Annotated in this window: 40 protein-coding genes and 1 tRNA gene (1 of these 41 running past the window's edge); 10 read left to right on the top strand and 31 right to left on the bottom strand. The window is 42.1% G+C overall.

Annotated elements, in window-relative coordinates; genetic code table 11:
• From B5D55_RS03450 to gdhA, 6 genes are all read right to left on the bottom strand, one after another.
• Positions 1–1,955: the 5' portion of a methyl-accepting chemotaxis protein gene (locus B5D55_RS03450; protein WP_078932606.1), read on the bottom strand. It extends 142 nt beyond the left edge of the window; only the first 1,955 of its 2,097 coding nucleotides appear in the window; it begins with the start codon at positions 1,953–1,955; the stop codon falls past the left edge of the window.
• Between the two features lie 119 nt (positions 1,956–2,074).
• Entirely contained in the window at positions 2,075–3,454 is a 1,380-nt protein-coding gene (locus B5D55_RS03455; RefSeq protein WP_078932607.1) for an MATE family efflux transporter, read from the bottom strand.
• 149 nt (positions 3,455–3,603) lie between these two features.
• The gene (locus B5D55_RS03460) at positions 3,604–5,106 is read right to left on the bottom strand and encodes a glycine hydroxymethyltransferase (protein ID WP_078932608.1); all 1,503 of its coding nucleotides are present in this window, start codon (positions 5,104–5,106) and stop codon (positions 3,604–3,606) included.
• Between the two features lie 198 nt (positions 5,107–5,304).
• Positions 5,305–5,667, bottom strand: coding sequence for a metal-dependent transcriptional regulator (locus B5D55_RS03465; RefSeq protein WP_078932609.1), 363 nt, complete (start codon positions 5,665–5,667; stop codon positions 5,305–5,307).
• Between the two features lie 21 nt (positions 5,668–5,688).
• Positions 5,689–7,419 carry a biosynthetic-type acetolactate synthase large subunit gene (gene ilvB, locus B5D55_RS03470; protein WP_078932610.1) on the bottom strand — a complete coding sequence of 577 codons (1,731 nt, stop codon included), beginning with the start codon at positions 7,417–7,419 and terminating at the stop codon, positions 5,689–5,691.
• Between the two features lie 201 nt (positions 7,420–7,620).
• Positions 7,621–8,964 (bottom strand): NADP-specific glutamate dehydrogenase, encoded by a 1,344-nt coding sequence (gdhA, locus tag B5D55_RS03475; protein WP_078932611.1) that lies wholly within the window; start codon positions 8,962–8,964, stop codon positions 7,621–7,623.
• A gap of 353 nt (positions 8,965–9,317) precedes the next feature.
• On the opposite strand from gdhA, the gene B5D55_RS03480 reads away from it, so the two are divergent.
• From B5D55_RS03480 to B5D55_RS03495, 4 genes are read left to right on the top strand one after another with little or no spacing between them, the layout of a single operon-like run.
• Positions 9,318–10,604: a TolC family protein gene (locus tag B5D55_RS03480; protein WP_159446146.1), complete on the top strand. Its 1,287-nt coding sequence runs from the start codon at positions 9,318–9,320 to the stop codon at positions 10,602–10,604.
• 18 nt (positions 10,605–10,622) lie between these two features.
• Positions 10,623–11,615: an efflux RND transporter periplasmic adaptor subunit gene (locus tag B5D55_RS03485; RefSeq protein ID WP_078932613.1), complete on the top strand. Its 993-nt coding sequence runs from the start codon at positions 10,623–10,625 to the stop codon at positions 11,613–11,615.
• Positions 11,612–14,776, top strand: coding sequence for an efflux RND transporter permease subunit (locus B5D55_RS03490; RefSeq protein WP_078932614.1), 3,165 nt, complete (start codon positions 11,612–11,614; stop codon positions 14,774–14,776). Before B5D55_RS03485 ends, B5D55_RS03490 begins: the two co-directional genes overlap by 4 nt.
• Positions 14,766–15,065, top strand: a complete 300-nt coding sequence (locus tag B5D55_RS03495; protein WP_078932615.1) for a PG0541 family transporter-associated protein — start codon at positions 14,766–14,768, stop codon at positions 15,063–15,065. Before B5D55_RS03490 ends, B5D55_RS03495 begins: the two co-directional genes overlap by 11 nt.
• Positions 15,066–15,124: 59 nt before the next feature.
• On the opposite strand, the gene B5D55_RS03500 is transcribed toward B5D55_RS03495, so the two are convergent.
• The 3 genes from B5D55_RS03500 to B5D55_RS03510 all read right to left on the bottom strand — a co-directional run bounded on the left by B5D55_RS03500 (position 15,125) and on the right by B5D55_RS03510 (position 17,407).
• Complete coding sequence (locus B5D55_RS03500) at positions 15,125–15,718, bottom strand: DJ-1 family glyoxalase III (RefSeq protein ID WP_078932616.1); 594 nt, start codon at positions 15,716–15,718, stop codon at positions 15,125–15,127.
• Between the two features lie 68 nt (positions 15,719–15,786).
• Positions 15,787–16,956 (bottom strand): tRNA 2-thiouridine(34) synthase MnmA, encoded by a 1,170-nt coding sequence (gene mnmA / locus B5D55_RS03505; RefSeq protein WP_078932617.1) that lies wholly within the window; start codon positions 16,954–16,956, stop codon positions 15,787–15,789.
• 46 nt (positions 16,957–17,002) lie between these two features.
• The gene (locus tag B5D55_RS03510; RefSeq protein WP_078932618.1) at positions 17,003–17,407 is read right to left on the bottom strand and encodes an RrF2 family transcriptional regulator; all 405 of its coding nucleotides are present in this window, start codon (positions 17,405–17,407) and stop codon (positions 17,003–17,005) included.
• Positions 17,408–18,144: 737 nt separating this feature from the next.
• Between B5D55_RS03510 and B5D55_RS03515 the strand changes: the two genes are divergently transcribed.
• On the top strand, positions 18,145–18,927 hold the full coding sequence (locus tag B5D55_RS03515) for a DUF4469 domain-containing protein (RefSeq protein WP_078932619.1): 783 nt from the start codon (positions 18,145–18,147) through the stop codon (positions 18,925–18,927).
• 183 nt (positions 18,928–19,110) lie between these two features.
• Entirely contained in the window at positions 19,111–21,018 is a 1,908-nt protein-coding gene (locus B5D55_RS03520; protein ID WP_078932620.1) for a DNA topoisomerase IV subunit A, read from the top strand.
• 22 nt (positions 21,019–21,040) lie between these two features.
• Here B5D55_RS03520 and rnhA read toward each other — a convergent pair whose 3' ends face one another.
• Together rnhA and B5D55_RS03530 are read right to left on the bottom strand one after the other, a co-directional pair.
• Positions 21,041–21,493 carry a ribonuclease HI gene (gene rnhA / locus B5D55_RS03525; RefSeq protein WP_078932621.1) on the bottom strand — a complete coding sequence of 151 codons (453 nt, stop codon included), beginning with the start codon at positions 21,491–21,493 and terminating at the stop codon, positions 21,041–21,043.
• A 26-nt stretch (positions 21,494–21,519) separates the two neighbouring features.
• Complete coding sequence (locus B5D55_RS03530) at positions 21,520–22,209, bottom strand: SIMPL domain-containing protein (RefSeq protein WP_078932622.1); 690 nt, start codon at positions 22,207–22,209, stop codon at positions 21,520–21,522.
• Positions 22,210–22,585: 376 nt separating this feature from the next.
• Between B5D55_RS03530 and B5D55_RS03535 the strand changes: the two genes are divergently transcribed.
• From B5D55_RS03535 to B5D55_RS03550, 4 genes are all read left to right on the top strand, one after another.
• Positions 22,586–25,402, top strand: coding sequence for a PD-(D/E)XK nuclease family protein (locus tag B5D55_RS03535; protein ID WP_078932623.1), 2,817 nt, complete (start codon positions 22,586–22,588; stop codon positions 25,400–25,402).
• A 1-nt stretch (position 25,403) separates the two neighbouring features.
• Positions 25,404–29,045 (top strand): UvrD-helicase domain-containing protein, encoded by a 3,642-nt coding sequence (locus tag B5D55_RS03540; RefSeq protein WP_078932624.1) that lies wholly within the window; start codon positions 25,404–25,406, stop codon positions 29,043–29,045.
• An 18-nt stretch (positions 29,046–29,063) separates the two neighbouring features.
• Positions 29,064–29,972 (top strand): RluA family pseudouridine synthase, encoded by a 909-nt coding sequence (locus B5D55_RS03545; protein ID WP_078932625.1) that lies wholly within the window; start codon positions 29,064–29,066, stop codon positions 29,970–29,972.
• Positions 29,973–30,345: 373 nt separating this feature from the next.
• A tRNA-Leu gene (locus tag B5D55_RS03550) sits at positions 30,346–30,430 on the top strand.
• A gap of 90 nt (positions 30,431–30,520) precedes the next feature.
• Here the strand turns inward: B5D55_RS03550 and phoU are convergent.
• The 20 genes from phoU to B5D55_RS03650 form a co-directional block, all read right to left on the bottom strand.
• The gene (gene phoU, locus B5D55_RS03555; protein ID WP_078932626.1) at positions 30,521–31,165 is read right to left on the bottom strand and encodes a phosphate signaling complex protein PhoU; all 645 of its coding nucleotides are present in this window, start codon (positions 31,163–31,165) and stop codon (positions 30,521–30,523) included.
• 111 nt (positions 31,166–31,276) lie between these two features.
• Positions 31,277–32,050 carry a phosphate ABC transporter ATP-binding protein PstB gene (gene pstB, locus B5D55_RS03560; protein ID WP_078932627.1) on the bottom strand — a complete coding sequence of 258 codons (774 nt, stop codon included), beginning with the start codon at positions 32,048–32,050 and terminating at the stop codon, positions 31,277–31,279.
• A 2-nt stretch (positions 32,051–32,052) separates the two neighbouring features.
• Complete coding sequence (gene pstA, locus B5D55_RS03565; protein WP_078932628.1) at positions 32,053–32,874, bottom strand: phosphate ABC transporter permease PstA; 822 nt, start codon at positions 32,872–32,874, stop codon at positions 32,053–32,055.
• A gap of 29 nt (positions 32,875–32,903) precedes the next feature.
• Positions 32,904–33,752, bottom strand: coding sequence for a phosphate ABC transporter permease subunit PstC (gene pstC, locus B5D55_RS03570; protein WP_078932629.1), 849 nt, complete (start codon positions 33,750–33,752; stop codon positions 32,904–32,906).
• Between the two features lie 177 nt (positions 33,753–33,929).
• The gene (locus tag B5D55_RS03575) at positions 33,930–34,793 is read right to left on the bottom strand and encodes a substrate-binding domain-containing protein (RefSeq protein ID WP_078932630.1); all 864 of its coding nucleotides are present in this window, start codon (positions 34,791–34,793) and stop codon (positions 33,930–33,932) included.
• A gap of 127 nt (positions 34,794–34,920) precedes the next feature.
• Positions 34,921–37,026: an EAL domain-containing protein gene (locus B5D55_RS03580; protein ID WP_078932631.1), complete on the bottom strand. Its 2,106-nt coding sequence runs from the start codon at positions 37,024–37,026 to the stop codon at positions 34,921–34,923.
• A 102-nt stretch (positions 37,027–37,128) separates the two neighbouring features.
• Positions 37,129–38,097 (bottom strand): reverse transcriptase/maturase family protein, encoded by a 969-nt coding sequence (locus B5D55_RS03585; protein ID WP_078932632.1) that lies wholly within the window; start codon positions 38,095–38,097, stop codon positions 37,129–37,131.
• Entirely contained in the window at positions 38,072–38,599 is a 528-nt protein-coding gene (locus tag B5D55_RS03590; protein ID WP_078932633.1) for an HRDC domain-containing protein, read from the bottom strand. Before B5D55_RS03590 ends, B5D55_RS03585 begins: the two co-directional genes overlap by 26 nt.
• Before the next feature lie 931 nt (positions 38,600–39,530).
• A complete protein-coding gene (locus tag B5D55_RS03595; protein WP_159446147.1) occupies positions 39,531–41,672 on the bottom strand; it encodes an SUMF1/EgtB/PvdO family nonheme iron enzyme in 2,142 nt (713 codons plus the stop codon).
• Positions 41,673–41,814: 142 nt separating this feature from the next.
• On the bottom strand, positions 41,815–42,492 hold the full coding sequence (locus tag B5D55_RS03600; protein WP_078932635.1) for a hypothetical protein: 678 nt from the start codon (positions 42,490–42,492) through the stop codon (positions 41,815–41,817).
• A 998-nt stretch (positions 42,493–43,490) separates the two neighbouring features.
• Complete coding sequence (gene cysK, locus B5D55_RS03605; RefSeq protein WP_078932636.1) at positions 43,491–44,420, bottom strand: cysteine synthase A; 930 nt, start codon at positions 44,418–44,420, stop codon at positions 43,491–43,493.
• Between the two features lie 434 nt (positions 44,421–44,854).
• Complete coding sequence (locus tag B5D55_RS03610) at positions 44,855–45,043, bottom strand: hypothetical protein (protein WP_078932637.1); 189 nt, start codon at positions 45,041–45,043, stop codon at positions 44,855–44,857.
• Positions 45,044–45,052: 9 nt separating this feature from the next.
• Positions 45,053–48,265 (bottom strand): type I restriction endonuclease subunit R, encoded by a 3,213-nt coding sequence (locus B5D55_RS03615; RefSeq protein ID WP_078932638.1) that lies wholly within the window; start codon positions 48,263–48,265, stop codon positions 45,053–45,055.
• A 32-nt stretch (positions 48,266–48,297) separates the two neighbouring features.
• A complete protein-coding gene (locus B5D55_RS03620) occupies positions 48,298–49,455 on the bottom strand; it encodes an ATP-binding protein (RefSeq protein WP_078932639.1) in 1,158 nt (385 codons plus the stop codon).
• 387 nt (positions 49,456–49,842) lie between these two features.
• Positions 49,843–50,979 carry a restriction endonuclease subunit S gene (locus B5D55_RS03625; protein ID WP_078932640.1) on the bottom strand — a complete coding sequence of 379 codons (1,137 nt, stop codon included), beginning with the start codon at positions 50,977–50,979 and terminating at the stop codon, positions 49,843–49,845.
• A gap of 116 nt (positions 50,980–51,095) precedes the next feature.
• Positions 51,096–51,644, bottom strand: coding sequence for an LPD3 domain-containing protein (locus B5D55_RS03630; RefSeq protein ID WP_078932641.1), 549 nt, complete (start codon positions 51,642–51,644; stop codon positions 51,096–51,098).
• Positions 51,645–51,657: 13 nt separating this feature from the next.
• The gene (locus tag B5D55_RS03635; RefSeq protein WP_078932642.1) at positions 51,658–52,254 is read right to left on the bottom strand and encodes a BRO-N domain-containing protein; all 597 of its coding nucleotides are present in this window, start codon (positions 52,252–52,254) and stop codon (positions 51,658–51,660) included.
• The gene (locus tag B5D55_RS03640) at positions 52,239–52,889 is read right to left on the bottom strand and encodes an ORF6N domain-containing protein (RefSeq protein ID WP_078932643.1); all 651 of its coding nucleotides are present in this window, start codon (positions 52,887–52,889) and stop codon (positions 52,239–52,241) included. Before B5D55_RS03640 ends, B5D55_RS03635 begins: the two co-directional genes overlap by 16 nt.
• A gap of 9 nt (positions 52,890–52,898) precedes the next feature.
• Positions 52,899–54,458, bottom strand: a complete 1,560-nt coding sequence (locus tag B5D55_RS03645) for a type I restriction-modification system subunit M (RefSeq protein ID WP_078932644.1) — start codon at positions 54,456–54,458, stop codon at positions 52,899–52,901.
• A gap of 59 nt (positions 54,459–54,517) precedes the next feature.
• Positions 54,518–54,739 carry a helix-turn-helix domain-containing protein gene (locus tag B5D55_RS03650; protein ID WP_078932645.1) on the bottom strand — a complete coding sequence of 74 codons (222 nt, stop codon included), beginning with the start codon at positions 54,737–54,739 and terminating at the stop codon, positions 54,518–54,520.
• Positions 54,740–55,035 lie beyond the last annotated feature (296 nt).

The following is a 55,035-nucleotide window of genomic DNA, read 5'->3' on the forward strand; positions in this document are numbered from 1 at the left end:
AGCGTTGCATTCTGAAGGCTCTGTACTTCCTGAAGAATAGCCTGGCTTCCGGCAGACATCTCTATAAATGCGTTCTTTACTTCCGCAGTGCTGTCGTTCATATCGTGAAGCGCAACGTTAATCTGCGCAGAACCTTCTTTCTGCTCGCGCATTACCGTTGCAACTTCCTTTACAAGAGCATCCGTCGATTTTATCCTGTCAGAAACAGCCGTAAACGCAAGTTTTGACTCGGCAGACGAAACAACGATTCCTTTGATTGTATCCTGAATTTTCTGAAGCTGGTCACCTATAGTCTTTGACTGGCTTGTAGACGTTTCAGAAAGCTTGCGGATTTCATCTGCAACAACACTAAATCCCTTTCCGGCATCTCCAGCGTGCGCCGCCTCAATTGCAGCGTTCATAGCCAGAAGGTTCGTCTGCTCTGCAATATTCGCAATCGCAAGGTTTGCATCCTGAAGCATCTGCGATTCCTGCTCAATCATATCAATACGTGCGCTGACGTCATCCTGCTTGTTTACTCCGTCAACCGCGCGGTCTTCAAGTTCCCTGAATGCTTCTGCCATTTTTTCCATAGAACTGTTAACCGATGCAATGTTACCTATCATTTCTTCGACTGCGGCAGAAGCATCCGTAACGCCACGCGCCTGAACTTCAACCATCTGCTTTATTGAGCCGATATTGGAAATAATCTCGTTCACCGCGCTTGCCGTCTGGTCAACGCTCAGAGACTGCGCAGAAATGCTGTTTCCAACGCTGTCGATATTGGCAAGAATTTGCGTAATTGAAGAAACTGTATCGTGGGTGCTGTCCTTAAGGTTCTGACCGGCATTCACAAGAGTATCTTTTGACTGCTTCATAACACGCATAATGTCCTGAAGTTTTGCAGAGAACGTATTGAATCCGTCGACAACACCGCCGATTTCATCATTTGAATGAAAGTCAATCCGTTTTGTTAAGTCAGCCTTTCCTGATGCAATTTCCGTAATCTTTTCGCTTACTGATTTGAGCGGAGCAAGGCTTCGGGCAAGAAGAATACCGCTTGCAATTCCAACGGCAATAAATACAAGGGCGAACACAATCATTCTGAGAAGCATCTGCTGAATGACCGCCATTGCCTGATTTTTATTCTGAATGACGCCAAGATACCAGACGCCGTTATTTATCGGCGTATACGAAAGATACCAGTCACTGCCGGACTGACGGTACACGGCAAGACCGGACTTTCCCTGAATCATACGTTTTTCAACGCGCACAAGTTCTTCCATAGAACCGCCGGTACGAGCCTCAGGATTACGCAAATCATTTTCAAGCTTCTTTTTGCCCGAATAGTCAACGCCCGACATTTTTTCGCCGGCGGCATTGATGATAAAACAGCCACCTTCATAGTCAAGGTCTACGGCAGACGTAATTGTATTCAAACTTGATGCAGACGTTACTGCGGCAAGAACTCCGGAAACAGTTTTCTTTTCGTCATAAATCGGGCAGCTTACAACCATTACAATTCCGTCGCTTACGGAATCATACAGAACATCAGAAACGACTGCCCTGCCGGAAACTGCATACTTAAAATACTTTTCGCCACCGGCATACAAAGAAACGCCTGTAGTCGTCCTGAACTGACCAGACGTATCACCCACTTGAAAGCGCGAAAAGCCCAGCCGCTCTGCCTCACGCTGAAGTACAGGCTTTTGAACCCTCCAGTCCATACTGCGAACATCATCGCGCTGCGCTACCGTTTCAATCTGACTGATAAGGCTTGCAATTTTCATATCGACAAGTTTTCCGGCATCCCTTCCGCTGCGCTCCATACTCTTTGTAACCTGCTGCTCCTGCGACGTCCTGTAAAAATACAGAACGACTGCCGTAAGAGTGGAACAGGTAAGGATGACAAGCAGCGAAATGCGCACGACTATTTTCAGCGCAAGGCTGCTGCTGCGATTAAAATGAAATTTCATAAATATCTCCTGAAAAACAGAAAAACACTCATTAAAAAAATAACATATACATTTTCATTTGTCCAAAAAAATTTATCTGTTATAGCGAAGATTTATGATTTTATTTCAAAGAGCCGTTATTACTTGTTCTGAACCGTAAGATTTACCAGCCAGCGTTCTTTTTTTAGCCAGAAATGTGCCGCAAGCAATTTTGGAATGTCGCTTAATTTTACGATTGCATACATTGCTACCGGACCAAGCCGCGTACAGAACGTAAGGACAAACATTCCGCCAAGGAAAAGGACGTTTCCTATTGTATCGCAGATAACGCCCATAATGGTGTCGCCGCCGGTACGGGAGATTGCGTACTGTCCGTTGAGATACGCCCAAAGAGGAAGATACGCCGCCGCAACAATAACAAGACCGCGCGCCGTATTCTGCGCCGAAACAGTAAGATTACTGAACACAAACGGTATCAAAAGCGTAAAAAGAAATCCCAGCAGCATAAAGAAAGCTCCGAACAGCGTTGCTCCTGTCAATATCCAGTTTTTGTATTTGCGGCTTTCTTCAATGTGTCCGGCGCCAAGTTCCTGCCCCACAATGACGGAAGCTGACGTTACGATTCCGCTGAAACAGATGAAAAACAGGTTTGCGATTGCAAAACCTGCCGCCATACCGGAAACGACTTCCGCACCGCCGCGCGTATTGTACAGCGCATTTGAAACAGTCTCCGAAACAGCCCAGAAAAGTTCCGAATACAAAATCATCGCGGACTTTCTGAAAAGCGTTCCGAACAGCGACAGTTTTATGTACAGAAGTTTAAGCGGATTGAACAGGAAGCCCGGTCGTTTTGCAAGACTGTATCCGATGAACAAAATAAGTTCGACTGAACGTGCAATAACCGTAGCGTATGCTGCTCCTGCAACTTCAAGACGCGGTGCACCGAAATGACCGTAAATCAGAATGAAATTAAAGAATGTATTTACGAGCGTTGCTATCACCGAAATGACAAGCGGAGCTTTTACAAGTTCAATTTCGCGCAAAGACGATGCAATGCTCTGCGACATACACATCAGAAGCCAGGAAACAGCCACCGCACGCGAATACAGAACACTCTGCGTAATGATTGCGTCTGCGTCCTTGTTTATCGTTACCATGACGTTAAAAAGTCCGCGAGGCGCAATAAAACAGACTGTCATATAGGCAATTCCGCACAGTCCTGTAAAAATAATCTTAAAGCGGAATGACTGCTGCATTCCTTCCCTGTCGCCTGCTCCCTTGAACTGACTCATAAAAATTCCGCCGGACATACAGATTGTATTCACCAGAATCATAAACACAAAGTTAATCTGCCCTGCTACATTTACGCCGGACATTTTTATGTCGCCAAGTCCTGCAACCATAAAGTTGTCGATCAAAGAAACAAAATTCTGAATTAAAAGCTGCGCCATCACCGGAATTGCAATGGAAAGCGCACGTTTATAAAATTGAGATGTACCGATATAAGTATGATTTTTCATATCCTCTCCAAATTCATCCCCCTAAGGGATTGAACCGTCTGCATAAATAAAAACCGCTACCCGGCGGATTTTATCTTACACTCCTGTTTTAATTTATAGAAGAAAAAAGGCTGCCCCGTCGGACAGCCCCTTTTCCCATCAGTCTGGCATTATGCGTTTACAAAATGCTTTTTTAAGAAATCAAGGTCAAGTTCCGGGTACAGAACATATTTTGCAAGAAGTGCCTGAACGCGCTTTCTGCCTTCTGCCTCTACGGCAGGATCAAGTTCAATCTTTCCCTTTGCAGGCTTTCCGTCTTTTGTAAGACCAGGCTTTGTACCTTTCAATACAAAGTCGATGATGTCAGAAACTTCCTTCATATCGCTTTCGTTCATTCCAAGCGTTGTAAGGCCTGGAGTTCCGATACGGATTCCGCTTGTCCACCACGCGCCGTTCTTGTCATACGGAAGCGCATTTGCATTGGCTGTAACGCCGCACTTGAACAGCGCCGCTTCTGCCTGCTTGCCGGTAAGTCCGTAGCCGGTAACGTCAACAAGCATCAGGTGATTGTCCGTTCCGCCTGTCTGAAGCGGCATTCCGTGAGCCATACAGCCTTCAGCAAGCGCCTTTGCGTTTTTCACTACGTTCTGCGCATACTGCTGATATGCAGGTGTGCGCGCTTCTTTGAACGCAATCGCTTTTGCCGCCATAATATGTCCGAGCGGTCCGCCCAAAACCATAGGGCATCCTTTATTTACATAGTCGGCATATTCTTTCTTGCAAAGAATCATAGCACCGCGAGGACCGCGCAGAGTTTTGTGCGTAGTAGTCGTAACGATATCTGCCCACTGTACAGGATCATATTCGCCTGTAAACACCTTGCCGGCAACAAGTCCTGCAAAATGCGCCATATCTACCATTAATACAGCTCCGCATTTGTCTGCAATTTCGCGGAAGCGCTTGAAATTAATCTTGCGCGGATATGCGGAAAAACCAGTAAGCAAAATCAGCGGCTTTACTTCCATCGCCTGCTTTTCAATTGCATCGTAGTCAAGAAGTCCAGTTTCGCGGTCAACTCCATACGGATGGCTTTCAAACATACGCGCAGAAACGTTCATACGGTAACCGTGCGTAAGATGTCCGCCGCAGGAATAGTCAAGACCCATAAGTTTCTGATTTCCAAAACGCTTTCTGAGCATATCAAACTGTTCGTCCGTAAGTTCTGCAAGCGATTTTACGCCAAGTTCTTCAAGGGTCGGCGTTTCAACTTTCTTTGAAAGAATTGCCCAGTATGCAACAAGGTTCGTATCTGCGCCGGAATGAGGCTGAACGTATGCGTATTCTGCTCCAAAAAGAGCTTCTGCCTCGCGTGCAGCACAGTTTTCCACCGCGTCGATATTAACGCATCCGCCGTAATACCGGTGTTCCGGGTAACCTTCTGCATATTTGTCCGTAAGCAGGTTTCCCATTGCAGCCTGAACGTTCAGGGTGCAGTAGTTTTCGCTTGCAACAAGCTTCAGGTGACTGCGCTGGTTTTCAAGTTCATTCACGATTGAAGCGGCAACTTCCGGACCTACAGCAGCAACTTGCTGAAGATTAGCAACATACGCCGTCATAGCAGCATTCGGCTTTCCATTACACGAATTAAGATATTCTTCCAAAGGTGTAGACATTCCGTACCTCTTGCGCAGCAGCTGAGCCTGTCGAACCTGCTGTTATTTTTTTGTCATTCCGATTAAGCTCAATGACAGTTTTTCTAAATTGGTAGCATAGTAGCTGAAACAGTGCATCTTTTCAATATAAAGTTACATTGAAAAAAACACGTTTTTTTTCATTCTGCCACTTGACACAAAGCGCATTTACGCAGTGTGTCAGTTATTTTTCATCCAGGATTCTATTCCGGCAACAATGTCAGAATCAATACAGTGTTCTACGCGGCAAGCATTTTTTTCTGCCTGCTCCTCAGACACTCCTGCAATTTTCATAAGGAACGCAGTCAAAAGCTTGTGCCGAGAATAAATACTGGAAGCTTTCTCAAAACCTTTTTCAGTAAGAACAATATGCTGGTTCTCGTCAAAAAAGATATAGCCGTCGTCCTTAAGAATTCCCATTGCGCGGCTTACACTGGGCTTTGATACCATCAGTTTACGCGCAACGTCAACAGAACGGACAATATCCTTTTCGTTACGAATCATCAATATTGCTTCAAGATAATCTTCACCAGACTCATACATACGGCACCTCCGTCCTGCTTATTAGTCCATCATTTCTTTGGACAGCTCCATTATCATATTGTAAATCGGTTTTCCGCCAGGAACCATCGGAAGAACCATCTCGTCCTTGTCAACGCGAGCATCGATAATCGCAGCTTTTCCGGACTTAAACGCCTCTGCAAAAACCTTTTCAAATTCCTTTGCGTTAGTCGCGCGGTATCCTTTAATTCCGTAGGCATCCGCAAGTTTCACCCAGTCAGGCCCGAAATCAAGCGTAGTCTGGCTGAAACGTTTTCCGTAGAACAGGCGCTGCCACATACGGACGTTTCCGAGCGCATTATTGTTTTCCACAACGATTACAATAGGAAGATTATAGTGAGAAATTGTTGCAAGTTCGTTGCAGTTCATTCTGAAAGAGCCGTCTCCGGCAATGTGAACTACGCGGCGCTCCGGCTTTGCAAGCTGAATTCCTATTGCAGCGCCTGTTCCATAACCCATAGTTCCAAGTCCGCCGCTTGTTATAAACGTACGCGGTTTTGAGAACGGATAGAACTGTGCCGTCCACATCTGGTGCTGACCTACTTCCGTAGTAATGAACGTATCTTCACCTGCAATACGATTTATGCACTCGCAGATAAACTTAGGATTTATAGAATCCTTTGGATTTTTGTCGTAGCAGGACGGATATTCCTTCTTCCATTCCTGAACCTGAGAAATCCATTCGTCGTGCTTTACAGCGTTTATCATCGGAAGAAGCGCGGCAAGAACCTGCTTTACGTCGCCAACAACACATCCGTCCGTGCTGATGTTCTTGTTTATTTCTGCCGGGTCAATATCAATATGAAGGACTTTTGCGTGCTGCGCAAACTTTGAAGAATCGCCGTATACGCGGTCACTGAAACGAGCACCTATTGCAATTACAAGATCGCTTTCCGTAATCGCCATATTGCTTGCCTTAGTTCCGTGCATACCGACCATCCACGTACAGAGCGGATGCAAAGACGGGAAACAGTCGCGGGCCATAAGGCTTTCGCTTACAGGAATATCGGCTTTTTCTGCAAAGGCAAGAAGCTCTTTTTCCGCGCCGCTGATTTTTACGCCGCCACCTGCATAGATAACAGGACGTTTTGCACCATTAATAAGTTCAGCTGCCATTTTCAGCTGCCCTTCATCCGGCTCAGAAAGCGTAACCGCGCGCTTGATGTTCTTGTGCCTGGAGATGAGCATATCTACATCAGAAGGATTTTTGAGCGGCTCAAACTCCGTAACGGCGGCAGTAACGTCTTTAGGAATGTCGATAAGGACAGGTCCCGGACGACCGCTTCTTGCAATCGCAAACGCTTCGCGGATAGTCTGTGCCAGATCCTTTACGTCCATTACAATAAAATTATGCTTTGTAATCGGCATTGTAACGCCGGTAATGTCTATTTCCTGAAAAGAATCCTTACCCAAAAGGCTTTTTCCAACATTGCAGGTAATTGCGACAAGCGGAACGGAGTCCATATAGGCAGTAGCAATTCCAGTAACAAGATTTGTTGCGCCAGGACCGCTTGTTGCCATACAAACGCCAACCTTTCCTGTTGCACGCGCATAGCCGTCGGCAGCATGGCTTGCTCCCTGCTCGTGAGCAGTCAGAATATGACGGATGCGATTTTCATTTTTATAAAGCTCGTCATAAATGTTAAGGATTGCTCCTCCCGGATACCCGAAAACGGTATCAACACCCTGCTCAACCAAACACTCTATTACAATCTGAGAACCGGTAATCTTCATTCTTATTCCCTTATAAAAATCAATAATTAAACAATCATACCTTTTTTACGCAGTATATTCAATATTAAATAGGATTTAAGAAACTTTAATATTGATAAAGGACTAAAAACGGCGTTAAAACAAAAAGACGAGCCGTTCCGAGCGTGCCGGACTAACCCGTCTTTCTTAAAATCTGTATTTTATTCTATATTAAACTATAGTTTATACAAGACCCTGAGCAATCATTGCATCGGCGACTTTTACGAAACCTGCAATGTTCGCACCGGCAACATAGTTGCCTTTAAGACCGAACTTTTCTGCAGTGCTGTATGCGTTGTCGTGAATGTTAATCATAATCTGATGGAGTTTTTCGTCAACTTCCTCGCGGCTCCATGAAAGGCGCTCTGAGTTCTGGCTCATTTCAAGACCAGATGTTGCAACTCCGCCTGCATTAGAAGCCTTGCCCGGTGCATAAAGGATTTTTGCAGAAAGGAACGTATCAACTGCTTCAAGGTCAGAAGGCATATTTGCACCCTCTGCAACAAGTTTTACGCCGTTTGCAACAAGTGCCTTTGCGTCTGCACCAAGAAGTTCGTTCTGTGTAGCACAAGGGAATGCGCAGTCAACTTTTACTTCCCACGGTTTTTTACCTGCAAAGAATTTTGCCGTCGGATATTTCTTAACGTACTCGTCAATGCGCTTGTGTTCTGCACGGAATTCCTTAACGAATTCAAGTTTTTCCTGAGTAATTCCGTCTGCATCGTAGATATAGCCTGTAGAATCTGACATAGTAACAGGTTTTGCACCAAGTTGGATGAGTTTTTCAACAGCATACTGTGCAACGTTTCCGTCGCCGGAAACAGAACATACTTTTCCCTTAAAGTCATCGCCTACTTTCTTGAGCATTTCCTGCGCAAAGTAGATAAGACCGTATCCGGTAGCCTCAGTACGAATCAATGAACCGCCGAATGAAAGTCCTTTTCCTGTAAGAACGCCAGTAAATTCATCACGGATTCTCTTGTACTGACCGAACATATATGCAACTTCGCGTCCGCCTACGCCTTTGTCACCGGCCGGAACGTCAGTATCTGGTCCGATGTGGCGGCAGAGTTCTGTCATAAATGACTGGCAGAAACGCATAACTTCATTATCAGATTTTCCGTGCGGGTCAAAATCAGAACCGCCCTTTCCGCCGCCCATAGGAAGCGTTGTAAGGCTGTTTTTAAGAACCTGCTCAAAACCAAGAAATTTAAGAACGGAAAGATTTACTTCTGGTGAGAAACGAATTCCTCCCTTATAAGGACCGATTGCGCTGTTGAACTGGACACGGTAACCGCGGTTCACGTGATATTTACCTGAATCATCCATCCACGGTACGCGGAACATAATTACGCGCTCCGGCTCTACAAGACGCTCAAGAATTGCATTTTTCTCAAGCTGCGGCATCTGGTCAACAACAGGGTCAAGCGTTGCGAGAACTTCCTGAACTGCCTGAAGGAATTCCGGCTGGTCGGCGTTTTTCTTCTGAACGTCCTCCCAGACTCTCTGTACGTATGCGTTTTTCATTATTCAACTCCTGACATAAAAAAAAGACAAGAATGCTTTTTTCTTATGACAAAAAAAGATTATACAGAATTCGTATGCAAAAACGCAAGTAGTTCAATGAATAAATATGCATCAAACCTAAAAAAAGCGGGTATTTATGAATATTTTTGCGTCCGCCGTTAAAATCCGCCGAAAAACAGTCTTTTTTTCCTGTTTTTTACCGTTCAGACGCTGGCTTTTTAAATAGTTTGTTACTAATTAAAAAAAAACAGGTTTTATTAGACAAGGACAACTAAAACTAATCTTTTAGGAACAACATTTCATCAGATTTTACTGAATTCTTCCGAAATTCAATAATGGAGTTTCAGGGCAAAATGAAAAAACTACTTATTTTACAAATGGTGCTTCTTGCATTCGTATTTACGCAGGGATATGCAGAAGCAGAAGTCGAGGAAGTCAAAGTTCTTACTTTGGAAGATGCCGTTCGGAGCGCGGCGGAAAATAACGTTCAGGTAAAAACGCAGGCTCTCACCCTGAACACTCTGGAAAAAAGCAATACGTTCTCCTGGAACAGCGTAAGCCCTACGGCAAACGTAAAGGGAAGTCTTGCAGAAGATTTTGATGCAGGAACGACAAGCCTTTCCGTAACAGGAACGCTGAACGTTGCTCTTTCTGCAAATCTGTACACGCAAATCCGCGCGGCAAAACTCAGCTACGAACGCGGACAGATGACTTATGAACAGACGTGCCGGCTTATTGAAAAAGAGGTGCGCACTGCATTCTACCATCTGCTTTACGAACAGGAAAATCTTGCGCTTCAGAAAAAAAGCCTTGATACAAAACTTACGCAGTACAGAAACAATCAGGAAAAATTCCGTAACGGTCAGATTTCCGAACTTGACGTAATGACAAGCAAGGTAAGCTACGAACAGCAGAAACCTACGGTGGAACAGGCAGAAACGACGTTCACCAATGACATTGCGGCATTCAAACAGGTAATCGGAATAGACCAGCGCATTCCCGTAAAACTTGAAGGTTCGCTTGACGAAGTGCTTTCCATTACAGGAATATCGTTCCAGTCACTTCCGGAACGAAACGTACCTGCCCCGGACATTCAGGATGCACAGAAAGCAGTTGAAATTGCCCGGAACGGCATTCTTTCGCAGCGTTTTTCCGCATACGCTCCGTCAATTACTGCATCATACCAGCTACGGAAAGCAAACAGATCAAATGTCGATAACATTGCCACGACCAATTCGCTTTCTGTAGGCGTTACAATTCCGCTTGACGGTTACCTTCCATGGTCTTCAAGTGCGGTAAACATCGCCGCAAAGAAAAATGAACTTGAAGCTGCAAAACTTACGCTTGAAAACACAAAAACGTCTACCGCAGTACAGACTGAAAATTACCTTCGGAAAATAAATCTTGCAATCGCGCAGGCAGCTTCCTTAAAGGCAAACGTAGAACTTGCGGAAACGACATACGAAATGACAAAAACCGCATACAACTACGGAAAAACAGATTTTCTTAATCTGCTGAACGCAAACGATGCAGTCCTAAGCGCAAACGTAAGCCTGAAAAGTCAGGCATACTCGCTCATAAGTACGATTCTTGAACTTGAATATCTTTTAGGAATTCCGTTCGGAACAATAGGAAAATAACATAAAAAGGAACATATTATGACACAGAAAAAAACACGTACAATATTGATTATAGGAATTGCAGTTGCAGTAACGGTAATTGCGGTAATCGTCATCAACAAGACAAAAAAAACAGGACTGATGCAGGCGCCGGGGAAAAGAGGCGGCTCATCCGTAGTATCAGTGCGGAGCGAAGAGGCAACAATTCAGACGCTTAACGACTACGTAATCACCAACGGTGAAGTTGAGTCGCAGAGCGCAATAGAGGTATTTCCGTCTATGAACGGAAAAATCGTTTCCATAAATGTAATGCTCGGCTCGCACGTGAACAAAGGCGACGTCATTGCAAAGGTAGATCCGTCGGAGCCGGGAACAAAATACGCCCTCAGTCCTGTAGAAGCGCCAATCAGCGGAAGCATTGTATCATCACCGTCAAAAGTAGGTGCAAAAGTTTCAACGTCCACCGCAATTACGATGATAGGCGACATTGAAAACCTCCAGATTTCTGCGCCTGTTCCGGAGCGGTACGTTGCAGAACTTAAACCGGGATTAAAGGCGGAAGTAACGCTCGAGGCATATCCGGGCGTAATTTTCAGCGCAACAGTTTCGCGCGTAAGTCCTGTAGTAGATGCCGCAACGCGCACAAAGGAAATCATCCTGAACTTTGACAAGAAAGACAGCCGCATAAACGCCGGAATGTTTGCCAAAGTCAAGCTGTACACGTCAAAATACGCCGGCTGTATCGCAGTACAGAAAGATTCCATCGTTTCCCAGAACGACAATTCCTATCTGTTTGTAGTAAACGACGACGGCACTGTTTCAAAAAGAACTGTAAAGACCGGAAAAACTGTAGACAATCTCATTCAGATTATGGATAACCTTATGACCGGCGAACGCGTTGTTGTTGAAGGAATGCTGTCCGTTTCAGACGGAGCGCGCGTAAACGACATTGCACAGCCAAAACCGGCCGCATCACCGGAGAAGGCAGCCGAAGATGAAAAAACGGCTGAAAAATCAGGGGGCAGGAAATGAGCCTTTCAAGAAAAACGCTTGAACACCCTGTCCTTGTACTCATTGTCTTTGCACTTCTCGGTTTTGTAGGAATATTCACGCTCAGAAAAGTGTCCGTCGGACTTTTCCCGGACATAGAATCTCCGTACGTTTCCGTTTCTACAACATACTCAAAGGCAGGCCCGGAATCAGTAGAGGAATCAGTAACAAAAGTCCTTGAATCCTCGCTTGTAAGCGTAAGCGGACTTAAAAACCTGTATTCATCTTCTTCGGAAGGAAGCTCAAGCATTCAGCTTGAATTTGACTACGGAACGGACATTGACCAGGCAGTTACTGACATACGCGACAAACTTGACCGCGTTACAAGAAGCCTTCCTGACGACGCCGGTTCTCCTACAATTTTCAGAATGAACGCAGACTCAATGCCGATTATGCGCATTGCAGTACGCGGAAACCGCTCGGTAAACGACCTTAAGCAGATTGCGGAAGACAACATCGCAGACATTCTAGAACAGGCTTCCGGCGTTGCAGAAGCGGCGGTTTACGGAGGACGGACAAAAATTGTCCGCGTAGAGCTTGAGCAGAACCGCCTTGCCGCATACGGCTTTACAGTTTCGCAGGTTTCATCTGCACTGAGCAAGCAGAACCTTGAACTTGGCGGCGGAAAACTGAATGAGGGGCAGAAAGACTACGTAATCCGCACGACCGGACAGTTTTCAAGCATAGACGAAATCAACAACACGGTAATTTCTACGATAAACGGTTATGACGTCCGCCTTAAAGACATCGGACGCGCTTATATGGGTTTTGAAGATCCGTCGCGCGAAGTCTACATTGACGGTCAGAACGGAGTATACGTTTCGATTACAAAGCAGTCCGGCTCGAATACTGTAACTGTAGCAAACGAAGTTTACGCAAAAATTGCGCAGCTGGAAGAAACGCTCCCTGCGGACATCAGCCTTGAAATTATCCGCGACGACACGGACTCTATCCGCGAAACAATCAGGACGCTTGTTGAGTCTGCGGCAGAAGGTCTTGTCCTTGCCGTACTTATTCTTTTCATCTTCCTTCAGAATTTCAAAAGTACGATTATAATTTCAATATCAATTCCGCTTTCAATCGTAATCACGCTGCTTTCAATGAGTTTTGCAGGAATTACGCTGAATATGATGACGCTAACCGGACTTATTCTTGGCGTAGGTATGATTGTAGACGCGTCAATCGTTATGATTGACAACATTTACGAATACCGCTCGCGGGGCGCACGCGCACGGATTGCAGCGGTTCTTGGAAGTCAGGAAATGGTAATGTCCGTAATTTCAGGAAACCTTACAACAATCTGCGTATTCGTACCTTTCCTTCTGTACATTAAGGAACTTGGAATGATGGGGCAGATGTTCAAGGGTATTATTTTTACGATTGTAATTGCGCTTTTGTCCTCGCTTTTAGTTGCGATTTTCCTTGTTCCTGTTCTTGCAGGCGTATTCCTTCCGCTTTCAAACAGAACGGAAAAGCCGGTAAAAAACAGGATTCTTCTATTTATATACGGCAATTTTGAAAAAGCAATCGCCGCAATTACGCGTGCCTATAGAAAACTCCTTAAAGCGGCGCTTGCAAACAGGGCAGTTACCATTATTGTTGCCTGCTGTCTTCTTGTAATTGCGATTGCGCTCATTCCGACAATGCAGATAAATATGATGCCGAACGGTAACGATGATTCCGTAACGCTAAACATCACAATGCCAATCGGAACGCCGTTTGAAAAAACGTCGGAAGTTGCGCTCGCCTTTGAAAAAATCGTCCGCGAAGAAGTAAAAGGATATAAAACGCTTATTACAACGATAGGTACAGGACGCGGAAATGCAAACTCGTATAAAGGTTCAGTACAGATTACGCTTCCGGAAACATTAGAGCAGATTGATTCTGCTGCCGTCATCCAGCAGAAGCTTAGAAATCACTTCTCAGATTTTTCCGGTGCATCGTTTTCATTCAGCGCAGGCACAAGAAGGCAGATGACAGGTAACGATCTTGACTTAGCGATACGTTCCGACGACTTTCAGGCCGCACTTGACATTGCAGAAAAAGTACAGGCGGTAATGGAATCCATTCCGGACATAGGTGAAGCAACAATAGACACCGAACGCGGTCTTCCAGAAGTAGAAGTCGTAATAGACAGGAACAGGGCGTACTCGTTTGGTGCAGACGTAACTACAATCGCAACGGAAATAAACTACGCAATAAACGGCGTTACCTCGACTGTATACCGCGAAGACGGAAAAGATTACGACGTAAAAGTAATGTACAAGCCGGAAGACAGAAAAAATATAGTTGACCTTGACCAGATTTTTGTAAAAGGAACTAACGGAAAAGTAAGCGTAGCAAATTTTGCAAGCATCAAACGCGGACTTGGACCTGTAACAATTCGGCGAGAAAACCAGACCCGTATAATCCACGTTACGGCAGATATCATAACGGACACAAATGCAAACATCGTAGAAGACGCAATACGCGACGGAATTGCAGGCTCATTCATCATTCCTGACAACGTAAGCGTTTCTTATGAAGGTTCGTGGCAGGATATCAGCACCCAGATGTCAATATACATTTCAATCATCATAATGGCAATTATTCTTGTATTTGGCGTAATGGCGGCAACTTACGAATCGTTTAAGGCTCCGTTTATAAACCTTGCAACAATTCCGTTTATGATCATAGGGGTCGTTTTCCTTTACAAAATCATCGGACAGCCGCTTTCGATTATGGCGATGGTCGGTATGATTATGCTTGTAGGAATAGTCGTAAACAACGGAATCATTCTTGTTGACTACACAAACCTTCTGCGCGGACGTAACGTTCCTCTTTTTGAAGCGTGCCTTGAAGCAGGAACAAGCCGTCTTCGCCCTGTTCTTATGACTACGCTCACTACAATACTCGGTATGCTCCCGATGTGCTTTGCAACGGAAGGACAGAGCGCAATGGTTCAGCCAATTGGAATTGCCGTTGTAGGAGGACTTACTTCAAGTACGTTCGTAACGCTTCTTGTAATCCCGGTACTGTATTCCATCGTTATGAAAAAAGACGATACCGTAAAATCACGGATAAAAATAGACTATTCAATTCTGGAAAAAGAAAAATCCGGAAAGAACTCAGAGAATTCACAGGAAAAAGACGATGAAAAGTAAAAAATACCGAATTGAGATTATCTCAAATCAGTCCGTGCAGGACGACATTACGGAACTTCTGGAACAGGAAATCCCGGAAATTGAATACACTGTCATTCCGGTAGTACACGGAAGGGGGCGGCGCGCAAAAAAACTGGGAACGACTATCTGGCCGGAACAGAATTTTCTTCTTTTTGCCTACACGTCGTATGAGGATGCGCTGAAGGCAAAAGTCATTGTTGAAACGATAAAAAAGAAATTTTCAAGCGAGGGAATTTCTATGTTCTGCTCGGAAGAAGTAAACTTATAGGAAAACTAAAGCAAAAGGGCGCACTTACCGTGCGCCCTTTTTTTCAGGACAAACTTAATCTACCGCTGAATGCTTGCTTTCCGTATTTTTGCGCAGACTTCATCTCCGCACAGAAGGCGCACAAGCTCCATCGCAAGCTGTTCCGTACAGCCGGGACCTCTTCCAGTTACAAGCGTTCCGTCCGAAACAAAAGGAACGTCATCAATATGGGTACTGTCTGCAAGAACGTCTTTTGCGTACTGATTTTGCATTTCAGGATAGCACGTCCAGTGCTTTCCGCGCAAAACGCCTGTCTGCGAAAGAACAACTGCCGGAGCGGCGCAGATGGCAGATACGTATTTTCCTGCGGCAAAGCATTTTTCAATAAATGAAAGAACTTGTTCGCACGAAGCAACGTTCAGCGCGCCCGGCATTCCTCCCGGAACATAAACTGCGTCAGGAAGGCGCGCGGAATATTCTTTTTCAAAATCGCCGAACGTCATATCGGCAAAAACCTTTACTCCGTGGGCGGCAGAAACAACATTGCCGCCGTTCATCGTACTGCACGGAACGGCAACTGTAGAAACAGAAACACCGGCGCGGCGAAGATAATCTACTACAGTAAGCGCTTCGATTTCTTCAAAACCGTCCGCAAGAAATACAACAGCATTCATAAAAACCTCACATTCTATAATTTAGGACACAAGGGGCTGCTTCACACTTACAGCCCCGGACGTAAAAATCATATTGTTCTGGAAATAACGCCGCCGCCTATAATTACGCCGTCATCGTAAAGGACGACAGACTGTCCCGGAGCAACGGCGCGCTGAGGTTCGGCAAACGTTATTTTCCACGGAGTACCGGTAAAGCCGTCCTGTAAATCAGGATTTTCAAGGCGTTCTATGCGCGCCTTTACAGGCCGGCTTGCAAGACGGATTTTTACCATCGCCTCTATCAGTTCGGACGGCTCAACGTTTCCCGGCCACACAAAATCATCTGCAATCAGCCCGGCAGAATTGAGCGCGTCATTAGGCGCAAGCACCACAATGTTATTTTTTGCGTCAATCGAATGAACGTACACCGGATAGTTTACTGCAACGCCAAGACCGCGCCTCTGCCCTACCGTATAATGTTCGATTCCGCGGTGCGTTCCAAGCTTATGACCGTCAAGGTCAACAATATCGCCCGGCTTTGACGGCACATCAGAGAAAATCAGGTCAAAATATTCTTCGCCGATAAAATCCTGACTTTCCTCGCGCTGAGCCGCCTCAAGATGTGCCTTTTCCGCAAGTTCAAACACGTCTTTTTTCTTCATCTGCGCAAGCGGAAAACGGACTTTTGAAAGAATTTCAGACGGCACGCGGTACAGAAAATACGTCTGGTCTTTTGAAACGTCGGCGGCTCCGGCAATCATATACGGGCGGACATCAGTTCCGAATATGCCCTGTTCCGGGCGGACGACTTTTGCGTAATGACCCGTACAGAAATAATCAAATGAAATTCCAAGTTCCTGAACGCCGTCAAGAAGCGCGCCGAATTTTATCATCCGGTTACAGCGGATGCACGGATTAGGAGTCCGCCCTGAGCGGTACTCGCGCTTAAAATATTCAAGCACCTCTTTCTTATACTGCTCTTTTACGTCGATAACGTGATATTCAATTCCCTGTTCTTTGCAAAAGCGCTCGCATCCGGCGATATTTTCTTCTTCACCAGGTCCGAAGCACGATTCGCGGAGCGGCTTTCCCGGCTTGAGTTCAGGAAGCGAGCCGTCCCACAAAGACATAGTAACGCCGATAACGCGGCAGCCTTTCTGCCTGAGCATAAACGCCGTAAGAGTTGAATCAACGCCACCGGACATTCCAACTACAACGGTATCACCAGCTTCCGGCATATCCTGATTTATAAAAGTCATAATTAATTCTCCAAGAAACATTCTGCGGACGGCAGAAAACTGACGTTCATTTTTTCATAAGGTCTGCAATCGTAACGCTGTCTAAATATCCGGAAATCCGGCGGTCAAGCTCCGTCCACATCGGAAGCGTACGGCACTCCGGCGATTTTGAACACGGTTCTGCGCCGCATTCAAGGCAGGCAACAGGAGCAAGAGTTCCTTCCGTAAGACGCAGAATTTCGCCGATTTTATATTCTGACGGCGCACGGTTCAGCTTGTAGCCGCCGCCCTTTCCGTGGACGCCGTTTACAAATCCGTTTTTTGAAAGAAGCGTCATAATCGCCTCTATATATTTTTGAGAAATGGACTGACGCAGGGCAATGTCCTTAAGCGGAACGTAGGAATCCGAGCCCTGCTCTGCCAAATCAATCATAACCCGAAGCGCATATCTGCCTCTTGTTGATACTATCATACTATCATACCCTATAAAAAAACGTTCTACCTATTCTACCACAAGGTTATAAAAGCAACAAGCACAACATCACAGGCGGATACTCCCGCATATTCCATTTTTGACAAATTTTCAAAATACTGCTAATATATTTGTAAGGTTGCCTGATATGTTCAAGGAATATTTCGGAATCTATGCGTCATATAGCGTATATTCTGGACTAAATTCAGCATGACATTTTTTTGGACAGCCCTTTCCTTTCTTACCGTGCAGAAAAAACTATTTTTACAACTATATGTACGGTTCTTCCTAGCTAGATATTTTGAACACCCTAACTACATTGACTGCATACTCTAACTAGAGTATACTCCCTCTCACTGACAGTTTTCAGTTTGTGGAATAGTAATGCTTCAGTTTGTGGAATAGTAATGCTTCAGTTCGTGGAATAGTAATGCTTCAGTTCGTGGAATAGTAATGCTTCAGTTCGTGGAATAGCAATGCTTCAGTTTGTGGAATAGCAATGTTTCGGTTCGTGGAACAGTAGAATTCATAATGCGTAAAGTAATAGCCCTGATTTCCAGTACGGAGATGGAGAAATCTCTGTCAAAAACAGATTTCCCGACTCACTTCGTTCGCTCAAAACGGCAAGTTTTCAATCTGCAAATCTGTAAGTAACAAGAACAAAAAACTCTGCTATAATCAGGACAGAATACTTACCGAAAATACACACTAAAATCTAATTTTTTGGAGAGCAAAATATGCCAAGAAAGAAGCAAAGCATACTTTCAATAGAGGAACATAAAACTCCTGTAGATGTAGTAGTACGAGACAGTAATCTTCCTTCACCAGATGGAAAAGTACATCAATACGGTTCTATTGTGCACAGCAAGGCAACAGTACGCTCAATTCTTGCTGAAATGGAACGGAATTCTCAAGCCTTTGTAAGCAAGGAAACTATGTTTTACATAGCAGAAGAACTTAGCCGGCGTATGATGGAAAAATTCAAGAGGGGCTATTCTGTGGAACTTTTGGACTTTGGTACGATTTTTCCTACCATTAAGGGGAGCATATCTGAAACCGATACGCCAGGAAAGATAAAAAAGCAGTTTGACGTAGGCTTTACACCGTCAGACAATGCCCGGGATGCACTCAAGAATCTTACTGTCCGCAAGGTACGTCGTCCGCAACTCCAGCACTGTATTTATTATATAGAAAATATGTTTAAACCAGAAGAAAAGAATCTCTTGCAGTCAGCCTGTATGGCAAGAATAATCGGAAAAGCGATAAAACTAGGCGGAGAAAAAAGCGGAATTTATGCTGCAGCTGTAGGGGAAAACTGGAACGGAAAACTCCCCGTCCGCGAAAACTGGATTAAAATGAAACATATAACTCAGAACAAGCCTTCGGCACTGGAATTTTATGTAGAAGACCTTTCACCGGACTTTTACGTATTCGTTGTGGAAACGTCTTTAAGCGCAGGAGGCAAGGAATTAAAAAACAGTGTCATCATGCAGACTGGTGCAGTGCTGGTAAAAGAGTGAACGCGGACTTCATAAAAAGATAAATCATATCCAGATATTCATCACTTTAGGAATCGGGCTTTTTATGGTATTTATGTCCGGCTTTCCTGCACAGCTTTACTTCTTATTGATTTTATGCCGAAACACCGTTAGAATTGTACAATCAAATAGCGTTGATTTTATAAGATACTGCCGGGTGGGAAAATGGCTTACGTAAAAAATCTTTTTGACTCTAATTTCATTCAATATGCAAGTTATGTTATTCGGGATCGTGCAATTCCTGAAATTATAGACGGACTGAAACCTGTTCAGCGGCGCATTCTGCATACTCTTCTTGAAAAGGACGACGGACGGCTTACAAAAGTTGCAAAAGTCTGCGGTGATGTTGCAACGTATCACCCTCACGGAGATGCTTCCATTTACACGGCGCTTGTAAACCTTGCAAATAAGGAAATTTTCATAGACAAGCAGGGAAACTATGGAAATATGTATACCGGCGACGGTCCTGCTGCTCCCCGATACATTGAATGCCGTCTTCGCCCTGTAACGCGCGACATTCTCTACAATCCTAAAATTACGCAGTATGTTCCAAGCTATGACGGCCGTGCAAAAGAGCCGGTCTGTTTCCGTGCAAAACTGCCGCTTGTTCTTATAATGGGTGCAGAAGGCATTGCCGTAGGTATGAGTACTCAGATTTTGAGTCATAACGTACACGAAGTAATCGAAGCGGAAAAAAAGTGCCTTCGCGGAGAACCGTTCCAACTGTTCCCGGATTTTCAGACCGGCGGACTGATTGACTGCAGCGAATATAAGGACGGACTTGGAAAAATCGTTACGCGTGCCCGAATGGACACCAGTGACGAAAAGCGCATTGTCATTACGGAACTTCCTTACGGCTGTACGACAGAATCATTGATGGATTCCATAGAAAAAGCCGCTCGTACCGGCAAGGTAAAAATTGCTTCCATAAACGACTTTACATCTGCAACGGTAAATGTTGAAATAAAACTTCCGCGCGGCGTATATGTAAAGGACGTAGTTGATTCCCTTTACGCTTTCACTGACTGCGAAAAAACAGTTTACTGCAATCTGCTTGTCATCAAGGATAATATGCCGGTTCAGATGACTGTTACAGAAGTGATTGAATATCATTCCAAACAGCTTCTGGGAATACTTAAGGAAGAACTTGAGGTGGAACGCGCAGAACTTATGGAAAAACTCCATCTCCGCACTCTTGAACGCATTTTTATTGAGGAACGCATTTATAAATCAATCGAGCAGATGAAGACGGAAGAAGCTGTAAACAAGGCTGTGAAAGACGGTTTTGTTCCGTTCCGTGCCGAAATTCTGCGCGATATTACGAACGATGACATTGACCATCTTCTTAAAATTCCTATCCGCAGAATTTCCCTGTATGATATGAATAAAAACCGCAAGGAAGTTCAGGCGATAAATGCGCGGCTTAAGGAAATTTCACACCTTTTAAAGCATCTTGTTGATTATGCTATCACCTGTCTTGACGGAATAGAAGCAAAACTTAATCCTGCAACGATAAAACGCCGCACGGAACTTACGAACATCAGGACTGTTGACGTAAAAACTGTAGTAAAGCGCGATACTTCGCTTAAATATGACGAAAAAAACGGCTATCTTGGAACTGCCGTAAGCGGCGGTACGGAACTTTTAAAAATTACTCCGTTCGACAGAATTCTGTATGTGCGGAAAAGCGGAATTTACACCGTTACAGAAGCGCCTTCAAAAGTGTTCGTCGGACCGGAAATGCGATGGTGCGGTTTTGCCGATAAGGAATCCCTTTCAAAAGTTCTGTTTACTATTCTTTACCGCGATCCGCAGACTCAGTATGTGTATATAAAACGCTGCAAAATCAACGCGTATATTATGAACCGTGATTATTTCTTTGCGCCAGACGGTATGGAAGTCCTGCATATTGATACGCGGAAGAATTTTTCGTTTGCGCTTAATTATGTGCCTAAGCCGCGCGTAAAGATTTTAAAGGAATCTTTCAAGGCGCAGGACTATATGGAAAAAGGACTTAAGGCTCTTGGAACGCGTATTGTTTCAAAGGAAGTGCAGTCTGTAACGGTGGAATAGAATAGTTTTTCCGGCGTTTTCTCTATCTGCTGTATTTCTTAATTTCTTTCTGACACAGCTGGTCGCAGATTTCGTTGTATTCTACTCCTGAATGGCCTTTTACCCAGTTCCAGCTTACGTCAAGAGAACCGTTAAGTTCGTCAAGCAGCTGCCACAAGTCCTGGTTTTTTACTGGCTTTTTGTCTGCGGTTTTCCAGCCTTTTGCTTTCCAGCTTTTTATCCATACGGTGATGCCGTTTTTTACGTACTGGCTGTCTATGTGAACGGAGATTTTTCTTCCGGCAAAAGACGGCGTGTTTTTTATTATGGAAAGCGCAGAAATGGCTGCCGTGAGTTCCATCCGGTTATTCGTGGTGTGCGCATCGCCTCCAGAAAGCTGCTTTGCAATTCCGTCTGCAATGACAACAACTCCCCACCCGCCCGGTCCGGGATTTCCGGAACAGCCGCCGTCTGTGTAAATCGTAATTTCGTCCATTTCTGCGTGCCTACTGATTTTTTTGTTTATTTTAAAAGATATTCAACTGTTGTTACTACACGAACCTTTTTCTTTTCTTCAAGACCTGCTGCCGCATTGTCTATGCTGAAAAGACCTTGCGTTGCATTCTTTATTTTTCCGACTTTACTGCCTGAATCACGCGCAAACTGTTCTGCTGCAAGACGGGCGTTTTTTGTTGCTTCTGCAATCATTTCCGGCTTTATATCGTTAAGACCGGTGAATTCAAAGTTCATCATTCCATCGTAATCCTGGTTGATTGTAATTCCGTTTCCTGCAAGGGTTAGGGAATCTTTGTTTGCGTTTTTTACGGCTTCTATTTTACCAGAACGTACCATTATAATTACTTTTCCGATGTATTTGTATGAAATCCGGTCTTTGTCAATGTACGGATTTACTGAATTGTCAGTGATTTTCGGTGCCTGAATCGTAAAGTCTTCGTCAGAAAGACCATATTCTTTTAAGAAACTTACGGCTATGTCTGTTTTGTTTATGATGTCGCTCTGAAGAGTCTTAAGGTCATTGTTTCCTACTGTAAATGAAAGCGGCCATACTACAATATCCGCCGCTACTTCACGTTCTGAAAGTCCGCGTACAGTTACAGACCTGTCGTTTCTTCCGATTTTTCCCATTCCGCAGGAAAGAATTGCCGCTGCAATGATGACGGCAAGCGCAGTAGAAAATTTGTTCAAAGTCATATCTATACTCCTGTAATAAAAGTTTGCAACGCAAATTTTAGGTAATATAAAAAAATTTTTATCTTTAGATTTAATATATAAAATAATAATGAGAAGTTCTATAGAAATATGCGTTCCGTGAGAATTCCGGCTGTTCAGTAATAAAACATTTCTGAATAAAGAAAATCATATATTTATTATTTTATTGACAGTATGGAACTTCAAAAATATATGGGTGAAGGCTTTAGGATTCCCATATAAAAAACATTACCAGTCCAAAGAAACCGGCGACATTATTATTTACAAGTTACCTTTCCTCTGTACACGCAAAGCTTTTTTGCAAGAACTGGCGTTATCTGATAGAATAAATTATTCTTTTCAGGCAGGGGACGGTAAGGTGATTTCTGAAAATATCATTGAAAAAACGCTGAAGGAAAACATACGCAATCCTGATGCATATTTTGTTTTTGCAACGCAGACTGCGGCGGATTTATGGGCAGACAGGATTACGGAAACGAGCGAAGTACACGCCGTTGCAACGGAACGGTTCATCGCGTGGGATACGTTCAAGGGAGAATCAATCAGAAGCCGGCATCAGGACAAAAAAGCTGTTCCGTCGGCAATGCGCGCCATTTTTACATCACAGCTTATCGCGGAAAACGCCGCTGCACCGTTCCTCAAAAGCTGCATCGCGCCTGAATACGCAAAAACTGCCTCCGGTTTTGCAGACTGGATAAGCAGCTTTCTTCCGGGACTTTCTTTATGGAAAAAATATTTTGACCTTAGTAAAAGCGCCCCGGACAGCGAGGACAAAGACCTTCTTGTAATCTACGAAAAATACCGCGCGTTCCTTGAAAAGCACAGTCTGTTCGACCCGGCGTGGGAAACTCCGCCGTTCAGCGCAGACGGAAAGCATTATTTTATTTTCTTCCCGGAAATTCTTTCTGACTATGCGGAATACAAAAAAATCCTTGAGGACGCAAAATCTGATATAACGGTAATTCACCTTCCTGAAAAGGACGGTTCGCCTTCTCCGTCAGTTGATTTTTTCCCGAACGCGCGGACTGAAATCCGGAACATTGCGCTCCGCCTGCGTTCCCTTCACGACAACAGTAAAATTGGCTGGCAGAACATTGCCGTTCATGTTCCAGATATGGAAAGTTACGGCGCATACATTGACAGGGAACTTGAACTGTTCCAGATTCCGCACGTTATGCGCTCGGCAAAAGCGCTTTCTGCAACAGGCGCAGGCAATTTCTTTTCTCAGGCGAAGCAGTGCGTTTCTGACGGATTCAGTTTTTCTTCCGTAAAAAAACTGCTTTTGAACACGGAACTTCCCTGGAAAGACGGTGAAAGCATCCGCCAGCTTATCTCATTCGGAAAAGCAAACAACTGTATATGCAGTTTTTCTTACGACGGAAAAAATATTGACGTGTGGAACGAATCGTTAAGGCGGAACAGCAGCGAAAAGCGCGCCGAAGACTTCTACGTTTCCCTGCATGAAAAACTTACAAGGCTCACAGGCGCACAGACTTTTTCAGAAATCCGCGAGCGCTATTTTGACTTCCGCGAAACGTTTTTCGATATGGAAAACTGCCCTGAAAAATCAGACAGGATTATCAGCCGCTGCATCTCCGAACTAAGCGCACTCATCGACCTTGAACAGGAATTTCCTGACTGCCGTGCGCCTGACTGCTTCTCCTTCTTCACGAAGTATCTTGACGGAAAAGCCTACCTTGCCCAGACGGAAGAGCGCGGCGTACAGATTTTGCCGTATAAAATGGGTGCGTGCGCTCCGTTTGCCTGCCACATTATTGCAGACGCAAGCCAGAGCGCGCTTTCCGTTGTATACAAGGAACTTTCATTTTTGCGCGACGACAAGCGGAAACGAATTCTGAACCGCGAGGACGCAAACGTTACGGAGGATTTCCTGCGCCTGTACGCGATGAATTCGTATTCCCAGCCTGTTTACTGCACGGCAAGCGCAAAAACGTTCACCGGATATGCACAGGCATCAAGTTATTTAATAGAAAACAACCGCACAAAAGAAAGCGCGGAGGAACTTCATGCCGGAGATTTTTATTTTGCAGAAAAAAAATGGTTCGCCGGCGGAGTAGACAGCAAAAACAGTCCGTTCCCGGAAAAAATCAGCATAAGCCAGAAAAAAAGTGAGGCACGCTGGGAAGAATGTCAGGATAAAGGGAATGAAAGCAGAAATTCCGGCGGGACAGCCGTTCTTTCCCAAAAAATACAGAAAATCCACTTCACCGAAAGCGGAAAAATCCGCATTTCCGAAACAAACCTTAAACGGTTCTACCAATGCCCGCGCTTCTGGCTTCAGAAAACTGTTTCTGGACTTGAACAGCAGAACAACGAAGCGGAACTTATGGACTATTTTGCGATGGGAAACCTGTATCACAAAATTCTTGAACTTTACTGCACGGAACTGAAAAAGAAAAATCTTCCAGTTCACTATGAAGCAGAAAAAAATGCACTGAACGACAACTACAGGCAAATTCTTCTGCAAAGCATAGACAATGCCATTCAGATTGAAAAAAACAGTTTTCTTGCAAAAGAACTTCTGAAGACGACAAAAACGGCTCTTTCCGCCGAAATTGAAAAAACGGTCATTAAGTTTTCGCAGATTTTTGAAGGCTGCATCGTTTACGAAATGGAAAAAGAATGTTTCTATGAAATTCCGGGCAAAAATTACGTCTGTACGGGAAGAATAGACTGCCTTCTGTACGACGACTCTGCCGCGGAGTTTATTCTTGTTGACTTCAAGACATCATCCGTTCCGCAGCCGCTTTACTACGGAAATCCGCACGAACCGGAAGAAAACGAAGAATTTGAACTGCCAGATTTTCAGATGCCGATGTATCTTTATCTTCTAGAAAACCAAAATCCGCCTGTAGAAGCGGAAAACTGCGGATTTTTCAGCGTAAAAGCCGGAGAATGTACGCCAGTTACCGGAAAAACGCTTTTTGAACGCGTAAATGCCGTCTCAAAAAAGAAAAATCCGCCGGAATCAGTTACGAAAGAACAGTTTGCGCCCACAATGCAGAAATTCAAGGAATGTATGGAACTGTATGCGCAAAAAATTACAGAAACGGATTTTTCCGTAACAAATGAAAATCAGGACTTCAACACGTGCAACAGATGCGACTTCCGCGCCGTGTGCCGCAGGGTATTCAACATAAGCAGGCAGGACTAATATGAAAGACGAGATGAATAAGGCCCAGTCCGGGGAACGGACGTTCGACGAAAACCAGAAAAAGGCAATCACCGTAAGCCGTAACGCAGTTGTAAGCGCAGGTGCAGGTTCGGGAAAAACAACTGTTCTTGCAGAGCGTTTTTCCTATCTTGTTACGGAAAAGCACTATAACGCAGACCAGATTCTTACGCTCACGTTTACAAAAAAGGCGACAGTCGAAATGTCGGACAGAATTTATAAAGTCCTTAAGAAAAAAGCACCTGAACAGGCTGCACAGTTTTTTAAGTCAAACATAAAGACCCTTGACAGTTACTGTAACTCCGTAGCAAAAACAGGCGCCCACCTGTACGGCATTTCCCCAGATTTTACGCAGGACGACGAAACAATCAGCGAACAGGTTTACAATATGGCTCTTCCGTTCATTCTGGAACACCGCGATAATTTTGCAGTAAAAACGCTTGTAAAGACAGACAGCTTTGATAAAATCGCCAAAGAACTTTTTGTTCAGCCGGTTCTTGAAAATTCCACCATATCATCGCCTGTTGATTTTGACGCGTGCATACAAAAACAGCACGAAGAAATACTGTGCGCCTGGAAAAAAAATGCCGCTCACGCAGATAAAACCGTAAACGCACTTTTAAACAGTTTCAATCAGTTTGACGGAAACAGGGATACGCAGACATACAGAACGCTTTACGCTGCTCTTGGAAAACCAGAAGCTTTTCCAGAAGTTCCTTTACTTTCTGCCGAAGACATTCAGAAATCTGACTCTGCAAAAATAGAAAGGTATGCGCTTTTCATAAACAGGCTTGAAAAACTTCCACTTCCGCGCGGAAAGGGCGTTGAAGAAATCAAGGACTGCCTGAACGAACTTCGTGTCGTTTCTCCGGTACTCATATCGCTTGTAAATTACGTAAGCGGCTTTTACATTACAAAAGAGCTCATTCCCCTGCTTCAGGAATTTCAGGAAAAAGTAAACGGATTGAAGCGCGCAACCGGAGTCCTTACTTTCCGCGACGTTTCCAGCCTTGCGCTGTGCATTCTGCGCGATCACCCGGATTTGCGCAAAATCGAAAAAGAAAAATACAAGGCGATTATGATTGACGAATTTCAGGACAACAATGCCATTCAGCGCGATATGCTGTTTCTTCTGGCAGAACGTCCTGAGCGGATGGAAACAGGCGTTCCGTCCGTAGAAGAACTTTGCCCGGACAAACTGTTTTTTGTAGGCGACGAAAAGCAGAGCATTTACAAATTCCGCGGCGCAGATGTTTCAGTGTTCCGCGCCCTTTCAAATGATTTTTCAGACGGAAACCTCTCGATGGCAACAAATTACCGCTCCCATCAATCGCTGATTGCCGCGTTCAATACGATTTTCGGAGGATGCGCGTTTCCGCCGGAACACGGGAAAAATGCGGCGCGCAGTGGAGAACAGGCGGAAGGAACGGAGAAGCAGCCTGCCGTATTCTACACAACGAAGGACGTTTCTGAAGGAAGACCTGTTCCCGAATATGAAGCCGTATACAGTGAAGTTACGCTTTCTAAAAGCGCGCAGGAAGAGGCAGAAACGCTGGGTATGGCAGAAAAACTGTACACGCCTCATATCCATCTTGCCCTGTACGATAAAAATCAGGAAGCATCGGACGGCTTTTTAACAGAAGAAGAAGCGGAAGCAAAATGGACGGCGGAAAAAATCCACCAGCTGATTACGGAAGGCGCAGACGGCGGAAAACCGGTAAAACCCGGCGACATTGCAATCCTTCTTAAAAGCTATTCACTTCAGCCGATGTACGAGAGAATGCTTTTAAACCACGGAATTCCGTACAATACAGAAACTGTAACCGGCTTTTTCTCCGACGGTCCGGTGAACGACATTTTTGCGTTCCTGAGACTTTGCGTATACGAGGAAGACTCGCTTTCCTACGCGCAGATACTGCGTTCGCCTATGGTAAACCTTTCTTCCGAAGAAACAAATGCAATCATTACCCTTTCACTTCCGCCTTTTTCGGACGACAGCGCCGTTCAGTCTGTTCTTGAGGAAGAGGCATTCAACCGCTATCTGCGCGCCGGCATTTTTTTCAACGAATTAAAATCATTTTCCCGTAACGAGCCGCTTACAAAAACAGTTACGAAACTCTGGTACGAAAGCGGCTACTGCTACGAAACAATGTGGAATCAGACAGTTTCAATGTACGGCAAAATGTACGACCTGATTTTTGAACTTGCCCGACAGTCAGAAGAGCAGAATATGAGCCTTGCTTCATTTGTAGACAGCGTACGCACCTATCAAAATCAGGCAGAAAAACTTGAAGGGATGGACATTCCGCTTGAGCAGGCGGACGGCGTTCACATTCTTTCTATTCACAAGAGCAAAGGACTTGAATATCCTGTAGTCTTTATCTGCGCAACGCACAAAGGTTCTATGCGCGACAGGAACGCGAACGCCGTCTATTCTAGCAAAGAATACGGAATTACCGTAAATACGCCGCCGTCTGCGGCTTTCCCGGATTCAAAATCAAACTATTTTTACCAGAAAACCGCAGACCTTGAAAAAGCCCGGCGTTATGCGGAACTGCGCCGCCTTGTGTACGTTGCGCTTACCCGCGCAAAAGACCAGCTTTACATTACAAACGGCAAATACTCATATACGGAAAATGCGACGGAAAAATATTCGCCCGGCGGAAACGGCGCGCTTGAGTCAATCTACAATGTCCTTGAACCAGTAATAAATTTCTACCTTTCAGAAGAATACAAAGGCGCAAAACCGTTCTCCGTGGAATACATTCCGCCTATGGAACGCACTTTTGAAAGCACTGCGCAAAAACGGAAGAACTCCGGCGCGGAAAAACAAAAGCTTATTGCCGAACTGAATGCAAACGGCACTTACAAAAATGCAGAAACAGTTGAAAAAGACGATGTTCCGCGCCTCTACCTTTCGCCAAGCCATCTGTACGGAGCGGACGACGAAACGTTCATTCAGGGAAGAAAAGTTACGACCGCGAATACAGCAGCCGCTCCGGAAAACGTACCTTATCCAGAAATCAACAGGATTATAGAAGAGTCAATTCCGGCTGCCGCAAAAGAAAACAGCGGAACCGGCGACGATTTTATAAGCAGGGAGCCGCGTTTTTCTCCGGCGGACTTTGGAACGATTGCGCATACGTATCTTGAGGCGGCAGTAAAGCAGACAGAACCTGTCGTTTCAAATACGGCAATCGCAGGAATTGCGGACAACAAGAAGAACCTTAAGACAGTCCTTGAAATCTGCACAGAAATGGCAGAGGCATTTAAAAAGTCTCCTCTTGGAAAAGAAGCTTCTTGTTCAACTTGGCACAAAGCAGAATATCAGTTCAAAAGTAGGATAGGGAAAAAAATCGTACGCGGAACGATAGACCTTGTGTTTAAAAGCGCAGACGGTTCGTACACGATTGTTGACTACAAGACAAACCAGACAATGAATCCGGAACTGTATTATGTTCAGCTTGCGTGCTACCGGCAGGCAGTTCAGGAAATGCTTGCGGTCCCGGACGATGTAAAAATCCGATGCGTCCTGTACTATCTTCGTTACCACAAGGAAATTGACATTACGGAAGAATGTTGCAGAACCGACATAGAAAAAAGCATTTCATCATTTGAAAATTGAACAAAAGGTGAATAAATTATGGAAAAAAACACGACCCGGTTCAAACGGGAAAACAAGCCTGATTTTGGGCGTGAAAAAATAACTCTTCTTTACGAAGATGAATACATTGCCGTCATCTACAAGCCTGACGGAATGCTTTCTGTTCCTTATCCTGGAAGCAGGAACAGGACGGCGATTGATACGCTTGAACAGCTTATGCGAAAAAAGGGAACGTTCTCAAAAAATCACAGACCGTTTGTAGTCCACCGGCTTGACCGCGATACTTCCGGCGTTATGATGTTTGCGCTTACGGAAAAGGCGCAGAAAAAAATTATGGACAACTGGCAGACGATTGTTACCGAACGGCTTTACCGCGCCGTTGCGGAAAATCCGCGTAATCCAGAAGATGCGCTTAGTGATTCAGGGCTTATTGATGATGAGATTGCGTATAATGCGCACAACATCGGTTTTGTACCTAAAAAGGGTGCCCGGCCGGCAGATACGCCGTTTACAAGGAAGGCTCTTCTGCACAAGCGGACTTTTTCAGGCAGGGAAGAACGGTCTGTTTATGAAAGAAACCTTACAGTAAAAAACGGACAGCCGCAGTTCAAGACGATTTCTGCACGTACGCACTACAAAATAATTGCACGCGGAAAAACACATACACTGTTTGAATTAAGCCTTGACACAGGGCGCAAGAACCAGATACGCGCGCACCTTTCTTCAAAAGGTTATCCTCTTGCCGGAGACGATAACTACCGCGCAAAAACAAACCCTTTCGCACGCCTTGCGCTGCACGCACGCACGTTGGAATTTACCCACCCTTTTACCGGCGAGCATAAGGTATTTGAAATACCAGAACCGGAAGAATGGCTGACATTCGTGCAGAACAACACCCGCCCACAAGAACAGTATCATCCGCGAAAAAAACAGCGGACAGTCAAATAACCAGTTTCCTACGAAACTGTCAGTTTAATGCGACTGCGCCATTTCAGCGGTTGCATTAAACCTTCTTATTGAATTGCACACCGCAGAAAACTTCAGTTTTCGAGGATTGCAATTCCGTCCGCGTAAGCGGACAGTCAAATAACCAGTTTCGTATGAAACTGTCAGTTTAATGCGACTGCGCCTTTTACAGCAGTTGCATTAAACCTTCTTATTGAATTGCACACCGCAGAAAACTTCAGTTTTCGAGGATTGCAATTCCGTCCGCGTAAGCGGACAGTCAAATAACCAGTTTCCTATGAAACTGCAAGTTTAATGCAACTGCGCCATTTCAGCGGTTGCATTAAACCCCTTTTTTCTATATTATATATCTGTCGCCGGGATGGTGGAATGGTAGACACAAGGGACTTAAAATCCCTCGGCAGTTAAATGCCGTGCCAGTTCGAGTCTGGTTCCCGGCAAAAAAAGGCATTTGAGATTTTTCAAATGCCTTTTTTATAAACAGTCAATACAGAGATAAGTAATCGCTTCAAGTGTTAATCAGCACTTCCCTAATTTCCGTTCAGCATAGTAACAACAGCTTCCGTAATGTTCACCGTGTGGTCGCCTATGCGTTCAAAATATTTGGCAATCATAAGCATTTCAAGCGCGCCCTCTGCCATTTTTTTGTCAGGCACTCCGCCGCCGCACATCATATCAACAAGTTCTACTTTTGCCTGCTGAAACAAAGAGTCAACGTCGTCGTCCATTTTCTGAACGGAAAGCGCAAGTTCCTTGTCACGCTGAACAAATGATGAGACAGCCATAGAAAGCATTTTTATAGTAATGTCAGCCATCTGCGCAATACTCTGATTTTTTTCGTTTGTAGTAAAATCTATATGGCGCGCTATTTCTGCAATGTCACTTCCCTGATCAGCAATGCGCTCCATATCAGTTATCATGTGGAGTGCCGCACTTATGGTACGCAAATCTCCTGCAACAGGCTGCTGCTGAAGCAAAAGCTTCATACAAAGTGCCTGAATGTACCTCTGCTTGGAGTCAGTTTCACGCTCGCACTGCATTGCAAGTTCAGTCATTTCCTTTGTTCCTGTAAGAAGCGCCTGCGTTGCATACGTAAGACAGTCCTCGCATTCTGCACCTAAAAAAATAAGGCTGTCATTCAATTCCTTCAACTGATTGTCAAAATGTGTTCTCATCAAAATCTCCTATAAAAAGTCCGCAACAAAAAGGATTCTGAATTCTTTTCATCACGTTGCTGTACGCAAACCAAAATTCTGTCCGCATCCGGCAAACTGAAAAGCGGAACATCAACCGAAACGTCCGGTAATATAATCTTCCGTCTTTTTATTACGCGGCGAAGAGAAAATCTGTTCTGTATCGCCGTACTCAATCATATTTCCCAAAAGGAAAAACGCCGTTTTATCGCTGATACGCGCCGCCTGCTGCATATTGTGCGTTACGATTACGATTGTAAACTGCTTGCGAAGTTCGTCCAACAGTTCCTCTATTTTTCCGGTGGAAATAGGATCAAGTGCGCTCGTAGGCTCGTCCATCAGCAGAACCTCAGGATTTACGGCAAGAGCGCGCGCAATGCAAAGACGCTGCTGCTGTCCGCCACTCATTCCAAGCGCGCTTTTGTTCAGCCTGTCTTTTACTTCGTCCCAGATTGCCGCACCGCGCAGGGATTTTTCTACAATTTCATCAAGTTCGCTTTTTTTCTTAAGTCCGTGAGTACGAGGTCCGTATGCAATGTTGTCATAAATACTCATCGGAAACGGATTAGGTTTTTGGAACACCATTCCGACGCGTTTTCTAAGGATATTAACGTCAATATCTTCAAACAGATTTTTTCCGTCAAGAAGAATTTCACCTTCTATGCGGCATCCTTCTACAAGATCATTCATCCTGTTCAGGCTTTTTAGCAGCGTTGACTTTCCGCAGCCACTTGGTCCGATGAATGCAGTTATTTCATTCTCGTAAATATCCATATTGATTGAATGAAGTGCCTGAAAAGAACCGTAGAATAAATCAAGGTTCTTGATTGAAATCTTTGCTTTTGCAGCAGAAATATTTTCTTTCATAATTACTTCCTTTTCATTTTCTTTTCGATTTGTGCTGAAATGCAGTTCAAAAGAACTACAAACAAAACAAGTACGACCGCCGTTGCATACGCCTGTTCCGTGCGAAGACCTTCACACCACAGCGAATAAAGGTGAACCGAAAGCGTCCGACCGCTTCCCATAAGAGATGACGGAATGTGCGCAACAGTTCCTGCCGTATACAGAAGAGCTGCAGTTTCTCCGATAATTCTTCCCACGCTAAGCACAATGCCGTTTATGATTCCTGGAATTGCCGCAGGAAGGACAATCTTAAAAACAGTGCGGAGTTTACCGGCTCCAAGACCAAAGCTTGCTTCGCGGTACATATCCGGTACAGAAAGAAGAGCCTCCTCTGAGGTGCGCATTATGACTGGAAGAATCATAATGGCAAGGGTGAAGCAGCCGGCAAGAAGGCTGAACTGCCATTTTAATGCAGTAACAAACAGAAGATAGCCGAAAAGTCCGTATACAATCGACGGAATTCCCGAAAGCGTTTCTGCCGTTATTCTTATTACGCGTACAAACTTATTTCCGCGCTTTGCATACTCTGCAAGATACACCGCCGCCCCAACGCCTACAGGAACAGCAAGAACAAGGGAAAGAATAAGCACAATCACCGTATTTACAAGCGCCGGAAAAAGCGAGGCATTGTCGCTTGAGTAGTGCAAGGCAAATAGTGACGGCGTAATGTGCGGAAGCCCCATACACAAAATGTAGATTATAAGTCCCGCTATAATAACAAACGTAATTCCCGCACACAGCCGTAGCAGAAACCGCAGCACTAACGACTGTTTTGTCTGATTCATATTTTCCTCCAGAACTACAATCCGCCGGTTTATTCAGCAGAATGTTTTGTCATCATGAATATGAAATTGATGACAAGAATGAAGAAGAACAGCACTACCGCCGTAGCAATAAGTGCTTCCCGGTGAAGACCTGCTGCATAGCCCATTTCAAGGACGATATTTGCAGTAAGCGTACGTATTCCTTTTGTAAGACCGTGCGGAAGAACAGCCTGATTTCCGGCAACCATAATGACCGCCATCGTTTCACCTACGGCGCGCCCTACTCCTAAAATAACACCGGCGATAATTCCCGATTTAGCAGCCGGAAGTTCAGCAAAAAACACGCTCCGTTCCTTGCACGCGCCCAGCGCAAGCGAGCCTTCAAAATACAGTGACGGCACTGCGCGAAGTGACGTTTCGCTTACAGAAACAATCGTCGGAAGAATCATAATTGCAAGGACGATTGAAGCTGCAAGAATGCTTGTGCCGCTTCCACCAAATACAGTGCGGATTACCGGAACAATCGCCGTCAGTCCGAAAAAACCGTATACAACAGACGGTATGCCGGCAAGCAGGTTCACGCCGTGCCTCATAACAGGATAGAAACATGCCGGGCAGAAACGAGCCATAAAAATTGCCGTCATAATTCCTACAGGAACGCCCAGAATAATTGCACCGGCAGTTACGATAATGCTTCCCACAATCATCGGGAAAATGCCGAACTGTTCAAGTTCCGGCTTCCATTTCAGCCCGAAAATGAATTCCGTAAATCCTATTTTATGCATTGCAGGAATACCGTTTGCAAACATAAAAAAACAGATGAGCGCAACCGCTGCAACGGAAACGCAAGCCGTAAGAAAGAAAATCATTTTCATAGAAAATTCTAATTTCGTTTTCATACTTCTGACTATAGATGTTCTTTTCAAAAACAAAGTAAGGGAATTGTTAAGATTATGTTAATTTTCTGCCGCATAAAAAAAACAGCAGTCCTTCCGGCACCTGTCAATACCTTTTGGACTGCTCAAAACCAGCTTATATTCCCTAAAAAACTCTTTTTCCGAACAACAGATTTCTATCTATTTAGTCTGGCTCCACTTTGTAATTTCGCCTGTATAGATTTTTCTGACCTGCTCTTTTGTAAGGTTTTCAGCAGGATTGTCCTTGTTTACGATAACTGCAATTCCGTCGATTGCGATTTTTGTTGCAGAAACGCCAGTTTCGCTTGATTTAAGTTCGCGGCTTGCCATTCCGATATCGCACACACCCTGAATTGCACTGTTTACGCCTGTTGTAGAATCACTCTGTGAAACTTCAACGACGATTCCAGGATTTACAGCCTTGAATGCTTCTGCAAGTTTTTCCATAACTGGGAATACAGAAGATGAACCTGCAACTGTTACTTTTCCTTTTGTTACATCAAACTTGTACGGAGCACCTTTCTGTACAGAGATGTAGCCTTTCTTTTCTACAATCGCCTGTCCGTCAGAAGAAACGATAAAGCGCATAAACTCAGCAGCTGCCGGAGAAAGTGAACTTTTGGTAATTACGTTGAACGGACGGCTGATTTTGTAACTTCCGTTCTTGATGTTGTCAACGCTTGCAACTGCACCGTCAATTTTAAGTGCCTTTACAGAGTTGTTCAAAGAACCGAGCGAAATGTATCCGATGGAAGAACCGTTGCCTTCAACAGAAGTGATTACAACTTCCGTACTGTTTGTAATATCAGCAGTATCAACAGTCATATCAACTTTTTTGCCCTGTGCATTATTTACTTCTACACCAAAAAGTTCAATGAATGCACCGCGTGTTCCGGAACCTGCTTCACGTGAAATTACAGTGATTGTGTCCTTAATTCCGGACTTCTTTTTTCCCCACGCAGAAACTGATGAAACGCACAGCGCACCGATTACTGCACACGCAACCAATCTAGTCATTTTCATATATAAACCTCCTATGAAAATCATCTTTCGTTTGTCTGGGTATACTCTACAGAATGTATGTCAAGATACCGTAAATGAAATGTTAGGATTATGTAAAAGAATTTTACATAATCCTAAAATCCATCCATTACTCTGCGCCATTCTTATAATGAAGGACAATGACTGTCAAATCATCCTTAAGAGGAATTCCTTCTGTAAAACAACTGAACGCTTCAAGAATATAAGACAGGACGGACTTTGCAGTTTTTCCCGTAGCCTTTGAAAACACTTCGGAAAGCGTACGCTCGCCCATCTCAAACCCCATAAGATTCCGGCTTTCAATAAGGCAGTCTGTAAAAAGCAGAATATAAGAATCTTTTTCAAGAGTTTCTTCCACAACCTTAAAATCTTCCGGAAGACCGTCAATTCCTATGAACGAACCTCGAAAATCGTCAGAACCTCCGCCTAAAGCGTGAACCGCCCTGTCTGCCGGTCTCCTTACAAGAACGTCAGGGTGTCCGGCATTTACATATTCGATTTTTCCGCCGTCAATGCGTAAAAAAAGCCCCGTAAGATAATTTTCAACAAGCCCTTTTGCATCTGTCAGAACTTTGTTGAAATTCTTTAACAGCGCATCAAGTGCTTTATCCTTGCAAGAAGAAAAAACCTGCTTTGCAAGATATTTTGAAAGAATCCCTACAAGCCCGGAGGCAACTCCGTGTCCGGAAACGTCAAAAAGAGAAATGCCCTTAAGTTCTCCTGCTTTTTTATCCATATAAAAGTCATACACATCACCGGAAACAGATGCCATCGGGCGGAAATAAAATGCACAGTCCCACAGCTTTGTTTCTGGCGGACTCTGACGGTAAAAGCTTTTCTGCACAAGTTCTGCCATCTTCATATCGCGCTGCTGAAGCTGCTGCTGCTCCTGAAGAATCCTGTTTTTGTACATAATTTCCTGCGTTTTGTCGGCAACTTCAATATTTACAATCGTATCGATGAGCGTCTTTATTGTAACAAGCCCCTTGTACATCCCGTTGCTTTCTACCACAACCGGAGAATACCGCGTAGTGTCATCGCGCGCCATCGCCTTTTTAGAAACTTCAGTCACCGCTTCGTTTTCGTCCACAGAAAGAAAAGTTTTTTCCATAAGTTCGCTGATAACCTTGCGCATGTGCAGGCTAAAGCCATATTGCGAACCAAACAAATCAAGGAAATTCCTGCGCGTTACTATTCCAACTACTTTTTTAGACATATCAACAATGACGGCAAGACTGCATTCCGTGTTCACCTGAAACAGCTGAAGCACGTCCGTAACAGGCGTTTCCGGGAAAAGCGTAATTCCCGGAATACAAAAATCGCCTATGCATATTTTCTTTTCAGAAGAATCTGCTCGTTCGGAACGAACACGCGCATCAGCTGCTTTTTTTGATTGTGAAGAACGTTTTGGTACAGATTTTTTCTCCATGTTTTCTTTCTGGGCTGCAAGCAGCCGCCGGTTCTGCTGATACGACGAAATGAACGCGTAGGGAATAGTGCCTGTTTTTGTAAACTGTTTTTCCGGAGCACCGATAAAAAATCCCTGACCAAAAGAAACATCAAGAGAAAGCAGCACGTTCAGTTCCTCTTTTGTTTCAATGCCGGTTGCAATCAGTTTAGAACCTGTATTTTTGCAGAATTCAGAAAGGCTTTTTACCATCGACTGACGGACTTTATCGCCGTTTATATTACGCACAATCGACATATCAATTTTTATAAAATCAGGATTTAAGGCACATATTTCCTGAATTCCGCAGTTTTCAGCGCCAACATTATCAAGCGCAATCAGATATCCTTCATTACGGTAATAATTTACAAGAGATTGCAGAACGTCTTTACCTCCGCGATTTTTCTGCGTAATTTCAATGATTACCTGTTCAGAATTCATAGCATATTTTGAAAGAAGATTTCTCATATAGTCTTCCTTAAAATAATCTTCTGACATTGAAAGCGGATTTATATTAATGAAAAGTTTTTTACGAAGTCCAAATGCCCTCGCAGTCTTAACAGCCGATTTACAGCACTGTTTGTCAAGTGCCCATACGCAGCCTTCTTTTTTTGCCTGCTCAAAAAGTTCCTCTACAGAAACATTACCTGCATCCTCGTCAAAACGGGCAAATGCCTCGTACCCTAAAACCTCTCCTGTGGAAAAAGAAACGACCGGCTGAAACACCGGATACATATCTTTCTGATTGATGAATTCTTCTGTTTTCATACAAGCACAGTAGAGAAAAACTGTTATCTTATCGTTACGTAAAAGTAAATAATTAGTAAATTGATGTAAATTTATAAAAAGGCAGGAAAGAGGACTGTCAAATCAGCACACCCTGGCAGCATACACTGCTTTTGTTCTTTCCACTGCTTTTTCTTCGGTGATTTTCCCCCTTTCAAAGGATTTCTGGATTTCTTTCAACCGATTTTTCATTCGGTGTTTTGTTTTGGAAAGCAGGAATATTCTGCTGGTGGTAATGCGCCAGCCTAAAAATGGTACTCCACGGAAAGTTTTTCCAAATACCGGGATTTTTAGAAAAAGGGCAAGTTTTTCAAGACAAAAATGGTCTACTTCGTCAAAAATGTTTTTTAAGTTCTTAACTGAATCGCCAAAAATCACCATATCATCCATGTAGCGCACATAGCCTTCTGGCTTCAGTTTTTCCAGAATAAAATGGTCAAGGGCAGAAAGGTAGAAATTTGCAAAAAACTGGCTTGTAAGGTTTCCGATGGGAAGACCTTTTTTTCTGCCTACTGAGTCGCCTTCAAAATCAATTTTATAAGAATCGATTACACCAAACAAAAGTTCAAGGCAGCGGGCATCTTTTATAATCCTGCACAAAAACTGCTTTAATATAGTGTGGTCGATGGAATCAAAATACTTTCTTACATCAAGTTTTAGAAAAAACTCAGAGCGCCCTGCACATTTAAAAGCATAACGAACCGCAGCGTGAGTTCCCTTTCCTTTACGGCAGGCATAAGTGTGAAAAATAAACTGCCTCTCAAAAACAGGTTCCAGGACATTCATTATTGCGTGATGTATCACCCGGTCGGGGAAAGGCACAACGCTTATCATTCGCTCTTTGGGGTCGTAAATCTTAAACTGAATATATTTTGAAAGAACAGGGGGACTTGCAATCATTCTGTCGTGTATTACCTGAAGATTTTTGTTTACATTGCGTGAAAAATTTTGAACAGATTTTTTGCTGGTTTTTCCTTTTCGGGCTTTAAGCCATGCAAGACGAAGATTTTCGTAATCAACAATCTGACTAAAAAGGGATGCTGTCCGCTTCATTCTGGGACTCTTTATCTGTGGCGTTTTGTGCTTCCGGGGATTTTTTTTCGTTCAAGATTTTTTGATATTCACTTAACAGTTCTTCTGCAAAATCCTTAAGCATTATGTTATTTGAATGAGGAAGGCTTTTTATTTCTTCCAGAGTTATGTCAGAGTTCTGAACAATTGAAGCAAGATGTTCGTCCTTGCAGACCATGTACGCTCCCACAAGGTGCTTTTCTTTTGAAAGTTTAGCCCGAAACTCTTTAAGCCTGTCAAAAAGTTCACGCTGTTCATCTGTTGCAAGGCTTGCACGCCAGTCAATTTTTTGGCGCCCGTTTTTTTCTCCAGGCTGCTGAACATCCTTATATTCAACAAGAATCTGAATTCCGCAGTTAGAACCGCTGTTTATGATATTTTCTACCGTGCGGATAACAACATGTGAGCGCAAAAAGTGATTGATTTCGTCACACTGACTCAAATTTCCAGACGCACTTATAAAAAAAGACTGATACTGTGACATTTTTATATACACCTATACAAAATAAAATATATATGCTAAACTGATTTTTGGAAGTGCCTGATTCTATGGCGGCGGCTCCCAAACTCAACTGGTTTTGCCAGAATTTGATTTTAGGGAGGCTTTGCGGAATGACTTTATACGAAATTTTTTCGTTGGCTATTAATTTAGCCATTCTCATTCTGACAGCCCTTTCTTACTTAAAAGATAGAAAGAGTTAAAAAGTAAAGCCGCCCTTTCGCGAAACAGTGGCGGCTTTATTTACAACACTGTGGAGACGACCGACAGAATCGGGCATTTCCATTTCTTTTAATATACCACCAACTCGCTTTTTCGTCAAATTAATAAAAAATCAATATAGCACAAAATAAAAAAGGCGGGCTTGATTTTTTGTGAGTTTTTAGCGAAGCGTTAAAAAAACTCACGGCTCGTGCAAACTAAACGTTCGTTTACATTCCAGTTTTCAGCACGAGCCACAGCACAAGTCCAGCAAAAGCATTTGCATTGTACGGAAAAACCATACCCTGCAGGCAAAAGTCCGGTTCTAAAAGTTTTTAAAGACGGATTACGGTTATTACCTGCCGCCTGTGTAGCTTTAAGAGCTGGAACGCACAACACGGAAACCAAGCACAATCATACGCACCTGCTTTGATTGTGTGTTGCGGTTGTTCGGGTTGTTGTTGTTCCGGTTAGAAACCTGGCAGTTGTTATCGTTGTTATACCAGGAACCACCGCGTTGTACGCGGTTAGAACCAGAAGACGCGCCGGTCTAAACCTTTTTATTCGGACTTAAGCCTTTTTTATTTTTATGCGACCGCGCCTAAAGGCGCGGCACTCAAAAAAAACAATTTACTCCACCGCCTTTATGTGCCGCTTTAGGCGGCACCGGCGGTTCCGTTAAGTGTTTTTTAGCCCGTAGGGCTTTTTTTTAAATTTATTTAGAACTGGAACGCACAACACGGAAACCGTAGTCGAGGTTGCGGTTGTACGGGTAGATGCCGACCCCGCCAGAAACCTGGCAGCCGCTACCGTAGCTACACCAGGAACCACCGCGTTGTACGCGGGTAGAACCAGAAGACGCGCCGGTGTCGGCGGTGCTGCTGTTTACAGTGCCGTACCAGTCGTAACACCATTCATACACGTTTCCGCTCATGTCGTAAAGTCCGTAGCCGTTTGCCTGCTTTGTCTTTACTTCTCTTGAACCTGTATCATTTGTATTTGTTGTATACCATGCTACATCATCTACAGTATTGCTTCCTGCATAAGTGTAGTTTTCGCCTCCTCTTGCAAGCCATTCCCATTCTGCTGCTGTTGGTAAGCGGTAGCCGTCGGCTTCTTTGTCATAAGTCAGTGCATTCCATGTACTGTTGCTGGATGTAGGTATTGAACTATAATCAAGATTTTCCCAATCTGTTACCCCACTTACAGAGTAACATGGTGTTAGGTTTTCTTTTAAAGACAGTTTGTTACAATATGCAATAGCTGCATACCAGTTTACATAATTTACTGGATTGTTAAGGACTGCATCCCCTGTAAGCTTATTTCCATCCTTATCATAAGCGTTTGCTGTACTTAGATCAGTTCCCATCACTTCCTTGAACTCTCCTCTTGTTACTTCGTGGTCACATACATACATATCAGAAATTGTAATGCTTCTTCCGCTTACAAATACTCTTGAACTTGGTGTCCAGCTTTCGCTTCCTGTGATGGTGGTTCCTGTTACTTCCACAAAGCCCTCTGGGCAGTTGCTTACGGTTGTATTTACAGATACTTTGTATATGCGTTCTCCACCCTTGTTTCCAAGTTCATCATAAGTTACAAAGGTATAAATGTAGTATGCCTTTGTACTTTCTATGTCACTGAAGGTTTTGTTTAAAGTTCCTTTATTTACTGTTATAGCCTGGCTTGGTTCGCTGTTGTTTGTACCATCGTTAGTTGTAAAGGTTATATCTACATGGTGGTAGTCTGCGTCGCCTGGTTCTGTCCAGTTTATAATTATAGAAGATAACTCGCTGGAATAAACTGCATTTATTCCTTTTACTTTTGCAGGTGGCGTAAAGTCAAAGTTGTCTATGGTTATCTGTTCGGCTTCTTCACGGCCTGCTTCGTCTATGGCGGCTACGGTGTAGGTTCCGTTTGCACTTTCGTCTTGAGCCGTAATGTCAAATGTCCATACTGCATTGTTTTCTGTTTCAGTTGCAGTAGCTGCAGTTTCGTCTGCAAGAAGTGTTTTTGCAATAAGAGAACCGTCTTTTTTCCAAACTACTTTTTTTACTTTACTTGCGGTTGTTATATTTGCTTTTACAGTTACTTTTGTGTTGCTCTTGTTTCCTGTGTAGCCGTTTTCCTGTGGTACGGATGCTGTAAGGTCAATTTTTAAAGTTTCTCCTGCATCTGTTGCAACTGGTGTTCCCGTTACGGTTACGCCTTCGCTTTTGTTTCCGCTTGTGTCTACGGTTTTTACGGTAAAGGTGTATTTAGTGCCGTTTGTAAGGCCGTTTACATAAGTTCCCTCTGACTTTGGAGGCACCATCATGCTGGTGGTATCAAGAGCCGGAAGCACTACGCGGTTAATCGGCTTTGTTCCGCTGTAACTTACTTCGTAGCCGTAAACATCGCTGTCAGCAGCATCTTTCCATGTAAGAAGTATTCGTCTGTCTTTTGCTTGAGCGGTAAGTTCTGTAACATTGGCAGGAGCAGTTTCATCTACCTTTTTGTCTACAATAATCGTCTTTTCTTTGATAGAAACCGTTGCAACGCTTACAGGGCTGTTTTCTATCCCTTCCTTGATTGCAATTGCCTTTACCGTTGCGTCTTTTGTAAACTCTACAATCTCGCTGTACTTTGTACTTTTTTTAGTCGGTAACGTTCCATCTGTTGTGTAATAGATTACAGCACCTTCTGTCGTTGTTGCCATTGTTACTTTTACACCATCGGCTGTTGCTTCTGATATAAAGGTTACGGCTGAACAATAGATTTTGTCTTTCCACTCTGTTTCTGTGTCTGTTTTACAGCCAAAGGCTGCAAGTGCCATAACCGTTGCCAAAATTACGGCAATCCATCTGTTTTTTTTCATAAAAACCTCTCTTTTATAGGTTTGACTTTTTACACCGCTTTGCAATAAAAAGAAAAGCGGCAATTTACTATTAAGTTTGCACCGCAAACCTTCAGCATAAGGTAAGGCGAAATTTTCACCTGCTTTATGCATTTCTCAAAAGCTATTTATTTATTTTTGCTTTTAATAATTCACAACTATATTGAGCTGCTGTCATTAATAGGGTTATGGCATCCTTTTCAGACTCTTTTAGCATTACAAACAAGTCTTTTGAAATATCTTTCCATGTTTTTTGACTGATAAAATAATCCTTCAGTTTTTGATTCTCAAAATCAGCTATGGAAGCCAGTTGCTTCAATAAGTTTTCATCTTTTGTTTCTGTTAAAAAATCTAATATTGCAACTGCTTTTACTTTTATGATTTCTTTGTTGTAACTTGTATCTGTGTAATAGCCCTTATTTTTCATTGCCTGAATAAAATCTTCCCGTAAAACTGGATTTTCTTCTGCAAAAATAAACCAGTTATCTTCATAAGATATGTTTTGTGATTTTTGTTTATCGAGAATTATTGTCGCAACAGAATTTTCATCTGATTTTTTTCCGAATTTAATATTGGAATCGACCATATAGGAATTTAATCGAGTTGTATTTATACCAAGACTATAAGCCCTATCCCGATTACAACTTCCCTCTATAAGCCCATTCCTTTCCATAAATGAAAAAATAAAACATTCCAAATCTCTTTTAGGCATACTTCCAAAAGGATATTTGGAAAATTCATTAAAAAACTCGTCAAAAAATGCTTCTTTGACATCTTTACTTACATCTGCTTTTACATTCATTTTTTCCTCCAAAAGTTATTTAAAACAAAAAAGGCACAGATTTCTGCTATTAAAAGCAGAAACCTGTGCCTTTTTAAATTTTCTATTGTATATTTGTTGTATGTATATTCTTCGCCTAGAGAACTGAGAACTGAGAACTGAGAACTGAGAACTGAGAACTGAGAACTGAGAACTGAGAACTGACGCTACTCTTTTCCGATTTTTGTGTCAATAACATACTTAAGTAGTGTAACTCAAATTTTGTGTAAATGCAAATATGATTAAATAATATAAAACCGTAAAGGAAAAAAATCAAACTACCTCTGCACAATTTACTATACAAATCTAAATGAAAGTGCTATACTAATTTTGGAAGTGCTTGAACTGGCGCGTGCGCAGCATAGCTGCTTCGAGACTCACTAAAAACAGTCCACCGGACTGTTTTTGCCTCTACGAGGCCGTTCCCTACTCCCAAACTCTACCGGTAATTGCTGGAATTTAATTTTGGGAGGCTTTTATCACATAACTGCGAGTTTTGCTGTTTTTTGCAAAGCAAAAATGGAAACCTTGCGACCAAAGCAAAACTCGGTAAGCAAGCAATAGCTTGCGACCAGTACTCTCCTACCTACACGATAGAAAAGAGTAAAAAGTAAAGCCGCCCATACGTTCGCAATACATTGGACGGCTTTATAGCGCTAATGTGGAGACGACCGACAGAATCGGGCATTACGGTTGGTCAAGGCACGTTCGCCTTCGGCTACCTTAAAGCCTTGACTCAACCGTTTGCCGTGTGTATGAATTAATCATACACACCGTCATCCTCTTTCTTTTAATATACCACCGACTTGCTTTTTCGTCAAATCTGTAAAAATCAATATTGCACAAAACAAAAAGCCGGTCTTGAGCACTTACAAGAGCGACGAGTAATGGAGAAATCTCTGCTAAAATAGATTTCCTGACTCACTTCGTCCTCTTGAAATGACAAATTTCCTGTTTAAAACGGAAACTCTACATTCAGGTTAGTTAAAAAGCGGCGTACTTAAATACCTGTCGCCAGTATCCGGCAGAAGCGCAACAATTGTTTTTCCTTCATTTTCAGGACGCTTTGCAACTTCTATTGCAGCCCAAAGTGCTGCGCCGCTTGATATTCCCACAAGAACACCTTCCTTATGACCGATAATCCGTCCGGTTTCAAACGCATCGTCATTCTGCACGGCTATAATCTCGTCATAGATTTTTGTATCAAGAACGTCAGGAACAAAGCCCGCACCGATTCCCTGAATTTTATGACTTCCAGGAACTCCAGTTGAAAGCACGGCAGAAGAAGCCGGTTCAACAGCAACAACCTTTACGTCAGGTTTCTTTGACTTTAAATATTTTCCGACACCGGTAATAGTTCCGCCTGTTCCTACGCCGGCAATAAAGAAATCAACTTTTCCGTCTGTATCTTCGTAAATTTCAGGACCTGTAGTTTCCTCATGTGCCTTAGGATTTGCAGGATTTACAAACTGTCCCGGAATAAAACTGTCCGGCGTTACTTTTGCAAGCTCTTCCGCTTTGGCGATTGCGCCTTTCATTCCCTTTGCGCCTTCCGTAAGAACAAGCTCTGCACCATACGCCTTCATCAGCTGGCGGCGCTCAACGCTCATCGTTTCCGGCATGACGATTATGATTTTGTAACCGCGCGAAGCCGCTACGGAAGCAAGGCCGATTCCAGTGTTGCCGCTTGTAGGTTCGATAATCGTCGAACCCGGCTTTAATTTTCCTGATTTTTCCGCATCGTCAATCATTGCGCGGGCAATCCTGTCCTTTACAGACCCTGCCGGATTAAAATACTCAAGTTTTGCAAGAAGTTTTGCTTTAAGGGCAAATTCCTTTTCAATGTGCGTAAGCTCAAGAAGCGGTGTGTGACCTATAAGCTGGTCTGCAGAAGTGTAAATCTTAGACATAATGCCTCCATTTATTTTTTGCATAAAATTCAAAACCTATTTCATTAGTAGGTATTATATATATACTGTCAATTACCTATTTAGTCAATAGGTATTACACCTCAAAACAAACTTATTTCGCTTCTGCCATCACTTATTCAATTTTATGTAATACTCGCTGAAAAGCCCCTGCTCTTCAAGTACGGTTTCTATCCGGTGACAATTAATCTCATCAGAATCCAGCCCTATAAATTCCGCAAGAATGCTCTGAATGTACGATTCTTTAGGGAAGTGCTGATTAACACCTGAGGCGATTACTTAGCACTTCCCGTCAAATTGCCGTAAGTCATTGACTTACGGACAATTAGCTACATTCAAGGTTAACACTGAAAAATCCTCAATAGGATTCATTCAGTGTTTTCTTAGTTTTTTAAGACCATCTACAGAAATTCGCGTTAAAATAAAACAATGCGCGGAACAAACAGCAGCAAAAACAGCATAAGATATTTTGATGGAGTAAGTCCATCCACCTGCTGCAAACCGATGGCAGTCTGCCAAAGCTTACCTTTCTCCTGTTTGGAAGGTTCTGATTGGAAGATGTATGTATCGAAGTCTATTTCAAATGGGTTCTGTTCTTTTGGCATTCTATTTCCTTATTCTTCATACTTCTTGAAATTTTCAGCCTGCTCAAAAACTTCTTTAAATACTTCATCACGAGGAACTGGTGGATAGCCGTTATCATCAAGTAAGATTCTTAAATCGGCTTTCATTTCGGCTTTTACATCAATTCTCTGGTTCCAGTCTGTGTATTTTACATTCTTAGCTACGAGAAGTTTAATTTTCTTCGCAAGGTCAATCATCTTTTCTTCTGGATACTGATCTTCAAATTCAAATTTCTTTGCACAGGCAACAAGAATATCATAGAACGCCTTTTCTTCAAAATCAATTCCCATCTCTTCAAAAGATTTTCTGTCAGCCAACATATCTTCAAAGAGTTTATTTAATTGTTTTGCAACATCATCAAGAACCTGGCTTGCAAAATCACCATCTGCAAAACGATTGTTATAAGCGATGATAAGGCTGTTCAATCTATCAGAAAATTCTGTAGCTTTTACCTTATTTGTTTTCTTATATTCTTCAATAGCTTGCTTCAATAACTGTTCCAGAACTTTAATCTTTGTATTTGGCAGCTGAATCTTATTGATTTTTTCAAGATATTCAGGATTAAACAAATCAAAATTAATCTGCTTGCCAACCTGGAACAACTCTTCCACACCGTCAGACTTAATTGCTTCCTGCAAAATTTCCATTACATGATTATTCATCGTTGTAATATCTGGAGCATGACCTTTTGTAAGTTTGAAAAGAATAGCACGAACTGCAATATAGAAATTAATCTGGTCTTTTTCTTCTTTTGAAAGAGAATCGCTGGAAGAACAAAGATTGAATGCTTTTTTCATTCTTTTTGCAGCGGACATAAATCTTTTTTCAAGGTCATCGGTTAACTGAACATATTCAACAGCTTTATTTAATGTTTCAAGCTGCTGCAATGGAGTTCCATTGTAATAAAGTGAAGCATCAAATTTATTGAACATTGCTTTTAGAACGCTCAGCTGGTCTTTTACAATTACTACAGCCTTTTCTGAGTCTTCAAATTCTTCCTGTTCGCCAGAAGTATATTTTTTAAGAGCTTCATTCATTGCTCGCTTGATTCCAATGTAATCAACAATCAAGCCTTTCTCTTTTCCTTTATAAACACGATTTACTCGGGAAATAGTCTGAATAAGCGTGTGCTTCTGCAAAGGTTTGTAGATATAAATTGTATCAAGACACGGAACATCAAAACCTGTAAGCCACATATCGCAAACAATAGCAATTTTGAAATTTGACTTTTCATTCTTAAATTGTCTGTCGTATTCTTTACGGTCATCATGTTTTCCAAGCATTTCGTAAAGTTCTTTTACATCTTTTGCCTTGTTTTCAGTCATTACCATTTTGATTTTCTCAATAGGCTTTAACTTCTTAACTTCCTTTTCAATTTCATCAGGCTTTTTGCCTTCATTTTTTAATTTTTCTTTGAGTAAATCAATTTCTTCTTTTGTTGGATGCTGAACTTTCCATTCTGGACGAAGTGCAGTTATAGCTTTCCATAAATCAAATGCAACTTCCCGGCTGGAACATACAAACATTGCTTTTCCAAGAACAGATGCACCTTCTTTTACTCTCTGTTCATAATGAGCAACAAAATCTTTTGCAATCTCATTAATTACATCTGGATCACGGAGAATAGCTTCAAGATTTGTAACCGCCTTTTTACTCTGCTCTATTTGATTTTCGTTTGCTCCCTGAGCTTCGCATTTTGCATAATACGCTTCAATCTCCTGGATTTTCTTGTGGTCCAGGAAAACTTTTGCGGCACGACCTTCATAAACAAGGTTAACCGTAATTCCATCTGCAACTGATTCTTTCATGGTGTAAGTATCAACAACATCACCAAAAACCTGCTCCATTTCATCTATTGGAGTTCCTGTAAAACCAACATAAGTGGCGTTAGGAAATGATTCATGCAAAAAGTGTGCAAAACCAAATTTATGTTCAACAATTCCCTTTTTTTCATTAATCACAAGTTTTTCATCAAGATTATTCTGAGAACGATGGGCTTCATCTGAAATACAAATGATGTTAGAACGGTCTGAAAGAAGTTTTATATCCTCGCTGAATTTCTGAATTGTCGTAAGATAAACACCGCCGCTGGCTCGGTTTTTAAGTTCCTGCTTTAAGCCAGTTTTGTTTTCTGATTCATCATCACGAGCTTCAATGCACTTAATGTTTTCATCGCCAATGTAGTTTTTTGATTCCAAGAATATCTTTGAAAGCTGATCATCAAGGTCTGTTCTGTCAGTGATTACAACGATTGTAGGACTGTTGAATTCCTTGCTCTTCATAATCATTCTGGAAAGAAAAACCATTGTGTAACTTTTTCCGCAACCAGTAGCACCAAAATAAATACCGCCTTTTCCGTTGCCGTCTGGTTTCATTGCAGATTTGATGCTGTCAAAAAGTTTTGTTGCTGCAAAATACTGAGGATAACGGCAGACAATTTTTACTTCTTTATCAGTAGAATCTGGAAAGTAAATAAAATCCTTAATAACAGCAACCAAACGATCCATTCTGAAAAGACCATTTACCATTGTGATTAGTGAACTGATTCCATCAACTTCCTTGTCTGTGCTTTCAACTTTTCTCCAGGCATAAAAAAATTCATAAGGAGAAAAAAGTGAACCCATTTTTGTATTTGCACCGTCAGAAATAACGACAAAAGCATTGTATTTAAACAGTTCAGGAATATCACGGCGATAGCGAATCGTAAGCTGCTTGTATGCATCTTCAATAGTTGTGTTTTCTTTTATTGCAGATTTGAACTCCAGAACAACAACAGGAATTCCGTTTATGTAAACTATTCCATCTGGAATACGAAGCTGTTCCCTGCCCTGCACTTCAAGCTGATTTACAATGTTGAACATATTGTTTTCAGGCTCATCAAAATCAATTAACTGAATAAAAAGATCTTTCTGAGTTGGGTCATCACGGCGAAGAGTAAAACCGTTGCAAAGCAAATCCAGCACTTTTTTATTTTCATCATAAAGGTCAGAAGAAATATTTTTAATACGATTTATGGCAGAAGTAATTTCGTTTTCGGTGATATTTTGAGAACCATAACGGAACAAGAGATAATTACGAAGAACATCAATCAAAAGCACTTCAGTTTTTTCGTGATGAATCTCACTGCCAGTAATATGAGCATAACCTTGATTTTCAAAAAGCTCCATGATGGAAAGTTCTAGGTGGTTTTCGTCAAATTTCATATTTACTCCCATAAAAAGTCAGGAAGATTGTTTCAACAATCGATTGACTTTTCCGTAATAAATTCAAGATAATTTTCTTTGGAAATCACAGAAAAAGGAATTTCTGGATAATTATTAGAGAATGTTAGCGGACATTTTGCATTCGCCTTCTTTGGATTGTATTTAAATTCAAAGGCTGAAAACTTTCCATCAATCTCTTCTATAAAATCAACTTCCTGCTTTTGAGTTGTACGCCAAAAATAATATTTTGCCTTTCTGTTATGAAAAGCATTATTTTTTACTCGTTCGCTGATTAAAAAATTTTCCCAAATCATGCCAATGTCGGAACGCAAATCACAAGGAGAAAAATTTGAGATAACCGCATTTCTGACACCGTTATCATAAAAATAAATCTTTATACTTTTTTTAAGTTCATTTCGAACATTGCGGCTGTAAGAATGAAGATGAAAAATTACATAAGCCTTCTCAAGTAAATCCACATATTTTTGAACAGTGAGAGAGTCAATCCCTAAAAGATTTCCAAGTTCATTAAACGAAACTTCACTTCCAACCTGCAATGCAAGAGCCTGAACCAGTTTTTCAATCACAGCAGGCTTTCGTATATCCTGAAACTCAAAAACATCTTTATAAAGATAACTTGAAACAATATTTGAAAGAATTTCTTTTTCTTCACCTGGATTATTCACTACATCAGGATAAAAACCATAAACAAGTCTGTTTTCCAACTGTTTCATTTCATCCAGCATCGAAAAATTGTGAACAAGCTCATTTGTAGAAAAAGGAAAAAGATTGTATTCAAATTTACGCCCAGTCAAAGGCTCGTTAATCGTGTTAGACAAATCAAGTGCAGATGAACCAGTTACAGCAATCTGAACATCAGGAAAATTATCGTGAAGGATTTTCAATTTAAGACCAATATTTTGAACACGCTGAGCTTCATCAATGACAATAAATTTTGAATTTCCTACAAAAGATTTCAAACGAGCAGACGATTCATCAGCAAGAAGTTTTCTTACATCTATTTCGTCACAATTCCAGTACTGCACTGATTTTTCATCCGAATATTCAGAAAGAAGTTTTTGCAAAAGCGTAGTTTTTCCAACCTGACGAGAGCCCATCAAAATAATGACCTTACCTTTGCCAAGTTTTTGAGAAAGAATAATCTGTAAATCTCTCTTAATTTCGTTCATACCTTAATAATAAGAAATTTTTTCTGCCAAATCAATAAAAATTATAATATTTTTCGATTATATTCAGAAATTATTATAATATTTTTCGATTATAGGCTAGGAAGGGGAAGTCTCCCCTTGCGCTCCAGCCACGAGTCGCTACGCAAATGTCAAAGTAAACTTTGCCACTTGCTCCGCTTTGTCGTGTCTTCCGCTATCCCCTCTGCGGGGGACACCCCCGCAACGCCCCCGATATTGTCACACGGATTCGGAATTGCTAACGCAATTCCAAGAATAAATTATTTACAGATTTTCCGTTAGGAAAATCGAATACGCCACTTCGTGTCGTTTGCATGAGCGGAAATTATTTAACACGCCACTTTCGCGGCTTGTGCATCCGTGTGACATTTACCTTTTTGAAATCTGCGAAACAACAAATTGCCGTAGTTCTACTAATTCTTTTATTTCATTTTCAATTGTTCGCTGATAATTGAAAATCGGTTTACATTTTTCATTAAAATCTAATGCAATATTTGCTGGTGGAATTTTACATTTTAAGTTTTTGATAACAGATCCAGAGATTTCATCAAATGTGGTTCCACTTGCATTTTGTTTTAACATATCAACTTCTGACTTTAAGAAGTAATAAACATATGCAGTTCCAATATCTTTTTTTGGAACAAGGGATTTAAATCCCTGATTTGTACAAATGTCATTTTCTGCTATTGCTAGACAGCCAACAGGAGCTCGTGATGTTAATAACACGGTGCCTTTAGGCATTAATTTTGTACTACAACTTTTATAACCTTCTTCTGTTATGTCAGTTTCTCCTTTAGAAATATATTTATATCCCGTCGAAGTTAAATCTTTGGGAGAAAGCCATGGTATTCCTTTATCACAAAAATACTCTTTGACTTCAGTTGAAGGAGTAGCTCCTCCTATGATTTCTCCTAAATCTGAAATGATTCCATCATTCCAATCTTCACGATTAGAATAAATCTCTTCAAACAAACACTGTGCCGTCTTCTCCAAATTCTCATTAATCTTCTGCTTAATCCGTATGCGATTTGTGATGGCGTTGTAAGTGTCCACAATTTTCTGCTGTTCTTTTATGTCTGGAACTGGGAGTTTGATTTCACAAATATCATCCCATGTAATTCCACCACGAACACTTCCATCAGTTCTAAACCAGCAGTTTCTATCAAAATCATTTCGCTTAAAAATCAGCATCAAGAAATCAGGTATAACTTTATTTTCATCTTTTACCCTGAACATAAAATATGCAGGAGAAACAATTGCTGGTATATCTTTCTTGTACAAAGAAACAGGTAAACGTTCATCACGACCAACATGCATTGGATTACAAGCAAAAGTATTCATTCTAAGAAGTTTATAATTGCTTAAATCTGTTCCAATTGTATTTGCAACTGAAGGCATAAATTCTTTATCAATGCTGATTCCAAGAACTTCAGAAGTTTCTAGAGATTTATTTCGTTCATCAATGAGTTCTACAATGTCCCCAAGTTTTTTATAATTCGTACTCATTTCTTTATCCTTTTTAACAAGCGGATTTGCTCAGACCTAACGGTCTTCGCTTCTTAAAAGTGAGTGTCGTTAGACACGAACAAATCCGTTTGTTTTTTTTTATAATTCGTACTCATCTACTTTTCTTCCTTATTGACATCAGAAGTTTTCTGTGTTAGATTCAAATTATCGATGTGAGGTGTCTTAGTTGCCCTGTTCGCTGCATTTGCAGCCGCATCACTCAAGCCTTCGAATCTTTCGGAGGCTTTATTTATTTCATCAAGTTCAATTGAATATATTCTGTGTCCGTTAGCAAGGCTTTCTTTTACGGTAATTAAAACATCTGCTTTTTTACCGTTTTTCAATATAGCCGCCGAAACAAAGCGTTTTATAGATACAACATTCGGGTCTGCGGGATTTTTTAGGTTTCCGTGTGCAGTTACAAGAATCGCACTTTCATATAAAGGCTTTATTTTGGCGGCAAGTTCAAAATGCTCATCAAGTGTAAATCCATTATTCTTTGATTTTTCCAATGCCTTTGCACTAGTCATTTTATCCAATGATTTTTTAGAAAGGTTTGCTTCTATTCCTGTAGAGATGTTTTTTATTCTTCCTAAAAATGGCTTTAAAAGTTTTAAGAGTTCCGCACGTTTAAAATTTGCATAGCCATGTTTTGTTTCGCTCATCTACTTTTCTTCCTCATCTTCCAAAAAAACAGAGACCTTTGTATTCCTTGTATTCTTTTGCAGTTTTTCCTGCCCAAGTTTTGTAAATAATGTCAGTAAGAGTGGCAAACTGAACGCCTTCTTTTAAACCGTGCTTATTCCATTCATAAGTAAGCTCTTTTCGCATTTCAATTGTCTGAAGTCGCTGGTTTATCCAGTTTTCTGTATAACCTTTGGCTCTGTAAAAATCTGCACCACGAATAATAGCTTTTTCAGGATCTGCAATTTCATCAAGGCGTTCTGCACCTACCTGAGCAAGCCACATTTTAAAGGGTTCTGCTTTTGGTGAAGGAATTGACTGCACAAGTCTAAGAACATTTTTTGTGGAAAGAACATCAGTTTCGCGCATTTTGCCATCAGCAGCTGCCATTTTCAACTGTCCGATTTTTTCGGACAGTTCACTTCCTTCAATTGTAAGCTTCTTTTTTAGATCGTTCCAATATTTTCTTGGGCGTTCAGTTCCTGTAAGAATTTCAATTATATCTACAACCGAAAAATACCAGTCTTCTTCCTCTTCATTCCAAACTGTACGAATATTTTTATTTTCAAAAACTTTTATTTTGTTTTCCATACTCTCCCCCTACAACTTAATCTCGTACCCCAAATCCTTGCCGACTGAATGAAACTTTCAAACTTAGCATAAGCATCGAAAATCTGTCCCTGAAAGAAAATGCCTTGTTTTTCTTCGATTTTGTATTTGTCCATCAAAGTAAAAAGTTCATCAATCCGCTTGTCATTTTCTTTATGATGCAAATCGGATTCAATCAGATGTTTTTTTATGGAATCAATTTCCGCAAACAGATGAGAATTTGTCAAAACAAAATCTTTCATCTGTTTGAACAATCTTATCAAAGTTTTACTTTGCTTAACCGCAAGTTCACCTTTGAGAACTGTCATAAGCATATAAATTCCCTGCTCTGTGAACGCATAGGGATTGTATTTTATATTATGACCTCTACCCTGTGGCTCATCGTTCAAGGTCGAAATTTTCGACCTTGAAACAATCTTAACTTCATCATCAGTCAATTGAAATCTAAAATCTTCGTCAAATCGTTCAATATTATTTTTTACCTGTTCATTAAATCGTTTTGTCTCATACCCATAAATTTCCGCCAAATCACTATCAAGCATTACCTGAACACCGCGAATTGTATAGATTTTATTTTTCAAATCATTTTCATTGAGAATTATAATTTCATTTTCCATACTCTCCCCCTACAGCTTAATCTCGTACCCCAAATCCTTGAACACGTTCAACAGTTCTTTTTTGCTTTCTTCTTCCTGTTTGAGTAAATCTGTAAGTTCTGTCTGAAGAGTTTTCATTGTTGTATCAAAATCTGCTGTTTCATCATGGTTTACAAATTCAATGTAACGGCTAGGAACGAGAGTATATCCTTTTTCTACAATTTCACTCTTTTTGGCACTGTAACAAAATTCTGGAACATTCTGATAATCATTGTTGTCATTCTGCCAGTTGTGGAAAGTTCCAGTTACCTTGTTTCTTTCTTCCTGAGTAAGCTCCACATATTTTTTTTCATAGGGACTTCCCATCTGGCGAAGATCCATAAACAAAACTTCATCTTCTCTGGCACGGAATTTTCTCATTTTGCCGTTCTGCTGAACCATTCTTGCTTTTTTGTTCTTGTTCAAAATCCACAAAGTAACCGAAATATCTGTTGTATAAAAAAGATTTCTTGGAAGAATTACGATTGCTTCTATAAGATTGTTTTCAATCAGCTGCTTACGGATTTCAAGTTCCTGACCTTCACCACTCAGTGCACCGTTTGCAAGAAGGAATCCTGCAACACCGTTTTGAGAAAGTTTTGAAACCATGTGCAGAATCCAGCCGTAATTTGCATTGCTTGTTGGAGGAACTACATAACCATCCCATCTTGAATCCTGTGTAAGTTCATTTTCTTCACGCCAGTCTTTCTGATTAAACGGAGGATTTGCCATAATAAAATCTGCACGAAGATCTTTGTGCAAATCATTTGTAAAAGTGTTGGCAGCCTTTTCCCCAAGGTCACAAGGAATACCACGGATAGCAAGATTCATTTTTGCCATTTTGTAAGTTGTACTTGTTCCTTCCTGACCATAAACAGAAATATCTTTTGTACTGCCTGCATGATTTTCTACAAACTTCAACGACTGAACGAACATACCACCAGAACCACAACACGGGTCATAGATTTTTCCCTTATATGGCTCAATCATTTCGGCAATAAGATTTACTACTGTTTTTGGAGTATAGAATTCACCTTTACCCTTTCCTTCCTGAAGAGCAAACTTTGTAAGGAAGTATTCATAGACACGCCCCATAATGTCGTTTTCTTTGTCTGCAGTGGTCTGAATATTGTTAATTTCATCAAGAAGCGCTGCAAGTTTTGAAACATCAATTCCAAGACGAGAATAATAGTTATCTGGCAAAGCACCTTTTAATGTTGGATTCTGCTTTTCGATTGTGTTCAACGCTGTGTCAATCTTGAGGGCAATATCAGTCTGCTTGGCATTTTCCATAATGTATGACCAGCGGGATTCTTCCGGCACAAAGAAAACATTCTTCATTTCATAGAATTCCTGCATATCAATATATTTTTCTTTGCCTTCAGCTTTGAGTTCTTCCTTGCGGTCATTGAATTTATCATTAACGAATTTCAAGAAAATCAGACTGAGAACTACATGCTTGTATTCTGCAGGTTCTACAGTTCCTCGCAATTTATCACAAGAACTCCAAAGAGCATCTTCAAAACTCACCTGTTTTTTTGCTTTTGCCATTTTATAAATTCTCCTAAGGATATTTTACTATGCAAAGGTGCCAAAGAATGACACTTTAATTATTTTTCTTCAGAATTTTCGTTATTTACAACGCAAATATCGCCAACATCACAATGAAGCGCTTTACATATTTTCTGGAGACTTTCCATTGAAATATAATCACCTTTGCTGAGTTTAGCTAAAATGTTAGAAGAAATACCTGCCAATGGCATAAGTTCGGTTTTATTCTTAATTCCCATAGCAGCAAGCTTTTTCCAAAGTTTTGAATAGTCTATAAACATAATCCACCTTATTCTCATTATATCATGAAAACGTGAGAAAGGGAAACTTTTGTTAAAAAAAATGCCCAGAATTCGTAAGAATTCCAGGCAATCACCGAAATTTATAAAATCTTGCTACTATGCAGGATAAGACTCCTTTGTCTTTGTAATCAGCAGTTCGACGTTACTTCAGGCTGAATTTTTTTTTAAATTCAGCCTGATTTTTTTTTTAAATTCAGCCTAAATTTTTTTTTAAATTCAGCCTGAATTTACTTTTAAATTCAGCCTGAATTTTTTTTTAAATTCAGCCTGAATTT

The organism is Treponema porcinum (genome assembly GCF_900167145.1).
Lineage (GTDB): Bacteria > Spirochaetota > Spirochaetia > Treponematales > Treponemataceae > Treponema_D > Treponema_D porcinum.

Excerpts from the sequence above, each read along its gene's own strand:
- B5D55_RS03455 (WP_078932607.1), bottom strand. The coding sequence starts at position 3,454 with ATGAAAAATCATACTTATATCGGTACATCTCAATTTTATAAACGTGCG.
- B5D55_RS03460 (WP_078932608.1), bottom strand. The coding sequence starts at position 5,106 with ATGTCTACACCTTTGGAAGAATATCTTAATTCGTGTAATGGAAAGCCG.
- B5D55_RS03465 (WP_078932609.1), bottom strand. The coding sequence starts at position 5,667 with ATGTATGAGTCTGGTGAAGATTATCTTGAAGCAATATTGATGATTCGT.
- ilvB (WP_078932610.1), bottom strand. The coding sequence starts at position 7,419 with ATGAAGATTACCGGTTCTCAGATTGTAATAGAGTGTTTGGTTGAGCAG.
- gdhA (WP_078932611.1), bottom strand. The coding sequence starts at position 8,964 with ATGAAAAACGCATACGTACAGAGAGTCTGGGAGGACGTTCAGAAGAAA.
- B5D55_RS03480 (WP_159446146.1), top strand. The coding sequence starts at position 9,318 with ATGAAAAAACTACTTATTTTACAAATGGTGCTTCTTGCATTCGTATTT.
- B5D55_RS03485 (WP_078932613.1), top strand. The coding sequence starts at position 10,623 with ATGACACAGAAAAAAACACGTACAATATTGATTATAGGAATTGCAGTT.
- B5D55_RS03490 (WP_078932614.1), top strand. The coding sequence starts at position 11,612 with ATGAGCCTTTCAAGAAAAACGCTTGAACACCCTGTCCTTGTACTCATT.
- B5D55_RS03495 (WP_078932615.1), top strand. The coding sequence starts at position 14,766 with ATGAAAAGTAAAAAATACCGAATTGAGATTATCTCAAATCAGTCCGTG.
- B5D55_RS03500 (WP_078932616.1), bottom strand. The coding sequence starts at position 15,718 with ATGAATGCTGTTGTATTTCTTGCGGACGGTTTTGAAGAAATCGAAGCG.
- mnmA (WP_078932617.1), bottom strand. The coding sequence starts at position 16,956 with ATGACTTTTATAAATCAGGATATGCCGGAAGCTGGTGATACCGTTGTA.
- B5D55_RS03510 (WP_078932618.1), bottom strand. The coding sequence starts at position 17,407 with ATGATAGTATCAACAAGAGGCAGATATGCGCTTCGGGTTATGATTGAT.
- B5D55_RS03515 (WP_078932619.1), top strand. The coding sequence starts at position 18,145 with ATGCCAAGAAAGAAGCAAAGCATACTTTCAATAGAGGAACATAAAACT.
- B5D55_RS03520 (WP_078932620.1), top strand. The coding sequence starts at position 19,111 with ATGGCTTACGTAAAAAATCTTTTTGACTCTAATTTCATTCAATATGCA.
- rnhA (WP_078932621.1), bottom strand. The coding sequence starts at position 21,493 with ATGGACGAAATTACGATTTACACAGACGGCGGCTGTTCCGGAAATCCC.
- B5D55_RS03530 (WP_078932622.1), bottom strand. The coding sequence starts at position 22,209 with ATGACTTTGAACAAATTTTCTACTGCGCTTGCCGTCATCATTGCAGCG.
- B5D55_RS03540 (WP_078932624.1), top strand. The coding sequence starts at position 25,404 with ATGAAAGACGAGATGAATAAGGCCCAGTCCGGGGAACGGACGTTCGAC.
- B5D55_RS03545 (WP_078932625.1), top strand. The coding sequence starts at position 29,064 with ATGGAAAAAAACACGACCCGGTTCAAACGGGAAAACAAGCCTGATTTT.
- phoU (WP_078932626.1), bottom strand. The coding sequence starts at position 31,165 with ATGAGAACACATTTTGACAATCAGTTGAAGGAATTGAATGACAGCCTT.
- pstB (WP_078932627.1), bottom strand. The coding sequence starts at position 32,050 with ATGAAAGAAAATATTTCTGCTGCAAAAGCAAAGATTTCAATCAAGAAC.
- pstA (WP_078932628.1), bottom strand. The coding sequence starts at position 32,874 with ATGAATCAGACAAAACAGTCGTTAGTGCTGCGGTTTCTGCTACGGCTG.
- pstC (WP_078932629.1), bottom strand. The coding sequence starts at position 33,752 with ATGAAAACGAAATTAGAATTTTCTATGAAAATGATTTTCTTTCTTACG.
- B5D55_RS03575 (WP_078932630.1), bottom strand. The coding sequence starts at position 34,793 with ATGAAAATGACTAGATTGGTTGCGTGTGCAGTAATCGGTGCGCTGTGC.
- B5D55_RS03580 (WP_078932631.1), bottom strand. The coding sequence starts at position 37,026 with ATGAAAACAGAAGAATTCATCAATCAGAAAGATATGTATCCGGTGTTT.
- B5D55_RS03585 (WP_078932632.1), bottom strand. The coding sequence starts at position 38,097 with ATGAAGCGGACAGCATCCCTTTTTAGTCAGATTGTTGATTACGAAAAT.
- B5D55_RS03590 (WP_078932633.1), bottom strand. The coding sequence starts at position 38,599 with ATGTCACAGTATCAGTCTTTTTTTATAAGTGCGTCTGGAAATTTGAGT.
- B5D55_RS03595 (WP_159446147.1), bottom strand. The coding sequence starts at position 41,672 with ATGAAAAAAAACAGATGGATTGCCGTAATTTTGGCAACGGTTATGGCA.
- B5D55_RS03600 (WP_078932635.1), bottom strand. The coding sequence starts at position 42,492 with ATGAATGTAAAAGCAGATGTAAGTAAAGATGTCAAAGAAGCATTTTTT.
- cysK (WP_078932636.1), bottom strand. The coding sequence starts at position 44,420 with ATGTCTAAGATTTACACTTCTGCAGACCAGCTTATAGGTCACACACCG.
- B5D55_RS03610 (WP_078932637.1), bottom strand. The coding sequence starts at position 45,043 with ATGCCAAAAGAACAGAACCCATTTGAAATAGACTTCGATACATACATC.
- B5D55_RS03615 (WP_078932638.1), bottom strand. The coding sequence starts at position 48,265 with ATGAAATTTGACGAAAACCACCTAGAACTTTCCATCATGGAGCTTTTT.
- B5D55_RS03620 (WP_078932639.1), bottom strand. The coding sequence starts at position 49,455 with ATGAACGAAATTAAGAGAGATTTACAGATTATTCTTTCTCAAAAACTT.
- B5D55_RS03625 (WP_078932640.1), bottom strand. The coding sequence starts at position 50,979 with ATGAGTACGAATTATAAAAAACTTGGGGACATTGTAGAACTCATTGAT.
- B5D55_RS03630 (WP_078932641.1), bottom strand. The coding sequence starts at position 51,644 with ATGAGCGAAACAAAACATGGCTATGCAAATTTTAAACGTGCGGAACTC.
- B5D55_RS03635 (WP_078932642.1), bottom strand. The coding sequence starts at position 52,254 with ATGGAAAACAAAATAAAAGTTTTTGAAAATAAAAATATTCGTACAGTT.
- B5D55_RS03640 (WP_078932643.1), bottom strand. The coding sequence starts at position 52,889 with ATGGAAAATGAAATTATAATTCTCAATGAAAATGATTTGAAAAATAAA.
- B5D55_RS03645 (WP_078932644.1), bottom strand. The coding sequence starts at position 54,458 with ATGGCAAAAGCAAAAAAACAGGTGAGTTTTGAAGATGCTCTTTGGAGT.
- B5D55_RS03650 (WP_078932645.1), bottom strand. The coding sequence starts at position 54,739 with ATGTTTATAGACTATTCAAAACTTTGGAAAAAGCTTGCTGCTATGGGA.